Raw genomic sequence first — 57,671 nt, forward strand, 5'->3', positions numbered from 1 at the left:
GGAATGAAAAGCATGACAGACCTCGACACCGGTGAAAAGGATTAATGCATTAATAAGCAAAAAAGGCGGACTGTAAGGGCGGTGCTTATATAGAAGTTTACGCGTAATTATGGGGGAAAAACCTTTCTGAGGAAAGGTTCTTTCCCCCATACCCCCTTTTCCAAAGACTTTTGGCTGGTTTTTATCAGGACAGGGCGCCTTAAATATAATAAAAAGGCATATATTATCAAGCGCCCTGTCCTGATAAAAACGAAACAGAGTCCTCAGAAAAAGAATAAAGGGAAGCACTTCTCTCAAAGAGCTTCCCTCAATATCACCCGTAAACCTTCTGTACGAGCGTCGCCTTTAATAGTCCGCCTTTTCATATTCTTTATCTGTCCGCTCCGACTTCTCCGCACTTACCGCACCTGCTGCACCCATTGCAGCTCAGCCTCATGCCGCAGGTATTGCAGCGCTCTCCGAAATAGGGAACGTACCTGTCCTCGTCCCTGATGGGATAGCCAAGACTGTCATAGAGGTCAAAGCTCATGGGCTTTCCTCTGAAGCTCATGCCCGATTTATAAGCCTGTATGCTTGAAAGTCCGCTGCCCTCTATCCTGTAGAGCCTGCCGTCCTTGATGAACCTTCTGCCCGTTCCGCAGAACACAAAGGTCACGTTATTGTCCAGGCACTCCTGCCGCAGCAGCTTCACCCACTCAAAGTCACAGGGACGGGCACCGTCATAGTTCTCACCGTCGCAGAGCACCTGCTCTATCTGTCCCGTTTCCAGGTACTTTCTGATGCTGACCTGTCCTATGAAGGGCGCGCACATGACCCCCTTATGTCTGAATGGCAGGTCAAGGAGTATCGGTATGCGCTCATCGGCGCGGCGCTGGTTCTCGGCAGTCACGTTGAAGAAGATGTTATCCCAGCCCTCGCCCCAGTCCTTCGGCAGACACCTCTCCACCCTCTCGGGGCGCTTGGTCAGCAGAAAGAACACCACATCGCTGCGTATCTTCATGATGTCCCACGCCTCGCTGCGCCACTCATCGGCTTCCTCAAGGAAGAAGTCAGAGGTCATGCAGACCCTTACAGTCTCGCCGCTCTTTATCTTGTAATTGCCGTTCCTGTCCTTTGAGAGAGGATAGCGGAACCCCGCCTTTGTGCGGTATATTTTCGAGCCGTCCTGGTCGCGGAGCCTGTCCAGAAAATACATATAGCAGTTCTGGCAGCCCTCGCTGACCTTTGTGCAGCCGTGCCAGGGATTCCATATATCGTGCATTTTATCCCTCCTCAAAAAAGAACTTACGTTCCTTTTATTATAATACAAATCTCAGGGATTGTCAAGTCTCCTGCAATATTGATTTTTCTCAGCATTTGTGTTATACTATACTTACAAACAATAAAAGTAGGAACTGCCATGTTCTGGGACAGAATTTCAGGTCTTTACGACCTATTCGAGAATATCTACAACGGTAAGAACTACAAAGCCCTCGGCGTCAAAGTTGCCGGATATATAGACAAAACCGACCTTGTACTGGAGTGCGCCTGCGGTACCGGAGCTATCACCCGTCATCTGGCACCTGCCTGCAAGGGGCTCATCGCTACGGACTTCTCCGTGGGTATGCTGAGGCAGACCGGGAAAAAGTGCAGGGACTTCTCTAACGTGAAGCTTCGCCGCGTTGACATGACCGCCCTGAAATGGAAAGACGAGAGCTTCGACAAGGTAGTTGCAGGCAATGTCATACACCTCCTTGACGATCCCGAAGCCGCCGTTAAGGAGCTTTACAGAGTGTGCAGAAAGGGCGGCATAGTCATTATCCCCACCTACATCAACCGCTCCAGCAAAAGCGCAGGTCTCATGGCAGGGATAATTGGCAGACTGGGCGCGGATTTCAAGCGGCAGTTCGACCTTGAGTCCTACAAGAGATTTTTTGCGGAAGCAGGCTATGCTGATACTGAGTTCTTCGTAATAGAGGGACGTATGCCCTGCGCAGTCGCCGTTATCACTAAACCGCAATAAACCACGCTCTGCAACGGCATCCATAATATAGTAATTTACAGAAGATATTGAGGGAAGCCCATTCTGAAGGGTACTTCCCTCTATTCTTTTTCTGAAGGCTCTGTTTTAGTTTTTCTATGGAGAGGAAGCCTGAAAAAGTTTGCCGTTCTCTCATATATAAAGCGTCCTCTCCATACGGAGAACTGGACTTTTGATGAATTCAAGTCAGCTTATGAGTCACGTCCTGACGGTATGGAGTTGTTTGAAACAGCCAATAACAGGAACGCAGTTTTCGACAGGCTTTCAAACTCCGGATCTGACTTCATCGACCTGACTACACATACCTGTTCATTTGATTCGCAGGAGTTTATTGATATGCTTGAATTTGCAGGACAGTTCCCGGGTGTGGACGAATATGCGTGGGAACAGTGCTCATGCAGAAATGATACGGCTCTGCTGAGCGATATGTACTTTTCCTCGTTCAGAGATATAAATGTGCAGAAGCAGTCTGTATTTGGCGAGGATATGACGTTTGTAGGAGCTCCGTCCGCTGACGGAAAAGGCTCTGTCATGCTGCCGTCAAATCAGTTTGCAATTATGGAGACTTCAGATAATAAGGAAGGCACGTGGGAGTTTATCAAGCTGTTTCTTGCCGATGAATGCTGCAATGGGAATCCGGATGGTATCCCTGTTACCGAAAACGGATTAAAAAAGGTTATGGAAGCTGCTCTTGAACCGCCATTCTATTACGATGAGCTGAACGGCAATAAAAAGGTATATATGGACGAAACAGGCAGGGATCCATATTCAAATGAACAGATAAAGATAACTCCTATGACTTATGATGAGCAGAAGAGATACGGGCAGTTTGTCCGCAGCGTCCGTAGGATATCCTCGGGAAATACAGAACTCGCTATTAGCTCTATGATCGCCGAGGAAACGGAATACTATTTTGCAGGGGAACATTCTGCCAGGCAATGCGCTGAGATGATACAGAACCGTGTATCTATACTGCTTAGTGAACGATCATAAACGATAAAACAGCGGTACTCGTCTGAGCACCGCTGTTTTTAGTCCTATTCGATTTGGTTTGTCAATTATTCTGCTTAGATCAGCACACATTCCTGTTGCTTTTTTTCTTTCATTTCACAGTTCTAAAATACATACTTTCTTCTATCGTAAGGGCTGGCTTGGGTTGGCGCTTACATTACTGATATCATAAAATTTCTTGAGTTCCATCGTATTTGACATTTATTGTTCAATAATGATTTTTATAAAACAGAAGAAGCTCCACAGAAATCTGTGGAGCTTCTCTATTATATTACTTTTGAAAAAGTCAATTAAAGGTAGTAATTTCTCATTTTAATCCGAGAAGTCGTTCCTGTATCTCGAGGGCATCTCCGGAAGTAACACCGTCGCCGTTGAGGTCACCGTTGAACCTGCCCTGATCCGTGAGTCGGTACTTATCGGGATTTGCAAGGGACTGCATGATGTATATAGCATCTGCAAGATCCATTTTTCCGTCGCAGTTTGAGTCGCCCTGCATCGCTGGTCTTCTGTAGAACTGCCTTATCTCGGTGCGGAGCTCATCTGTCACGTCCTCCTTGGTGTAGATGTTATGGGTGCAGTTTATTGTGTCAACATTTAAGAATGCAAGCTCTGTTGTCGCACACAATGCCGAATATCCGATACCATTTTCGCTCATATCCTTCAATGCCTCATAAAGCTGACCGTGTGTCCATGATTCGCTGCCGATGGCTAAGTAATAATCATAGTCATCAAAAACTTCATACCATCTCTGTTCCAGTCTCAGCTCGGGATAGTCACTTATGATCTTCTCGGGAGACCTGTCTGAACGGATATAAAAACCGTCCACACTCAGATAATTCCTGTCCTCATATACTTCAAAGTTCTCGTCTATGGACAGAACACTGTCATAGTCTTTGAGGACATCGCATACAGCTTCATAATAGTCGCTGCGAAGCCAGTTCAGGGTGTAGGTAACACCGTTGTCATTCTTTTTAATAGTTGGCTTCTGCTTTGCAGGGGACTCCTTTATCTGCGCCCTTGCAGCGCTGATTATTTCATCAACAGGAAGTTCGCTGCCCTTGGCAACAGTTATCTCTGTGCCCTGCGACTTCTTTTCTATGATATGGTACTTTCCGCTGCTGTCAAGGGTTATGGTCTGTCCTCCGCCGTAGCGATAGTTGTCTGAGAGGAATACATAGTCCTCTCCCGATAACTCAGTATATACCTCATCTACTGTCTTGTCTGCATAGTAATCTCTGCCCGTTTCGGCATTTGCGGCTATTCCCGCAGTCTGTGCTGCGGCGAGAGCTGCGGATAATATAATAGCTGTCAGTTTTTTCATAGTAATACCTCCTTTTTAAGGCAGTATGTTTTTGCCTTTCACTATTTAGTAACACTTTCGATGGATTTGTCTCACTGGTTTCAAAAAAATCCTGTTGACATGGAAAAATAGATATTTTATAATCAAGGTGAGACAAAATGCGAAAAAATGTTACTAATCAGTAGAGGACCTATACCATATCGCATGAAAGGAGTTGTCTATGGACAGCGGTGCAAACAGCTACCGCCGTTTCCTTGAGGGTGACAGAAATTCTTTTACCGAGCTAGTCGCTGAATACTGGGACGGTCTCACGTTGTACCTCACGGGCTTTGCGGAGAGCTTTTCCGAAGCCGAGGAGCTTGCCGAGGAGACCTTTCTTAAACTATACACCGATAAGCCGAGGTTTTCGGGGAAAAGCACCTTCAAGACCTGGCTTTACTCCGTGGGACGCTATACCGCTTATAACTTCATACGAAAACGGCGGAAGATACAGCAGGCTCCCATAGATCAGTTTTACGATATTTCCGACAGGGAAGATATAGAAAAGAACCACATACAAAGCGATGAGCGCAGGCTGCTCCACAGGACGATGGAGAAGCTGACGCCTGATTACAGACAGGTGCTGTATCTGGTATATTTTGAGAATTTCAGCAACACCGAAACGGCTGTTATTATGAAGAAAAGTGAAAGGCAGGTCAGGAACCTGCTTTACCGCGCAAAAGGCGCATTGAAAAAACTGCTTGAAAAGGAGGGCTTTGAGTATGAGGAGCTATGAAGATATTGCCAACAGGATAATGAAGCGCGGCGACGAGATAATCGAGCAGAGAAGGCTCAGAGCCGTAAAAATAAAGCACACCTCCTATGCGGTGTCGGGGATGTGTGCCGCTGTCATCGCAGGTGTGGGAATGTGGAAACTGTCCTCTGCCAAGGATATCGGAAACGACAAATTCTCAGGCAGCAGCATGGTCGGAAATACGACAGAGCCGACTGCATCGGAGACCGTCACCGAAACTAAAACAACGTCTGTCTCAACAGCTGCTGTGACTTCTGCGGTGAAAACCACATCTTCTCCTGTGACAACTCAGACCACTTCGATAAGTACTGCTGCGGCAGAAACTACCGGGATCTCAGGCACCACTGCTGCAAATACTACCAAAGCCGTACCTCAGGCAACTACGGGGACAACTGCCATAACAGAGGCTCCGACAGTCGCCGGGACTACTGCTGTTACCACTACAACTCCCGAAAGCATCACGGAGCCGCCTGCAATTACAACTGCTCCACCGTCCCCCACATCTACAGTTCCCACTGTTTTCAGCGAAATTTTCATCGAAAGTCATGAGGAGCTTGCATCTCCCGAACCTGCGGGGACAAATTACAAATTCGTCAGCTATAACAGCTCCGACCGCATGACAGGCAGCTATATCCGATCTGCTCATATTGAGAGGGAATATATGGAAAACGGCACGGCGAAGGCTGCTGCCGCGGATATAGAAATATACAGCGTCAAGGGACTTTCCAATACAAATGCTATGATAGCAGTGAAGTTTGCCGACAGGACGGGCACGTATATCTATGTCAAAAGAGACTACTCTCCCTTGTACCTTGGCGGTCTCATAAATGATATGGGACTCAGTGCTGAGGGACTTACAGGCACTGCTTATTCAGCCTCCGGCTTACGCAAAAACATAGACAAAGACAGTATCTGGTCATTGCTCACCGCGGACACATCTCTCCCCGACATATACAGTGCTGAAGCAAAAAACGGATCTGTTGTCCAGATATACTACTGGACGGGTTATGTCAGCGGCAGTTTCGGAGTCTCCGAAAGCGGTCAGCTCTGGTGCGAGCTCTGCGGTGTACGTTCCTGCTACGACATAAGCGCGGACAGGGCAAAAGCTGTTATATCGGTAATTACGGGAAATACGTATTGAACCTTGAAATAAAACAAAATCGAGCGGGAAGAAACTTATTTGGCGAGTATCAGGATCCTTTAAGTATTTTGTGAGCACCGGAAAATGGTTTGTCCTGATATAAGTCTGATAAATACATATTTTTATATTGAAAACGTGTGGTTTTCATGTTATAATAAGTGAAAGAAAGATGTCTGCATTAAGCGTCGATGCTGCCTAAGGAGAGATGGTTATGAAGAAAATCTTAGCGCTTACTATTTCAACGCTTATAATTAACTCGATTTGCCCTCAAAGAGCGTATTCTATTGAACCGGATTATCAGTTATGGAATAAATTCCTGAAATATGATCTGTGCATTACAGACTATAATGCCCTCACTGAGGAGGAACAGGAACTGTGTCACTTTATATTCGATACAGAACAGTCTGCAAAGGGGACTGTTATATGTGAGAGAGCAAGGCGAACTCTTGCTCATGATCCTCTTATCGGAGAAAGACTGAAGCTTGAAGATCTTGTTGACAGCTATGGTGTATGGGATCAGTATTCTGATACTATATTCAGTTATCCGGATTATACCCACTGTGTTCCCGATATTAAATTCCTTGACGACTGGGATGATTATAACGAATACTGGCTGGATGATGAAGGAACAGCCAGAGTGCGTTCGAGCGGTGAGAACACAGGAGATGACGGTGGCTCTGATTATAGAAATTTATTCAGCGTTACCGTTAAAAGTGCAGATGATATTACCGAATACATAGATTTTGCCCGTGAACATGAGGCATCGAATTTTGATTATGGAACCACCGATAACGGAATGCTTTACTGCGTCTTCACTCTCCCACGGAAGAAATATGATTTCCATGAACCAAAATTCTACAAAAAAGACGATAATGATTATCTGGACTTTTCAGACTATGATGGTCATGACGGTTATTTTATACACGACGGAGACCTGTACAAAAAATTAGATGATAACAGAGTGCAGTTTTCTTATAGTAAATATGCGATATATAACATTCGTAATTACGAAGCCCCTGCCATAACCGAACAGGTAGTTATTCCCTCTGATGTCAACGGCTATACTGTAACTTCCATTGGGGCAAGTGCATTCAAGAATTCGTTAATAACAGATATTCGGATTCCTGACACAATTGAACGGATAGAGGCACAGGCTTTTTATGGCTGCCCGAATCTTACTGAGATTTCTTTTCCTGATTCACTTAGATTTATCGGAGCAAGAGCATTCCAGAACTGCGGTCTGACACAATTATACATAGATATTCCCGAACTGATAATCTATCCGAGTGCTTTTGAGGGGAACAGAAAACTGGAAGAGATCTATATTAATTCAGATATAATTGGCGAAAAAGACTTTACGTTCTGTACATCGCTTAAAAAAGCAACTTTCGGAAATGATGTCAGAGCAATACGTCCTGACGCCTTCATGGGCTGCACTTCACTTGAAAATGTCAGCCTTGGCAGCTCCGTAAAGTCTGTTGGTACGAGAGCCTTTGGCGAATATAAGATAGGCAACATAAGTAATTATCCATGCGGACTGAAAAAAATTACTATACAACCAACAGTAGAGATAATAGGCGCACTTCCGAGAGCAAAAGGCGTAGGCGCTACAACGGGAATTGAAGTAAAGGCAATTCATCCCCTTACCGATGAACAGGAATGTGTATTTGACAGCGAATGCGTCATCAAAGGCTACAAGGGTACAGAAGCTGAGCGTTATGCAAACGAATGGGGACTGGAGTTTGAAGCTCTTGAAGCAGAAGCAGGAGATGTAAATCTTGACGGAGAGATAACTGTTGCAGATGCGGTCGCACTTCAGCGGTTCCTGCTTGGGAAATATGTTGGTACGGGGGCTTATTATGGCGATATTGACGAAGACGGAGTGGTGGATTCCATTGATATGGTATTGATGAGAAAGAAACTCACATCCTGAGATCTATCAGAATCAAGCTTAACTTAAACACATATAAGGGGCTTTCCTTTGCGGAGAGTCCTTTTTTATATGTTCTTGTTTTCTGCATTGTGTATGATCATGGCTGTACCTGACATTAATGATCTCGCTTTATAAAAATGAGCTTTTTTTCGTTCCACAAAACTTGACATGTAATTACAGTATGATAGAATGTAAATGAGTATATAGGGCTAAGCTTTAGTTAAATATAAAAAATATGAGTTTGTGGTGAAACCTTTAGCATACTAAAAAGACTAAGTTATAGAAGACAAAATACTGCAAAAGGAGAAGTGAAAATGGATAACGGTGCAAGTAGCTACCGCCGTTTCCTTGATGGAGATAATGAAGGTTTAGCAGAGATCGTTCGTGAATACAGTGACGGACTGATCTTCTACATAAACAGCTATGTGCAGAATATAAGTCTTGCAGAAGAGATAATGGAAGACGTATTTGTTGAGATCGCTCTGAGAAAGCCTGCGTTCAAGGGGAAAAGCTCTTTTAAAACATGGCTGTACGCAATAGCACGCTACACCTCCATTGATTGTCTGAAGAAGAATTCAAGATACTATGACACTCCTGTTGATGAAATGCATAATATCAGTGATGAGCAGGATCTCGAAAAGAGCTATATCCGCGAAGAACGAAAAATACAGCTTCACAAGGTGCTTTCACGACTTGTTCCGGATTATCAGCAGGTGTTATATCTGATCTATTTTGAAAACTTCAGCAATTCAGAAGCGGCGAAAATAATGAAGAAAAGCGATAGTCAGATGAAAAACTTAGTTTTCAGGGCAAAACAGGCTTTGAAAAAGGAACTGGAAAAGGAAGGCTTTGAATATGAAGAATTATGACGAAAGGATAGAAAGCATTTTTCGTAAGTATGACGAAAAGCTTGAAGCTAAACGGCGAAAAATGGCAGTTATTCGTCGTGTTGCCTTTAGCATATCAGGCCTTTGTGCAGCAGTGATCGTTGCAGTTTTTGCAATAAAAATGCCTGATAATGATCATTTTGAACATTCTGATATTATAGTAGCTACATCATCTTTTGTTGAAGAATCATCTTCAGCATTAAGCGAAAGTTCATCTTATATGAATGCCACGACCACTATGTCAAATGGCAAACGTACAGAGAAAGCAACATCTGTCTCTACGATCACTTCTGAGACTATTTCTCAGACAGTGAGAACATCTTCCGATAAAAATTCAGAGAAGATCACTTCTGTTAAGACAAATACCACAGCAGGAACTCATGAGCAGCATACAACAGAAACGAGACGACCTGTTGTCCGGACTACAACTACCAAAGTGACATATAATATCAGTGCAGAATGGAACGAGGTTGAGATCGACAGCAGAATAGGTCGTGTATCGAATATGTATAAACCATTTGATCTTGATAGTGTTATTGAAGAAACTGATCTTGTTTTCAGCGGTACTGTCATTGACAGAAAGGAATATGAGGTCAAGTGGACAGATGAAAATGGTGAGAACTGGGGACCGTATCGTAATGCTGTTATAGAAGTTAAAATTAATGATATATATTACGGACAAACCGACAAGGAGACCGTCAGGATTTATTATGCAGACTCGCTTTCAAAGCTTCACACGGGATCATTTCTGATAAATGACGATCGGGAATACATATTCATAACAAATGCCTTTGATGATGACTATTATGCAATGAAAGCAAATAATCCTTATGACAGATTTGAACAGGAGAAACATTCCGATCTGTATATAACCAATTCCCGCGATGCAGTAATGCCTGTTATAAATGACATAGTCTCGGCTTATAACGGTTATTTCGGGAATGATGAAAATGTATTGTCGATGGCACTTGAAAAGGAAGACATAACAGACTGTATTCCCGATGAAGCTAATAGCTCAAATTGGTTCATGTTCTTCCGAAAAGATGATTTAACAAGATTTCTCAGCGAGCTTTTTAACCGGTAAAAAGAGCTTTTGAATGCTCTTAAATAAACAATATCTGCCATATAATGGCTGATCATGACCTGAAAAGGAGGTATCATTATGAAAAAAACTAAAGTTTTATCGATTGCTATTTCTATGATGCTTGGTATTGGATCAGCAGCAAGTATGACATCATTTGCAGAAACAAAAAGCGGAGATTTAAAGGAAGTGTCTGTCGGAACATCATATCTCAGATCTGACTCTGATAGTGATACTATGCTGAAGGGTGAAGATATTTATTCTAACGGCAGGTATGATCTGACATGGGACGTAAAAGGAAATTATAATTTCATTAATGCCGTTGATATTGATCTTTGCATTGAGGGGAACGACCCTATAGGTATGGGAGAATATGGTGAGGTAAAGCTTGATATCGAAGAGATATGGGTTGATGGTGAAAAATATGATGGTGGACTTGCACGTCAGCCGCTTTACGCTTGGAAAACTGACGGGGTATTAAATCATGGAGTTATCAAAATGGAAGCACGACTTAAAAACAGAGAAACAGCCGGATTTAAAGCAACTGACTCTGTCCGTGTAGTTTTTTCCGTGACGGGACTTCGAAGATCCGTTACTGAGATGGGAAACCTATATGGAGATGTAAATTCTGATGATCATATCAATGCAGTTGATGCGTCACTTGTATTGTCCCATTATGCCAACATCTCTACAAATAGAGAAGGAATATTCAATAAGGAGCAAAGCGTGGCAGCGGATTTTAACAGTGATGGTTCAATAAATGCTGTTGATGCCTCTGCAATACTTTATTATTACGCCAGGAACTCTGTTACAAACGATTAAAGTTCAACAATATGGCAAGAATCTGAAATTTCTAAGTTGACCAAACAAGTCTCCGCTTCATATAAACCTTTTGAGTTAAATAGAGTGGTAGATGAAACCGATTTGATTTTCATCGGAAAGGTTATAGTTTGAGTGAATATGATGTGCCATTTCCTGTAATACGGATTCCCATATATAAGTTTTGCCCCGAAGCACTTTGAAAGCTTCGGGGCATTTGTATTTTATACGGCTGCTATGATAAGCCCGAATTTATAGTTCGTAATCACTTTACCGTAATTCAACATCTAAATCAACGGATTTATATAAAAATAAGCTGATACCTACGTTATTGTAAGTATCAGCTTTTGTCCTATCCAGTTTGATTTTCACTTTTCTGCGTTAAAGACATCTTACATCAGAAAGGTTTTTCCCTGATAATTACCTGTAAGCTACCCTATCAGCAATGCCGTTACGGAGCATGGTTCAGTTGATATGCCACTGGCTGTTGAGGAATTCCACTCTCTTTTCAAGCCAGTCATGCAGGAAGGCAGCAGCCTCCGCCTGGTTGGTACACTCATTTGCAGGAGCAGAGAGCTCAGCGGCAAATATCTCGTTATTGATGATATTGTTCCACTTATCGTAGTTCTTAGTGAAATCGCCCTTATACTTGCTGCTTTCGTCGGTGATGAGCTGACAGGTGCGCTGGAAAACGCCGCTGTCATAAGCCTTTGTCCACTTCTCCTTTACGATGTCCTGGTACCAGTCCTCATTGGCTATGACAGCCAGCCAGGGATTGATGGTGTAGTAGGCGCCGTTCTCCTCAGGACCTCCGTCCACGTCGGGAACTATATTTGCGGCATAGAAGCCTGTTCCGTCGATACATCTGTTCTTGTTGCCCATAGCGGAATCGAAGTCCCAGGGAGCTTCAAAGCGGAGCTTTTTGCTGCCCTCTGCGCCGAAATCAGCGTCCATGTAGAAGCTGGACCAGTAAATATCCGCGTCGCAGGTCAGCTCGCTGATGATGTACATATCCGCCAGCGAGTCAACGTCCACTACGTTCTCAACTGCCTGCTGAGGAGTGATATTGCTCGCAAGAGAGATATTTTTATATTTGCTGTCAAAGACATAAGCCTTGTCATTGTAGGCAGCCTCGTACATTATCTTATAGACGTTATTGACGTAATTCTCGATGAAGTCATGCTGCTCTGCGGAGTTCACCGTGCTCTTGATAGTCATGCCCATTTGGGGCTTGGGGTCATATTCGTCCTTGGGGAGCGGATCAATAGTCCTTCCGCCGCCGCCCTCGCCGTCAAAGGGAGTGAGGGGAGCATTGTCCGCAAAGTCCAGAGGGAAGCCGTGAAGCTCGTCCTCGTTGTAGAAATAGCCGTCATACTCCATGAAATAGCCTATATCCGTGCCTGTGTAATCGGTCTCGGGCTCGGTGATATTGACTCTGTGGGAGCTTACCTGCTGCATATCAGAGAGCAGGTACACGCCGTAGTACTCGCCGTTTATCTCCACGGAAACAAGCTGTGAGTCCGCAACGAAAAGACCGTCCTCCTTCATTATCTCCCGTGCGGCATAGAGGGCAGCCCTGTTCCTGAGCATGGAGCCGTCCTTGTACTCAGCCAGCAGCAGCCAGTTGCGCTGCTCTGCCCCGTCATTGAGACCGAGGAGGTTCTGTTTTTCCGTGAATTTTATCCTGAGAGGCTTTTTGTCGTAGGTAGTCGTCCAGTTTCCGCGCACCTTCACCCTGCCCTCTGAGGAGTCAAGAAGGGGACTTCCGTCGGTGTCCCTGAGGGTGATAAGGCAGTCCTCATAATAGGGCTCGGGAGGTATCTGATAGCCTGGAGTCCACGAGGCGATGAGCTGGGAGACGTGTCCCGCAACGGGCTTATTGACGAAGTCCAGGACGTTCTTTTCCTTGCTGACTGTCTCTATGGACAGTACGGGAAGAGCGCCTGCTGATGGATTGTTTTCCTTGTTGTTTCCCTTGGATGCCGAGCAGCTGCATAACATAAGAGCTGCAAGGGCAGCGGAGAATATTTGCGTAGCTTTTTTCATTGTTTAGCACCTCGAAGTTAAAAGATACACCCATTATACCATAGTACCCGCAGAATTGCAACCCTTTATGTTCAGGCAGCCCTAACACTGCATTTTTAGCTGCAAAGCATAATAAAACGGTAACTTTGATGCCGCGCCTCTTGTATTTTCAGGCAGTTTATGTTATAATATTGTGTGTTTACGCAAAATAAAGATATTCCCTCCTCCCACACAGCGGAGGATAAGATAAGCGGCACTTCCTGCCGCAGCTGTCAGACTGGAGGCAATAGGATTGATAATCACAAAAACCCCCTTCCGTATGTCCTTTTTCGGCGGCGGAACAGATATGGAAAGCTTCTTCAGAGAGCACGGCGGTGCAGTTCTTTCCACTACCTTCGATAAGTACTGCTACGTCAACGTAAGGCATCTCCCACGCTTTTTCGATTACAGCACGGAGCTCTCCTACTCCGTGACCGAGCGTGTCACCGACGTTGATTCCATCGCTCACCCTGCTATCAGGAACGCCATGAAGATGCTGGATATGCACGAGATAAGGCTTACCTACGAGGCAGACCTGCCTGCAAGGTCGGGTCTGGGAACAAGCTCATCATTCGCAGTTGGTATGCTCAACGCATTCTACGCTCTCAAAGGCAGATATGCCGACAAGAGAAAGCTTGCTGACGAGGCTATCCACCTTGAAAGAGTGCTCTGCGACGAGGCAGGGGGCTGGCAGGATCAGATAGCGGCTTCCTTCGGAGGCTTCAACAGGATAAACTTCAATGCCGACGGCTATGAGGTGCTTCCCGTTATCATCAGTCCCGAGAGAAAGCAGCAGCTCAATGACAGCCTTATGATGTTCTTCACGGGATTTACCCGCTTTTCTGCGGCAGTCCAGCAGGCTAACAACCTGGGAGCTGCTGACAAGACCGCTCAGCTCATGGAGATGTACAGCCTTGTGGACGACGCCGAGAAGGTGCTCACCGACCGCAGCGCAGACCTGGACGACTTCGGAAGGCTCCTCGACCATACCTGGAAGCTGAAGCGCCAGACAGGCTCAGCAGTCAGCACCGACAGCATCGACGCACTCTACGAAAGAGGCAGAGCCGCAGGTGCTCTCGGCGGAAAGCTCCTGGGTGCAGGCGGCGGCGGATTTCTGGTGTTCTACGTCCGTCCCGAGGACCACAGAAGGGTCAGGGAGGCTATGAAGGATCTGATGTATATCCCATTCAAGTTTGAAAACAGCGGTACTCAGGTGATACACTACACTCCCGAGACCTATGAGCCGAGGGTGGACGAGTGATATGAAAACAGTTATTATGGCTGGCGGCAGGGGCACAAGGATAAGCTCTGTCGCCTCGGATATACCAAAGCCCATGATACCCATTCAGGGCAAGCCGGTGCTGGAGCACGAGATAGAGTGCCTCCGCAGCCAGGGCTTCACAGACATCATCATTACGGTGTCACATCTTGCCGGGCACATCATGAACTACTTCGGCGACGGAAGCAGCTTCGGCGTGAATATCAGCTACTATGTGGAGGAGCAGCCCCTTGGCAATGCAGGTGCGCTGCTGAAGCTCCGCAGTGAGCTTACGGAGGACTTCCTCCTGCTCAATGCTGACGCGGTCTTCGATATAGACTTCAACCGCTTTGCGGCTTACCACAGGGAAAAGGGCGGGCTTGTCACCCTCTTTACCCACCCAAACAGCCACCCCTATGACAGCGGTGTACTCATCGCCGACAAAAACGGCGCAGTAGAGCGCTGGCTCACCAAGGAGGACGTCCGTCCTCAGTGGTACAGTAACAGAGTCAATGCGGGACTTCATGTGCTGTCGCCAAAGGTGCTGGATATGTGCGGTATAAGCGCCGACGAAGTGGGCTGCGAAAGGGACGGCAAAATAATAAAGGCTGACCTTGACAGGCAGATACTCAAGCCCCTCTGCGGAAGCGGTAAGATGTTCTGCTATGACAGTCCCGAATACGTCAAGGATATGGGAACTCCCGACCGCTATGAGGCGGTATGCGCGGATTTCGCCGCAGGCAGGGTAACTGCCCGAAACCTCAAGCACAGGCAGAGAGCGATATTCCTCGACCGCGACGGCACTATCAACAAATACGTGGGATTTCTCCGCGATATAGACGACTTCGAGCTGGAGGAGGGCGCTGCACAGGCTGTGAAGCTCATAAACGCCTCGGGCTGCCTTGCAATAGTCGCCACCAATCAGCCCGTTATCGCACGGGGCGAGGTGACCTTCGGGGAGCTGTCGGAGATTCACAACAAGATGGAGACTCTCCTCGGACAGGAGGGCGCTTATCTGGACGGCATCTACTTCTGTCCCCACCACCCACACAAGGGCTTTGAGGGAGAGATACCCGAGCTGAAATTCGACTGCGAGTGCCGCAAGCCAAAGCCAGGTATGCTGCTGAAGGCGGCTGAGGAGCTTAATATAGACCTTTCCCGCTCATGGATGGTTGGCGACGGTGAGAACGATATCCTCGCAGGCAAGGCGGCAGGCTGCCGCACAGCCCTCATCGGTGAGGGAGACTTCGGACAGGATATGACCGTGGACAGCCTTCTCGCATTTGCGGAGAGGTTCGCCGCGGAAGAAGGAGAAAAGTAATGGACGAAAAGCTTATGAAGCACATAGAGCTTCTTGTGGAGAGATACCCCTCCCTTGAAAGCGCAAAGGAAAGTATCATCGCGGCTTACTCCCTTATGGAGGAGAGCTACGGCAGGGGCGGAAAGCTGCTTATTTGCGGAAACGGCGGTTCCGCCGCAGACGCGGAGCACATCGCAGGAGAGCTGATGAAGGGCTTCAAGCTGCCCAGAAGGGTGGACAGAGCCTTTGCGGAAAAACTCACCGAAGCCGAGCCCGGGCTGGGCGCCGTACTGGCTGAGAATTTGCAGGGCGCACTGCCTGCAATAGCCCTTGACGGACACCCTGCACTGACCACTGCCTATATGAACGACTGTGAGCCCCTGCTCTGCTTTGCACAGCAGGTAAACGGCTACGGCAATGAGGGTGACGTGCTGCTGGGCATTTCCACCTCGGGAAACAGCAAAAACGTGCTCTACGCAGCCACAGTCGCAAAGGCTAAGGGCATGAAGGTGATAGGTCTCACAGGCGCAAAGGACAGCCGTCTGGCGGCGCTTTCCGATGTGTGCATAAAGGTGCCCCAGACCGAGACATACATGATTCAGGAGCTTCATCTCCCTGTTTACCACTGTCTCTGCCTTATGCTGGAGGATCATTTCTTTGGTTGAGAATAACATGACCCGTAAGCGGTAATCAGCCGTTTACGGGTCTTTTCGTTTATCTTGCGAACCACTCTTTCATGACGGAGAGTATCTTTACCAGCTCCCACTCCTCGATGACGTAGGGAACCATGGCGTACATATATTTCAGGAAGGTCCTGCTGAAAACTCCTCTTTCACGGGCAAATCTGCGGAAGCCCTCAATGTCTGCGCCGTTGTACACCTCAATGCAGACGCAGCCCCCCATTATGCGTACCTCCTTCACCCTCGGGTCGGAGAAGCCTTCCATCTCGCGGCGTGTTATCTCCTCGATACGACGTATTTTTGCCATATAGTCTCCCTTTTCAAAGAGCTCTATGGACTTGAGAGCCGCACAGCAGGCGAGAGCGTTTCCCATGAATGTGGGACCGTGCATGAGAGCGTGAGTGGGGTCGTCGCTGTAAAAGCACTCCCACACCCTTGTATTGGCGACGGTGACAGCATGACCGATATATCCGCCCGTGAGTGCTTTTCCCAGCACCAGTATATCGGGAGTTACAAGGTCTGCTACGAAGCGGTTTCCCGTGCGTCCGAAGCCTGTTGCCACCTCGTCGAAGATGAGCAGCACATCGTACTCGTCACAGAGCTGACGGGCTCTTTTGAGGAATGACACATCGTACATCCTCATGCCGCCTGCACCCTGCAAAAGGGGCTCAACGATGAAGCAGGTCAGCCTTTCGCCATAGTCCGCGAAAGCCTTTTCCAGAGCGGGCAGCTCCGTGGGGATATGGATAACGCCCTTTTTCTTCTCGTTGGAGCTTCCGAAGGCAAAGTGATAGTCCTCATCGTCACCCACCTCCATAGCCTTGAATGTGTCGCCGTGATAGGCGTGTTCAAGGGCGAGGACTGTGTCGCGCTTTGAACCGCGGTTGGTGTTGAACTGGAGAGCCATTTTCAGAGCCACCTCCACCGCCACGCTTCCCGAGTCAGAGAAGAAGCAGTAGTTGAGGTCCGCGGGCAGCCATTCCTCCAGCTTTGCGGAGAGCCGCTGCACAGGCTCGTGAGTGATGCCGCCCAGCATGACATGGGCGAACTTTTCCAGCTGACCGCTGACAGCTGCATTCATCTCGGGGTGGTTATAGCCGTGGATAACGCTCCACCACGAGGAAACGGAGTCGATAAGGTCAAGACCGTCCTCGGTGTAAAGGTGGACTCCCTTGGCGTGAGAGAGTTTTATTGGCGGGTCAAGGGTCTTCATCTGAGCGTAGGGATACCATATCATGTCACACACCTCCGTAAAGCTTTGTAAGCTCGTCTGCACTTATATCAAGGTCGGCAGCTCCCCGCTCCACGCAGGCTATAACGGGAACACCCGTGAGCTGCTGACACATACTGCGGTTGTCCTCCTCCATGACACCGCCCTGCCAGTTGTTGAAGATGATGCCCTTTACGGCAATGCCGCGGCTTTTCATGTATTCGCAGGTGAGGACAACGCTGTTGATGGTACCCAGACCTGCGTCCGCAACTATTATGCAGTCCAGTCCCAGAGCCTTGATGATGTCCTCGAGGAGTATCTTCTGCCCGTCCCAGCATATGGGACAGATAATGCCGCCGCTGCCCTCCATGGTAACGAAGTCGTATCGGCTGCAAAGGTCGGCAAAACGGCTCTTTATGACGTCAGGCTCCACTGGGGAGCCCTCTATCCTTGCGGCAAGATGAGGTGATACCGCGTTTTCGTAGACGTAGGGACACATCTCCTCCAGTGGCTGGTCAATGCCCGAGACTGTCTTTACATGGAGGGGGTCTCCGGGAATGAGAGCACCGTCCGCTCCCCTTTCGTTTCCGCTGACAGCCGCCTTGAAGTAAGCTGCCGACATCCCTGCTTCACGGAGCTTTTTCAGTATAAGTCCCGTAATATAGGTCTTTCCCATGTCCGTACCCGTACCTGTCACAAAAATCCCTCTGCTCATTTCTGTCTCCTTCCGATGTCAAAGCCCATGCCTCTGAACATGGCGGTATCGTCTGCGATGCCGTTGCCCGAGGTGGTGAGCATATCGCCTGTGATAGTTGAATTTGCTCCCGAGAGAAAGGCTTTCCTGCCGCAGCCCTCCATGAGGTTCCTGCCTGCCGCCAGCCTTATATCAGCTGTGGGGAGAATGTACCTGAATATCGCCACAGTCCTGAGAATGTCCTCCTCGGAGATGGGTGTCAGCTCCTCAAGAGGAGTGCCCTTGATGGGGATAAGGGAGTTTATTGGCACCGAATCCACGCCGAGCTCCGCAAGAGTCAGCGCCATATCCACTCTGTCCTCCCATGTTTCGCCCATGCCGATTATACCTCCCGAACAGACCTGGAGCCCTGCCGCCTGAGCACGTTTTATGCAGGCTGTCTTCTCGTCAAAGCTGTGAGTGGTGCAGATGTTGGGGAAGTTGCGGCGTGAGGTCTCGATATTGCAGTGATAGCGCTTAACGCCAGCCGCCTTCAGTCTGCGGAACTGCTCATCGGTCAGCAGTCCGTGGGAGCCGCAGAGCTCAATGTCAACGCTTTCGTTCATGCGGCTGTAGGCTGAGACCGCCCTGTCGAAGTCCGCTCCGCTGAGAGTTCTGCCTGCGGTGACTATGGAGAAGCGGTGGACGCCCTTTTCGGCGTTGTGTCTGCACTCGTCCACGATAGCCTCCTCATCGAGAAAACCATACTCGTCCACGCCCGTGCAGTTATGGGCGGACTGTGCGCAGAATTTACAGTTTTCCGAACACCTGCCGCTCCTGCCGTTGATGATGCTGCAAAGGTCGATATGATCGCCGCAGAGTGCCTTCCTTATGCGGTCTGCTCCCTCAAGAAGTCCGTCAAGGTCTGCGGTGATGAAGGCGGAGGTATCGTCCTCCCTGCCGAGACGTCTGCCGCCGATTATCTCGTCTGCAAGTTTAAGAAAGTCCATGTTTACACGCTCCTTACGCTTTGTTTATTGATGACGGGGAGAAGCTTCTTACCCAGTACGGAAGCCAGTATGCACAGGCATATATCCCCGGGGACTGCCAGAACGAAGCAGTAAAGGAAAAGTGGGGCAATGCCAATGGGTTCTCCCAGCCAGAAGCGGCTTATGAGCCAGTAATACAGCATTCCAAGGGCGTAGACCACCGCAAGTCCCAGAAAGCAGCCTGTCAGCAGTCGCTTCATGGTGGGAGCACCCTTGTGTGCAATGGCACCTGTTATGAAGGCGCCCACTATAAAGCCGATGAGATAGCCGAAGGTAGGCTGAAAAACGTAGCTGATACCGCCGCCCCCTGTGAACACGGGAAGTCCCGCAAGTCCCAGAAGGACGTAGATGAGCACGGAAACCGCACCCTTTCTCGCGCCGAGGAGCAGTCCTGCCATGGTGGTGAAAAGAAGCTGGAGCGTAAAGGGACAGACGGGTACGGGTATGCGGATGAACGCGCCCACGGCGGTAAGCGCCGTGAACATGGAAATGAGTATAAGGTCTCTGGTTTTCATAATGCACCTCTGTATTTTTTATGTCAAGGCTATTATATCACTCCCCATCGTTTTTGTCAACCTGTTTTGTGTTGTCGGTTGACAAATAAGACGATATAAGTTTTATCTATAACAAACGGGCTTGCAAAAAATGTTTTTATATGTTATACTTAGTATATCAATAGGATTTATATGAGATAAGAGGAGATGATATGTATGAAAATATCCACCAAGGTCGAATGCGGCATAATCGCTCTCGTTGATATTGCCGTGAACTCCGCAAAGGGAGACATCGTCAAGGTCGCAGCCATTTCCGAGAGAAACAATATCTCGGCGAAGTACCTGGAGCAGATACTCCCACACCTAAGACAGAGCCATATTATCAACAGCGTCAAGGGCGCAAGCGGCGGATATGTTCTCGCTCGTCCCTCAGCCGAAATAACTCTGAAGGAGATAGTGGACGCTCTCGACAACACCATTCTCTCACACAGCATATTCAGTGAAAAACTGGACTCCGCCGCAAATACGGCAATATCACAGTGCCTGTGGGAGCCTGTCACCCACTATATGCAGGACTTCTCCGCAAAGCTCACCCTGAGGGAGATAACGGACAGGTTCAGCGAGATACAGAATTCGGAGTCAGAAGCTCCCATGTACTATATCTGAGCCAAGGATCTCCGCAGAAACAAGACAGATACCCATGCAAAAGATCTGCCCCCGAGCATTACGAAGTGCTCAGGGGCATTTTTGTTGCTGTGATAAATCATAATTTTGCAGAGCAAAATTATGATTTGAGTAAGTAGTAAGTAGAAAGTAGTGAGTAGAAGCCGATACACTGAATAATACTACTCTCTACTTACTACTCTCTACTCACTCAAAATTTAACACCTGCGGTGTTAAATTTTGATTTAATGCGGTCATATTATCTCAAAGCTGTAGCCGCCCTGAACGGGGATATTCCGGGAGTCTATACTCTCCACGCTGCCCCAGCTGTGGTCCTCAAGAGCCTGCACAAGAGCCTCTATGTCCTGCTCCTGTCCCTCAGCCTCCATCTCAACGGAGCCGTCGTCCAGATTTCTTACCCAGCCCGTAACGCCGAAGCGCCGCGCCGTATGGGCTGCCTTCCAGCGGAAGCCCACTCCCTGTACATAGCCGTGAAAGATCATATGCCTGCGTATTTCTGCCATTGCTCTGCCCCTCTCTCTGCGGAATTATCGTCAGTAACTATCATACTCCTTTCCGCAGCCATTGTCAAGAAAGAGCATTTCCGCTTCCGCAGGCTCATACAACTGCCGAGTATATCTTATTTGTCAGGAGGTATCTGTCTTCATTGCTGCCGCAGCCTGTGACCGCGGAGATATAGGTGGTGCCATTGCGTCTGAACACTGCGATAAGGCAGTTACCTGCGGCGGCGGTGGTGCCTGTTTTCATGCCCGCGGCATCTGCGTTGTAATATGGGCTGCTCTTGTCGAGTAGGGCGTTGGAATTGTTCCAGGTGATGTTCTCCCCCGAGGCGAAAACCACATATCTGCGGCTTGTGCCTGTTATCTCCCGTATCTCCTTCACCGACCACGCCCGCTGTGCAAGTATGAGCAGGTCCGAGACCGTGGTGTACTGCTGTTCATCGTCCCAGCCCTCGGGATTAACGAAGTGGCTCTGAGTCATGCCAATATCCGCAGCATAGCTGTTCATCAGCTCCGCGAAATACTGCACAGCCTGTATATCCGTCATGCTGACATCGGGACGGGCTGCCCTTGCGGCGGCGACTGCCACGGTGTAGGCGGCGTCATTGCCCGAAGCCATCAGCATACCCTTCAAAAGGTCATAGAGCCTGAGCCTGTGTCCCCTCTGTATAAGGCAGAGACTGGAGCCGCTTTTCACAAGGCTCTGTTCGCTGCCCACGGTGATGACCGTTTCGGGGCTGAGATATTTCAGCGCCACCTGTGCGGTGAGCAGCTTCGTAAGGCTGGCAGGAGCCGTCCTCTCGTTTATATTGTCCCCGTAGAGCAGCTCTCCGCTGTCTGCGCATACAAGAGCCGCAGCCCTGCATACCGGGGCTGATATGATAGAAGGCTCAGCCGCGGAGATGAGCTCCCTCCTCATAGCCACAAGGTCAAAAACATCAGTGACATTGTCCCTGCACAGGTCAGCTGCCTTTGGTGAAACAAGTCCGCTTTCGGGGTCACCCGTGAGCCATTTTTTCAGAGCCGCAAGGTCGGCGGTATCAAAGGCTCCGTCACCGTTTGCGTCTCCGCGTATAAAGAAGCCCTCCGCCCTTGCGGACAGAGGGCTCATAGCTGACAGGCACATCGTAAAAGCGATGATCGCTGCTATGTATCTTCTCATCATTCTGCTATTCCTATAAAGTACTGTCTGATCTCATCGGGCATGGTAGCTTCTTCAATTCCGTTTCTCCAGATCCATCCATCGGAGAAATTCAGCTGATAGGTATTGCCGTCGCTGCCGTTTAAGATGCCCTCGGGGATACCGTCGCAGGTATAAGGGCGGTAGCTCAGACCACTCAGCGTATTGAATAGCCATGCTCCGTCCTCGGGATACCATGTCAGCATGGGAATATCATCGTCAGGGTCACGCAGTTCGGGACGATAAGGATTTTCGTTGAGCTTTGTGGTCTTCTCGCCCGGATAATGTATTGCTGCGGTGGTGACCGTTGTAGGCTTGGGAAGGGTCTGTGCGTTGGCAGGCGAGGTCTTCTGCTGCTGAACTGCCTTGGCGGTAGTTACGGCAGGCACCTCATCTTCTCTGCTGTCGCTATCCTCCTCACGGGGAGACTCTGTTTTTTCCTCAGCCCTGACTGTAAGGCGGCGTTCTTCTTTCTCTGCCTCCGTGGGGACTTTATTTTCACTTTCTTTTGTTTCAGCTTCGGTGACAGCAGCCGCTGTGGGCGGCTCTGTAGTCTCTTTGCTGCCCTTTGCCTGCACGGCTGTGGCGTCCACGGCTTCGGTGGTGGTAGTTGTTGTCACCTCCTCAAGGAGAGGGGGACGGTTCTTCAGCATAAGTGCTCCTCCTGTTCCCACGCCTGCAATGAGCAGGACTGCGGAAGCTATGGCGGCTATCTTATGCCATGTTATCCTGCGGTAGGTCTCAACTCCCGAAACGGTCACATTGCTCTCAGTGACTACATGAGCCTTCTCAGATACGATGTTTTCCTCAGCCGCTTCCCTGACAAGGTCGTCATCGACATTGTTCATGGCTTCAAATATATTCATTTTATCCATAATCGTAACCTTCCTTCTGTAAAAACGCTTTTAGCTTCTTTCTTGTCCGATAAAGGTCGGTAGCCACGGTCTTTTCGTTCATGCCGAACAGCTCTGCTATCCTGCCGAGGCTGTCCCCGTACCAGTAGCGCCTGACGAAGATCTTCCGCCGCCTTTCGTCCTGAGTTCTCAGGAAGCGGCTTATGAGCTCCGAAAGTCTCTCCGCGGAGATATTCTCCTCAGCGCGGTCGGGCACGCACTCCGCAAGCTCGTCAAGGGACACCGTGAACTTAGGGTCACGCTTCCCTGCGGAGTTATATTTCAGCCTGTCGATAGCCTTGTTTTTAACTATGCGGCAGAGATATGTTCTCAGGTCGTCGGGACTGTCGGGCGGAATGTTCTGCCAGACGTCGAAAAGCGCCGTGTTCACGCACTCCTCCGCGTCCTCGCGCTGAGAGAGTATATTCCCTGCGATATAGAAACAGAGCCGCCCGTACTTCTGACGGAGCTCCGTTATGGCTTTCTCGTCTCTTTTACGGAAAAGTTCAATGATAGACGCGTCGTCCATGGTATGCGCCCCCTTTCATGAGGCATGAGGTCCTCTTACCCATATAGTCGATTTACACATAAGGATATTTCATACCTGCGGAAATTTTTTCGGGTACAGAAAAGCCCCTGAGGGATTTCCGCTCCTCAGGGGTCTGTATCGATAATGTCAGCCTGACTGCTTCAGCAGCTCCCTTTCCAGGGTACACAGGTCAAATACGTCAATTGAGCCGTCGGGATAGATGTCCGCCGCAATGGGCTCCTCAAGGGGCGCGGTCTCCGCCTTTATGAGCCATTTTTTCAGCCGCACAAGGTCTGCCGTGTCGAAGTTTCCGTCGCCGTTTACGTCTCCGCGGACGAAGCTGAGAGGGGTCCAGGTCTTTGTCAGGAAATTCCTGCGTCTTTCCGCAAAAGCTCTCAGTATCTCCACCGAGCCCATGAAGTCCTCTCCGCTGGAGTCGCCGAATATCAGGAAGTCTTTTCCGCCGTAGGTATGCCAGCGGGCATTGCTCATCTCTGCCGAGGAGCTTATCTCCTCCGCCATCTGCCTGATATAGGGCTCATCGCCGTCTATGAGCTCATTGAGGAAGGGCTCGAACCGCTCCTTATAGGCACTTGCCGCACGCCTGCGGAAGTCCTCGCGCTTGTACATCTTTCCCAGCCAGCTTATACCCAGGGTATCACGTCCCGAGTCCTTGTAGCCGCTGATGAAGAAACAGGCAGTGTACAGCGTCTCGGGATTGCCGGAAAAGCCGCTTTCGCCGTCGGAATTGGTCATAGTCCTTTTGAAGTTGCCGTAGGTGAAGTCCATATCCCAGACGGGACCGAAATGTATCCTTCCGTCCCCCTTCTTGTCGGAGTCCTTCCACATATAGAAGCTGGAATAGGTTGAGTCAACGTTTTCGCTTATCTCCTGTATCAGATAGGCGTTTATGAGTGAGTCCACGTCCAGGTACTCGGAATAATGCTTTCCCTTGGAGTTATAGCCGTCCTCGGAGTAGATAGCGTCCTCCATGTCCTGTACAAAACTGCGGATATACTCCACCTGCGCCTTTGAAGCGTACTCGGGTCCCTTGATAGAGACAGCCTGTCCTCGGGAGGTCACGAAGCCGCTTTTTGCCTTGGTGCCATAGCGGTTCCACTGTTGGAACTCCATAAGATAGCCGCCCGTAATGTCCGCAGGATCGTTGGGTATATCATAGTATTTATAGCTGTTTTCCATATACTCCCTTGTGTTTGCGGCTCCCTCAGCCAGATACTGATACTGTTCAAGGTCCTTCTCGTTTATTTCCTCGGTCTTTTCCTCAAGATCGCGGATATTCACGCGGTTCTTCTGTATCTGCACTCTCTCCGAGAGCTGATAGGTTCCGCGGTATGAGCCGTCAGCGTAAAAGTCCACAAAGACAGTATCGGGAACGTATTCCATTCCTGCCGCATTCGCCATCTCCGCAGCTATCCTGTTTCTCAGCATGGAGTGGTCAAGGTAGTTGCCAAGGAGCACCCACTTCTTTGCCTTGCCCATGCCATAGAGATCCTCCTTCTGAGGGAGCTTCAGGTTATAGGGCTTTTTCTTGCTGTAATCCCAGGAGGAATTGCCGTGTGCGGACAGCTTCTCGATGAGCCCGTTGTACTCCGTGCCGCCCTGTGCATTTATGGCTGTCATCAGACCTGTTTCCGTCAGTGCACGGTTACTGTCCAGACGGTCAAGTCCCATATGCTCGGTGGTGATGAATATACAGCCCAGCTCAGACTGCATTATTTTCAGCTTTCCGCAGTCGGTACCGCCCACTGTTATGTCAAACTCGTCCGCCTCCCCCAGCAGGGAGGTCATCTCTCCCGAGACCAGAGGGACTCCGCCGAGACTTATGACATCATCGGCGATATAGTTCACCATTATACTGTTCCTGTCCGCAGTTGAGGGCAGGAACAGATAGCGGCAGTCCTCCCACTCGCTGTACCACCATCTGACATAGTCCAGACAGGTATCCGTACCGGGAGCCAGCTCACTTGCCTCAAGATCGTAAACAGGTATGTCCCTGTATTTCAGCTCCTGCTCCTTCGTATCAGCATCGGCAGCAAGGCTCACCGACGGCACTGCCGCAGCAAGCATCACAAGTGCAGCTGTCATCAATGTCACAGCCCTGATAAACAAGTGTTTCACATATCCCCTCATCAAAATGACCTCTTTTCATTTTGGAATATCTGTCGCTCTAACAATCATGTCTTTCATTTATTAGACGTAAGACACCGGGATTTCTCTCACCTTTTCAGAACTGTCATTACACAGAAACCGAGCGCCCGAAAAAATCAGGCGCTCATTATGATCTCATTCCGACTCCTTCAGCTTCTTTTTGAAAAGCTTTGACATTGTTTCCCTGCCCTTTGAGGTGCTCAGGTCATCAAGGCTCATATCTCCCTTGAAAACCAGCTCCATGACGCCGATGTAAGCCTCTCCCAGGGCTGCGGTAATGACTCCTGCCGTGCCTGCGGAGATAGCTCCGCCAAGAATGGAGCCTGCTCCGGGGATAAGCTTGAGGATATTCGATACCACCGTCTTTCCCAGGACCGTAGCTCCTCCCGAGCCGATAGTGGAGGAGAGAAGGGCTGTGATTATGCTCTTGCTGACGTTAAATCCGAAGATGACTGTGATAGAAGCTATCATTCCGAGCTGTGTGGGTATCATCATCGCACAGTCGGCAAAGGGCAGAGGTGCAGCTCCCTCACCTGCTGCCGCAAGGGCTGCCGTCGCCACAGCCGCCTGTGCTCTCAGTTTTTTTGCCTTCAGTGAAGCTATCTGCACGTTCTGGAGGGTGTCCATGAGCTCCTCGGGGAGGGCTTCCTCCATCACCTGTATCAGCACGTCCAGACCGTAGGCGGGGGCAACTCCCAGCCCCTTTATCTCGTAGCTCTCCGCAAGGACGGGGACTACCTGTATGATGTCCAGATTTTCGTCAAGGAGGGTCTTTCTCATCTCCTGAGCATTAGCCTCCGAGAAGGACTGCGTCAGCACCACTATGATAGGCACCTGAGTTATCTCGTTCTCCTTAGAGATCTCTCTGAGCCACTGTATCTCCTCGGGCTCTATCCTGTTGGAGGCTGTATTTATGCAGTACCATATGCAGTGGATAGCCTCGTTTACGTCGTTGGTGGCAAGTCCCCTGCTGATGGTGTCGGTTATCTCCCTCTTGACCTCGTTCTGGACCTCCTTGCCCAGCTCGAAGCCGCGGGTATCGTATATGGAAAGGGGCACGCCCTTTTTGGTTATCTTCCTCATGTGGTCGGTGACGGGTCTGCCTATGCCTGTTTCCGCCAGCTTGTCGCGGAAAACAGCGTTTATGAGGGTGCTTTTGCCCACTCCCGTCTTGCCTGCCACGATGATATTGAGCCTGTTGAGGTTCTTTATCCTCTCAGAGATAGCGTTTATAGCGTCCTGAGCTATTTTGTTCACATCTGTAGTCATATACACATCTCCTTGCTTTCAGGAATACCCCGTTTTTTCAAAGTCATTATAACAGAATTGCCGTCAATAATCAATAGCAGAGGACAGTTTGTTATCAAATTGTCGCTTTTGGAGCAGTTCTGAAACCAAAATGTCAATAGGTCAGACCAATAGTCTCGCTTTAATACAAAAAGTATATATCAGTGTTGAATATACGGGATTTTGCATAGATTTATTGTAGATTTATTCATATTTATGTGTTATACTTATAAAAGACGCAGGTGTATCATTTGTAAAATATACAGTTGCGTATATTTTTATTGGAGAGGAAGGTACTTATGCAGAAAAATAAGGTCATCACAGGAAGGCTTACCGCAGCAGCTGTCTCGGCAGTCCTTGCGGCAGTATCGGCAGGAGGATATTTACTCCCTGCTGTTCAGACATTCCCCGCTGTCGCAGCAGATGCGTCGGATAGTGAAAGCTCCGGAGCAAAGCTGAGCATGGGTCTCTCCGCAGGAGGTTCAAAGATAGGCATTTCTTTCTATCTCAGCGCAGAGGGAGAGCCCTCGGATTATGATATTACTCTGGACGGCGCGTCAGCCACTCCACAGGTCACTGACAAGGGCTGGCTCATCACCGCCGACGAGTTTGCAATGAATATGAACAAAGCCCATACCATAAAGGTCTCAAAGAACGGAGAGGAGCTGCTCAGCAAGGAGGTCTCGGTCAGCGATTACCTCCACAGTCTCCTTGATGACAGCACTTATGCCTCGTATCACGACCTGGCAAAGGCTATGCTGAGATACGGCGGAGCCGCACAGACCTATTTCGGTGTGGACACGGACGACCTCGCCGACAAGGACATAGAGGGCGCAGACTACAGCGGCACTGCCATAGACTCGGATATATTCGACAAGGAAGCCTTCAACAGCAAGCTCAGCGGCACGGGCGTAAGCTATTACGGCATGAACCTTTCGCTCCGCTCGGAGACAAGGCTCACTCTTTACTTCAAAACAGATGATGACGCAGACGCCGAGGAGGCAAAGGCTTTCCTTGAGGGCTTCACCTTCGGCGGAAATACCGTCACCGCAGCTTCTGCCGGAAGCGGATACCTTACAGTCTCCGCCGATGTTCCCGCAACAGCTCTCGGCAAGGCTTATACCTTCACAAACGGCACTATTACTGAGGACTTCAGGCCTGTGCAGTATCTTGCAGCGGCAACTGCCCAGAGCGATACCGGGCTTGTTAACGTGTGCAAAGCGCTCTACGCCTACGGCAAGGCTGCCGAAGCTCAGAAGGACGAGCCCGTTACTCCCGACGAGCCACAGTGGCTCCTTGAGGAAAAGGGCAAGGTCCACAGCGGCGAGGCTACATACTATGACCTTGCTGATGACAACCTTGGAAATGCCAGCCTCAATGACGTAAGAGGCGACTATTACTACGCCGCCATGAACACCGCCGACTACAATACTGCTATGCTGGCAGGCGCCTATGTAGAGGTAACAGGTCCCAAGGGCAGCGTTGATGTCTACATAGTTGACAGGCTCCCCGAGGGTGCAAAGGGCGACATCGACCTTGACCCTGCTGCATTTGAGAAGATAGCCGACAAGGTTGACGGCAGAGTGCCTATAACCTGGAAGATAATCCCCTTCGATAAGGCTGAGACCGAGCCCATGAGCTACAGATACAAGACAGGCGCTACACAGTACTGGTTCGAGATGCAGGTCTTCAATCAGAAGTACCCCATCTATTCACTGGAGCTCCTACAGAACGGCGAGTATATCGAAGTTCCCCGTGAGGAATACAATTACTTCAATCTCAAGAAAGCAGTCGAGCCGGGTCCGTTCACATTCAGGATCACCGACATCTACGGTCACGTAGTCATCGAAGAGGGCGTTGACCTAAAGGACAACGATGTCACTCCCGTCAAGGGCACAAAGCAGTTCCCGGACTAAAAATACAGAACAGAGGTAAATCGATATGAAAGAAAAATACACAGCTCCCGAGCTTATCATGATAGAATTTGAATGTGAGGACGTCATCACCACATCCGTCCCCGAAGTAGATCCCGAAACAGGACTTCCCATATTATGAGTTCCTGTCAGAGCCTCCGCCTGACAGCAGATAAAAAGCTGCACTCCCGCCCTATCCGCGGAAGTGCAGCTTTTTTTCATTAAGACAGCAGTTTTTCGCTGTTTATCTGTCCTTATTCAAAGCAAACCTTGTCGATGAGAACAGCTGTATCATAGATAGAGTCGCCAACGTCTGTTACGCTGAATCTCATTGAGATATACTTGCCTGTGCACTGGCTTACGTCGATATTGACCTTCTTCCAGCCTGTCTCATAGCAGGTGCTGTCGCCGCCGTCAAAGTTGATACCGCTTACAGCAGTCCAGCTTGAAGTGTTTACGGATTCAAATGCTGCTCTGAGAACATTGTTGTCATTTACGTCATAGATGTCAGCAGTAAACTTGTCATCGAACTTTGAGCCTACGTACTCCATGGGCTCCTCGGATACGAAATTGTAGTAGAAGCTGAGTGTCTCTGCGCCCTCGGGGATCTTGAAGGTCTGTGAGAGGTAGCTTCCCTCTGTACCGCCGCTGATGTAAACATTCTCGCCGGAGCCTACACCTGTTGTGAGTATAGCCATATGGGAATTGCTGATAGTATCAATGGGTCCCAGCTTATTTACGACTCTTGCGTCGCCGCCCTTCTTCCAGCCGGGAATGAACAGGTTAAGATTAGTCAGAGGCCAGAGCAGCTTCTCATAATCGCCGTTGATAAGGTCGCCTGCGCTGATGAGTGCGTCATAGTCACCGTAAAGAACGGGAACACCGTTATGTCCGTCGTCGTCACCGTATGCTGTTTTGCAAGCATCAAAAGCATCTGCGCAGTTGTCGCCGTTGATCATATGATCAATGAAATCAATGGTGAAGGGAATAGCGTATGATGCATAGATACTATTGTGGAAGCCTACAACTGCGCTTGCACCGGAATCAATAAATGCGTCGCCCAGTCCGTAGAAATAATCGCCGTCTGCGCCGAAGCTCTGGCAGGTATTGAGAGCAACGACAGCATCGCTGAGCTTTGAGCCGCTGTAGCAGTCGCTGTACAGCTTGGGAAGGATGACATAGTAGGGATCATAGGAGTCCTCATCGATTATAACGCCTATTCTGTCCTCGTCCCAGTCGTGTGCATATGCCTCGAGATTTGTATCGGTGCAGATCTCGTTGGTGAGCATGATGGTCGTTGTTCCTATGTCATCAAAATCAGCATAGAGTCCGTGCATGATCATATAGATGACGTCGTTGCCGGAAAGCTGGTTCCTGAGCTCTGCAACTGTAACGGTATCATCGTACTTCACATCTGCTCCGAGATCTCTCCAGCTGTCGAAGAAGCTGTCGGTTACGGGAATATCAGGTGATACTGCGTTGAAAACGATAGCTTCAACGCTGCCTGAGGGAATGCCGTCGGCAAGAGGTCCGCTGAGCACCACGTCCGACTCGGACACTACTGTGGAGCCGCTGAGAGTAGCCTCGGTATTTCCGTCATCAAGTCTTACAAGGCTGATGATGCCCGAGGGATACTTGAATGTGAATACCTTGCTTGCCTCGTTATAGCGTATGCTGCCTTCCTTGATAAGGCTGAAGGGCTTGTTCTCTGTGCCGTTCTCTGAAAGGCTTTCAAGGAGAGCCTGTGTCTGGGCAACTCTGTCCTCAAGAGGGAGTGCGTGGAATTCATCGCTGTTTACAAGAGCGGAGATAGTGTTCTGTACCTCCTGTATGCAAGCCTTCTGATCGTCTGAGAAGGTCTCGTAAACTACAACAGTGATGTCATTGGAAACGATCTCTTCGCCGTCTGCAACAGCCTTTGCAACAAAGCTAAAGTCGTTCTTTGCGGAGATGTCAAGATCGAGCTTACAGCTGAATACGCCGTCACCCTGCATATCGTCGCCGCTTGTGCTGTATTTGCCGTCGTCCATCATAGCTGCCGCAACAGTATCGGATGAAGCGTCATAAAGTGAGACAGAGGTGACATCAAGCTCTGTCTGGGCATAGAAGTAAACTGTCTTGGTGCCTGTTCCCTTGCGTATCTCCTTCTCACTTGCCGAGAGGGCGAGATCTTCGTCGGGCTGGGGGGGATCCTTCTTCTCGGGGTCTATCACAACAGAAGTGAGAGCATAATTGCCGACAGCAGCAGTATAGTCCTCGCCCTTGTCTGCAACACGGCCCACAAATCCGAAGGTAACGCTTCCGCCTGCGGGGATAGCGTCGCTCCAGTAGGGGCTTGCCACGGTATATCTGCCGTTTTCGGGTGTACCTACTGTTCGTGCGTCCCAGAGATCGGTGATCTCGAAATTGGTGTCGAAGGAGAGAGTCCATGCCTCGATAGGAGCGTCGGTGGTGTTGGTTATGGTCACCTCGCCGCGCATACCTGTGTTCCACTCATCTGTATATGCAACAGAAACATCATAGCCCTCGGCAACGTCTACGCGCTCGCTGCACAGCTCGAAGGCTGTGGGAACTGCGATGTCCTCCTCGTTTGAGAGGATATAGCCGAAGTATACCGATGAATCGGGAGCTATCTCATAGTTCCAGCTGTTGTTCCTGATGACGTACTCTGAATCCTTATTGCTGTAGACCTGTGCGTTCCACATATTTGAGGGTGTGCCGCCCAGATCGTACTTGAGAGCCCAGTTTACGATGGACTCATCGCCTGTATTCGTGAGTGTTACGCAGATACTCTGTGCTCCTGTCCATGTCTTTTCAACGGAATATGTCACATCGAAGCCTTCATAGCTGTAGGTGGTGACATCTGCCGCAGCGCTGGCATAGATGGCACTTGGTACGAATGTTGTCATTACAGCTGCGGCAAGGATACTGCTCGCAGCTCTTCTGAAAAATTTGTTTGTTCCCATTTTTACTCCTTTGTTTAGTCAGTGTTTTGATAAGATAAATAAAATAAAAAGCGTTTGTACAAATAATGCGGCGCCCTTCGCGGAAAGCTTCAGAGCAGGAAAAACAAACAAATATAAACGGGTATAAATATAAAAAGCCGCAGTATATGACACCCGTTTCAGGGCAGCAATACCACAGCCGTCTCTCAGAATAGCTAACGCCTCATCATGCGTTATATATCACGCTCCTTATAGTAAAATAACGATATAGTTATACTTGGTGTATTTTCTTGCTGAGATGAATTCCGAGACTGGCAGTACATTTTCATAAAGCGCTGATTTCATTATATATGGTCGATTTCTCCTTGTCAACACCTTTCCGCAGCAAAACGTCATATCGCACAACCGCAAATGGTCTGACAGCTGTCAGATTATACAATCATGACAAAGCAATCGCCCTTATATGACAAAAAAAGCCGCGCAAAGCCGCATGAGCTCTGCGCGTAAACTGAAAAAGGAGCAATGGTTCAAGAGTGCGTTCCGCTGTTTTCTGAAAGGTTAATTACTGCGATATTGCCGTTGGGGTACCTGTATGAGATAACTGTTGAATCTGCTGATACGATTATGCTGTCCTTTAGTATGAGACTGCGGGGAGCGTTTTCCGTACCGTTTTCCGCAAGCTGAGTAAGGAGCCCGTACATCCCCGACGCCTTTTCGTCGGTGGTCATGGCTCTGAACTCCTCGGTCTTCATGTAATCGGTGACCGCACGGGTCACCTCCTTCATGTCGGAAACATCTCCCCTGTATTCCGTTTCCTGACTTATCAATGCATCCTCCTTCGCAGCACCGTCCGAGCTGTTGGTGTCATCGGGGGAATGAAAGGCGTTTCCCCCTCCCAACAGCTCATCTGATGTGCCTGTATATATTTTTCCTCCCGAAAGCATAGTGCCCCCAAGACTGTACTGCTTTTCCGGCGGCTCTGACATCACGGTCCCGCCGCGTATCACGCTTTTTTCGCCGCCTCTGTACATATAGTGCCCCAGTGTTCCCACTGCCAGTGCAGCTGCTGTCATGCAGGCTGCGGCAACACAGGTACGCCATATGGGCTTTTTTGTATGTTTCAGCTTCCTTTCCGGAGCTGCCTCTTCTATGAGGTCGTCGCTTATTTCACCGAGTGCCTCTAAAAACTGCATCTCATTCATATCCCCGCCCCCTCCTTTTCAAGGTATCTCTTCAGCAATTTCCTTGTTTTCTTCAATATGGAGGCAACCTTGTATTCTTTTATACCGCAGGTCTCCGCGATCTCGGATATGGGGCACATATACCAGTATCTCCGCAGAAAGATCACCCGCTCCGTTTCGGTGAGCTCCCGCAGGAACCTCTCCGCAAGATCCCTCAGCTCAAGCTTTTCCGTAATACCCGAAGTGCTGTCGGGCACACAGTCCCTGAGCTCGTCAAGAGCGACCTTTACGAAGTCACCGCCCCGCCTGGCGGCATTTCTTTTCTTATACATATTCAGCGCGGAATTCCTTACCAGCCTTGCGATGTAAGCCTTGAGATTTTCGGGCTTTTCCGGCGGTATGGTATCCCACAGCCTTAGATAGGTGTCATTAAGACATTCTTCCGAGTCCTCACTGTCATGGAGTATCCCATAGACGATAGTATTGCAGTAAGCGCCGTATTTGCTGCGGGTCTCGGCGATAGCGTCTTCCGAGCGACGGAAATAGAGTTCGATTATTTCCTGGTCTTCCATTGCTCTGCCTCCTTCACTTATATAGACAATTTTTTGGTGTGATAAAAAGTAGAATAAATGTGAATTTTTTGTAAATCTTGTACCGGGTCTTGTGAAAACGGAGCTGATGTAATAATTATACCACAACTCCGTACAATTGCAAGCCCCACTCACGCCTTGCAATAAAACCGAAGCAGTGATATAATAATATAAAACCAAGAGAAGGAGCGGGCAGAATGGACAAGCTTTCCGTACTAAAAGAATATTTCGGTCACAGGGCGTTCCGCAGCGGTCAGGAGGAGCTCATCGACCATATCCTGGGCGGCTGCGACGTGCTGGGTATCATGCCTACGGGAGCGGGAAAGTCCCTGTGCTATCAGGTGCCTGCCCTTATGCTGAGGGGTGTCACCATAGTCATATCTCCCCTTATCTCCCTTATGAAGGACCAGGTAAGCGCTCTCACCGCAGCAGGAGTCAGCGCCGCCTGTATCAACAGCTCCCTCACTCAGGAGGAGTATGCAGAGACCATGTACCGCGCCTGCCGCGGCGAATACAAGCTCATCTACATAGCTCCCGAACGCCTGGGCACCCGTGAGATAAGCAGCCTTGTGTCATCGGTGGAAATATCCATGGTCACCATCGACGAGGCGCACTGCGTCTCACAGTGGGGACAGGACTTCCGTCCAAGCTATATACATATTGCAGGATTTGTAGAGAGCCTACCCTGCCGCCCCATAGTCAGCGCCTTTACTGCAACTGCCACGGATACGGTAAGGGAGGATATAGTCCGTCTTCTGGGGCTGCGCGAGCCATTTACGCTGGTGACGGGCTTCGACCGCCCCAACCTATATTTTGCTGTGAAAAAGCCGCAGAACAAGTACAATGAGCTCCGCAGACTCATCGGCGATATGGAGGATAAATGCGGTATCGTTTACTGCCTCTCACGGAAAAGTGTGGAGGAGGTCTGCGAAAAGCTGTGCAGCGACGGCTTCTCCGCCACAAGGTACCACGCCGGGCTCTCCGACAGTGAAAGACGCGCCAATCAGGAGGACTTCATCTACGACCGCAAGCGGATAATGGTGGCGACCAATGCCTTCGGAATGGGTATAGACAAGTCCGACGTTTCCTTCGTTATCCACTACAATATGCCCAAGAACATCGAGAGCTACTATCAGGAGGCAGGCCGCGCGGGACGTGACGGCAGCCCCGCAAAGTGCATACTGCTGTACGGTCCATCGGACGTGCGCACCAATGACTTCATGATAGAGCGGAGCCGCGACGAGAACACCGAGCTATCCGACGAGGAAAAGGAGATAATGCTTGAAAGGGACAAGGAGCGGCTGAAGGAAATGACCTTCTATTCCACCGCCACAAGCTGTCTCAGAGAGTTCATGCTGCGGTATTTCGGTGAGAAAGCTCCCTCATACTGCGGAAACTGCTCCTGCTGTATCGACGGCTTCGAGGAGGCGGACATAACCGTGGACGCCCAAAAGATAGTCTCCTGCGTGTTCAGGGTAAAGCAGAAGGGCAGATACTTCGGCAAGGGCATGATAGTTGACATACTCAGGGGAAGCGAGAACGAAAGGCTGCTCTCACTGGGCTTTGACAGGCTCTCCACCTACGGCATCATGAGCGATACTCCCGCAAGGCGTATCCGCGCAGAGCTTGACCACCTTGCCGCTGAGGGCTATCTGGGCTTCAGCGACGGCGAATACCCTGTGGTGGAGCTCACCGCGCTCTCCGCAAAGCTGTTGAAGGAACGTATCCCCGTAACCATGAAGCTCCCCATAGAAAAAACGGAGAAAAAGAAGAAAAAAGACAGCGGTCTCACTCAGAACGAGACCCTGTTTGCAAAGCTCAGGCAGCTCCGAAGCAGACTGGCTCAGGAGGCAAGGGTGCCTGCATATATTGTTTTCACCGACGCCGCCCTGGAGGATATGTGCAGAGTGCTCCCCACCACCGCCGAGGAATTCCTGACGGTATCGGGTGTGGGAAGGCGCAAGGCTGAAAAGTACGGCGAGGACTTCTGTGCTCTCATAAGCGAGCACCTCAGAAGCGAAAATGACCACCGTGGAGGTACACTATGAAGAAAATACTTACCGCCGAGGACGACAGGGAGATAAACCGCCTTATCTGCGAATATCTCTCCTCTCAGGGCTATGAGACCATACCGGCGATGAACGGACTTGACGCAGTGCGCATGGTCCGCGAGCAGGAGGACATCTCACTGCTGATACTGGACATCATGCTCCCCTACCAGAGCGGCGACATGGTGCTGACAAAGATACGGGAGTTCTCGGATATTCCCGTCATAATCGTTTCCGCCAAGAGCGATACGCGCTCAAAGATAGACCTTATCCGCATGGGCGCCGACGACTATCTGACAAAGCCATTCGACCTTGACGAGCTACTTGTCCGCGTGGAGGCTGTGCTGAGAAGATATGACAGCGACGGCAGCCGAAAAAAGGAAGCAGAGGTGCTCACCTGCAAGAACCTGACCCTTGACATCACGGCAGGCACGGCAGCGGTCTGCGGCAGCATCATGTCCCTGACGAGCAAGGAATTCGCCATACTGGAGCTTATGCTGAAAAGTCCCCAGAAGCTTTGGTCCAAGGCGAACCTCTTTGAGAGCGTGTGGGGAGAGTCCTACATAAGCGACGACAAGACAGTTAAGGTGCACATGAGCAATATCCGCCAGAAGCTGAAAAAGCTTGACCCCGACACCGAGTACATCGAGACCGTCTGGGGCATGGGATACCGCCTCGTAACTTGACACTTTCTTTACCTTTGGCTTTACCTTTTCTGAACCTTTCCATGTTAGAATAAGGTCAGCAAAACGAAAGGAGGCGGCGCTATGGGCAATAGCGTTATAACAATGACCAATATCACCAAGCGCTTCAAAAAAGCCGAGGTGGTGAAAAATTTCAGCCTTGATGTAAAAAAAGGCAGTATTACGGGACTAATCGGTCCCAACGGTGCAGGAAAGACCACCATCATGAAGATACTTGCGGGACTTATGTTCCAGACCTCGGGAGAGCTGAGCTTCTACGGCAGCCGCGATGACCTGGACCTGAACCGCAGACGCATGAGCTTCATGATAGAGGCTCCCATTGTGGACTACAAAATGACCGCATATGAGAACCTGAACTATGTGCGCTATGTAAGGGGCTATCCCGACAAAAAGCGTATAGATGAGGTGCTGGACATCGTTGGTCTGAAGGACACAGGCAGGAAGAAGGCTCTCAAGTTCTCCCTTGGTATGAGGCAGAGACTGGGCATCGCAATGGCTCTCCTCACAAAGCCCGAGGTCCTGGTGCTGGACGAGCCCGTCAACGGTCTTGACCCAGAGGGCATAGTAGAGGTAAGGCATATACTGCAAAAGCTTTCGGAGGATCAGGGCGTCACCATACTCATATCAAGCCACCTGCTGTCCGAGCTTTCTGAGCTATGCACGGACTTCTCCATAATCAACAAGGGACAGCTTGTGGAAAATCTCAGCCTTGAGGAGCTTCACGACAGGTGCCGCAGCCACATAGTGCTGAGGACAAACAACACCGAAAAGACCGCAGCCGTGCTTGAGGATAAGCTTTCCATCGGCAGCTACAAGGTGCTCCAGAGCGGAGACATCGAGATATATGAGCAGCTTGACGCTGTGGAGCGTATTTCAAAGACCGTTACCGACAGCGGCTGCATAATCACCAAGCTTTACGAATCGGGACAGTCCCTTGAGGACTATTATCTTGAAAAGGTAGGTGGCAGCCATGAGTAATTACATAAAAGCAGAGCTTTACCGCATAACAAGAGGAAGAAGCGTATTGGCATACATACTGTTTGGTTTTATGTTGCTGGCATTAGTATTTGGCACCTTCATGTCGGATCCTCTTCACCCCAGCTATAAGGTGGCAGCAGGCAGCTTTCCGATTATGGCTTGTATGATGACAATGTGTGCAGGATCACTATTAGGAAAGCATTACACAAACCGCACTGCACACTACGAAATAATGGACGGCGCAAATGTCCACAAGCTCATATGGTACAGGATCATAGTATATACATCGCTTCTTACGGTGCTGTACTTTATCCCCCTGAGCCTGATAATGCTGATATATTCTCATAATTTGAAGACGATCATGGCTATCGCGCTGCTTTATATCGTTTTTCTGAGGATGACAATGTTTGTCATCGGCATATCCATGACGATAAAGACAGGGGAAGGCATTGTTTTAGCGTATGTCAGGATAATTCTTGAGAGTATCGTCTCAATTCTGGGACTTGCTTCAAATGAAGACGCAGTTATCTCAATGTCAGATACTGCTGTTGCCCTATTCGGGTGGTTTCCGGCAACGGAATGTACACTTGTTGCAAACGGCTGCCTCAGCGGAGGGCTTGTGGCAAAGGCGCTCATCGGCTTTATCATCGAGTTTGCGATAATGTACGCTCTCGCCTATACTTCTCACAAGAGAAAGTGGTATGTAAGGACTACTATCGGCGGTCACGTTTAAAATCACAGATCAGGAAAAGGAGGTTCACGCTATGGAAATTTTACTTGGAGCAGTCTGCGTGTGCCTCATTGTGCTTTCGGCAGTGCTGCTGCGGAAATATCTGTCCGTAAAGCGTAATATCCGCAGCTTCTCACAGGAGCTTGAAAAGCTGAAGGACAGCGGCTACAGCCAGCCTCTGAAGGTGTCGGACTTCGATAAGGATATAGTGGAGCTGGCGGTAAAGGTCAACGAGCACACCGACATACAGCGGAAACTTGCCATGGAATACGATGAGAGCAGGCGTCAGCTGAACACAGTAATATCCGGTATCTCCCATGACTTCCGTACGCCGCTGACTGCTTCCCTGGGCTATTTGCAGATGATAGAGAAAAGCGGCGGACTTACGGGAAAAAGCTCAGAATATCTCAGTATCGCCATGGAGAAGAACCGCTATCTAAAGGAGCTCTCCGACGAGTTTTTCGAGCTCACAAAAACAGAGAGCGGAGGCGAGGAGCTTGCCTTCGAGGAGGTAAATCTCAGCAATCTCCTGACGGAAGCAGTTCTGGAGCAGCACTCCTGGATCTCAGCGCGTAACATCGCTGCGGACTTTTCCATATCCGAGGGTATAATGACAGAGACCGACAGGCACTGCCTTACAAGGATACTCAGCAACCTTATGTCCAACTCCGAGAAATACACAGTTGACCGCTTCGGCGTTACGCTGAGCCGCAGTGATGACCATATAAGGCTCCGTGTGGAGAACACCGTTGCGGACAGCGAGTCCGTGGATACAGACAGAGTCTTCGAGCCCTTTTACCGCATGGCTTCACGGACAACAGGCGGCTCGGGACTGGGGCTGTATGTGGTGAAGCTGCTCTGCAACAGGCTCGGCTGGGACGCAAAAGCAGAGATGAATGGGAATATCTTTTCCGTCGAGATAATAATATGAAAAGCCGTATGGTCGGGAATGTTATCTATGATTTGAGTGAATAGTGATTAGTGAATAGTGAATAGTTGTGGTGTCGCCTTCGGCGACGTTATTTAAATAATGTGAGCGCAGCGAACACATTAACTAATCACTAACCACTATGCACTAATCACTATTAGCGCTTGCGCTAATAGTGATTTTCTCAATAAATAATGCCGAACTATTGCAATCTATGGAGGGCTGTGCTATAATGAAGGCAGACAGCAATGCACCAAAAATCAAGAAAGCAGGTGAACGCAATGAAAATCAAAAAGATCACAGCTGCATTTACAGCAGCGGCACTTCTCCCCTTCTCCACAGGTATTATACCCATGTCCGCAAATGCCTTCAGTTCAGACCCCGACAGTGATGAATACGCCCCCGAATGGGTACCCGATGACCTTGAGTCTGCTATCGGATTCTGCAACACCTACGGTGCTACACATTATGAGAACGGCTATCTCTGCATTGTTTTCCCCGAGGATATAATGACAGGTCCCGCCGACTCCATCGGTAAGGAACGTTACAGCTTCGAGACAGAAGGAAATGCAATGCTTGAGGTGGGACGCAAGAAAATACTCGGCAAAATGTTCAAAGACTTCAATGTGCAGGTATACCGTGCATGGACCGCAGGTGACTTTGAAGCTTCCGTTATCGACACATGGGCACAGCCCTCGGATCCCAATAAGGGTATCACCAATGAAGCTGCACACTATTCCTTCTCCGTTGACGAAAACTACAATATCACCGAGACCGATATACTCGGCTGGGCTCCCGACTGTCCTGCTGAGTTCAGCAGGTACGTTGAAAAGAACGGTCAGCTCTCCGTAAAGGATAACTGTGCTGTGTTCTGCCTTACATATAACAGCGGAACTCCCGATGAATGGACGAGGACAGAATACGACGGTGACTGCTTTGTGCTTAAAGATGTGCTGTCGGCAAATGTGACCGAGGATAATATCAGAGACGGCGGCGAAATCAGCAACGTCTATGTTTACGAGGCGGTAAAGGACGGCTATAGCAAGATCTCCTACGGCTGCGCTCCCGTTTACAGCTCATCGGCGCCTAAGGAGACCATAACCGCAGACTGCGTCGTGCTGGATAACGCACAGACCGTTCTGCTCTCAGGTGACAGAAGGATAACCGTTAAGGACTACGAGAGCGGCAAGCTCATTGACATTGAAAAGAACAAGGGCTTTTCTGTAAATCAGATAGTCAATACTCCCGGCAGCGCTCCAAAATTAGCGGATATTACTTCAAATCCCTGTATAGTCCGCAATGTGGAGTATTTCCTTGACGATACGACTTTTTTGATGACTCCCGACGGCTTCTCTGTTCCAACTTTTCCTGATACAGCCCTCACTGCCGAGGATCACAAGGAAGTCACAAAGTACGACAACGGCGCTGAGGACATCGTATACAAGGTAATTGCTGAGCCCACGGGTGATGTGAACGGCGACGGCTACCTCACCATCGCAGATATGCTCCTTATGCAGAAATGGCTCCTGTCAGGCTCTGATACGGAGCTGGCTGACTGGAGGGCAGGCGACCTGAACAAGGACGAAGTCATCGACGCTTTCGACCTCGTTCTCATGAGAAAGGCTATTATCAGCAAGCCTGTGGCTCCCGTTTCGGTGAGCATTACACAGACAGGCGGAATAATGGGCGTTCATAACGAATGGAAGATATATCAGGAAGACGGAGAATATAAGCTGTCCGCTCCCGCGCACAACGGAGACTACAATAATGATGTAAACCTGATCTATAATATAACCAAACAGGATTACAGCAGTATCATGTCTGAGAACTACGCAAAAATAATTGAAGAAGGCGCAAATGACACGGGGCTCCTTGTTAACGACGGCTTCGCATATCACTATGTGATAACCTATGCAAACGGTGATACTGCCGAAACAACACGCTCATTCAGCGAGGTGGCACTCAAGCTGCGCGATCTGACCTATAAGTATCAGGAGCAGTAATACCACCAGAGGAGTTTTTAATGAAGCAGAAAACAAGCAACGATATAATTGAATTCAGTCTCCTTGCCCCACGCAGGGAGGCTCCCTCTTTCAGGCTGGGAGAGTGTGCCGTAAATGACCTGTCGGTGGACTTTCTGGCGGAGAAGATAACGGGCAACAACACTGAAAAGACCACGGTGATGAAGATACTGGCAGATATGCCCATAAGCGCCGAAACTGTCAGCTACAGAAGCAGTATCTACGCGGAGCTCCGCGATGACAGCGAGCTCTGCGAGAAGCTCTATGAAGTCTTCGACGCCATGCGTTTCTACATAAACGACCGCCCCATGCAGATAGGCGGCGCTTCCACTATATGGGAGTTTCTCACCCGTCTCCGCTCACTGGAGAGCTACATAAACTCGGTGCTGAAAATAAAGGAGCTCATCAGCGGACGCACCTTCCGCTCAGAGGGACTCAGACGCTTTGCAGAGTATGTCAGCAGCATCTACACCGACAGCGGATTTGATGAGCTTTCCCAGGACATTTCAGGTATCGCCGAGGAGTTCGAGACCGTAAGGAGCATGACTATAGGCGTCAACTTCAACCAGGATTTCTACCCCGAGGAAGTTGGGATAGTTTCACTCAACAGATTCTATTTCGGCGAGCAGAGCGTGCTGAAGCGCTTCATACAGTTCCAGCGGAAAAACCAGGTCACGGATAAGGACCTGTTACCGTTCACTATGGAGATACCACACGACAGCCTCAACAGAGCCGCCCGGAAGGTGGGCAGACCTACTCCCAATGGAGCGGCAAAGGACAGTCCTCTCATGCACAACCTGACCACCATAATCGAGCGTATGCTGCCCGCTTCGGTTTCGAAGCTGAAGCGCATACTCAACAGGTATGTGGACGTCAGCGGAATAGCTCTTGCGGAGCTTGCTGATGAGTTCCTGTTCTATCTGCGGTTCATAGAGCTGGAGAAGAAGCTGAACGCCGCAGGTCTCCCCACCTGCATTGGAGAACCCTCGGAAAAGGATACGGACTTCCATGACCTTTACAACGTGAAGCTGGCTATATGCCGTACTCTCGGCACAGTCAGCGAGGATATAGTCTGCAACGATATTTCCTTCACCTATGACAAGACCGTTCAGATACTGACGGGTCCCAACCGCGGCGGCAAGACCATTCTCACCCAGGGCATAGGGCTTGCCTTCCTCATGTATCAGTGCGGCGTGTTCGTGCCTGCCGCCTCAGCGTCGGTGGAGCTGTGCACGGGTATCTACACCCACTTCCCCGTCGAGGAGGAGCGCACGGTATCACTGGGCAGACTGGGTGAGGAGGCAGCCCGCTTCTGCGAGATAAGCCGAAGTGCGGACAGAGGCAGCCTTGTGCTGCTGAACGAGTCCTTCGCCACCACCAGTCACACCGAGTCGCTATATATCGCGGAGGACGCCATCAGGTACCTCTGCTGTCTGGGCGCAAGGACTGTCTTCAACACCCATATGCACGAGCTTGCGGCGGAGGCTGACATCTTCGGCGAGACAGAAAAGGCAGTCTGCAAGGCGGTCAGCATGGTAATGGAAAATGACAACGGCAGGCGTTCCTACAAGGTCAGCTACAAAAAGCCCGACGGCAAGAGCTACGCCCGTGAGATAGCCTACAGCTTCGGCATAACCTTCGACCAGCTCATGGATAATCTCAGTGCAAAGGATGACAGCCATGTCACTTCAGACAATGATATTCAGAATGATGTGCAAGCGCAGCGATGACGCAAGAGACAGGGGGCTCACCGTCCCCGATGGGGTGGAGTGCTTCTGCAATATCAGATACGGGAAAGACAAAAAGTACGGACTTCTGGACGTTTACCGTCCGAAGAATACTGCGGGAGCTGTCCCCGTCATCGTGAACTTTCACGGCGGCGGCTGGATATACGGCACCAAGGAGACCTACCGCTTCTACTGTATGTCACTGGCTGAGCAGGGCTTTGCCGTTGTGGATCCAAGCTACCGCCTTGCACCGAAGCACCGCTTTCCTGCCGCCTTTGAGGATATAAACGATGTGTTCCGATTTGTACTTGACAACGCCGGAAAATATGGCTTTGACACCGCTGCGGTCTTCGGTCTGGGAGACTCCTCGGGCGCTGCGGGCATGGCTGCCTATGCAGCTGTACTCACCTGCCCCGGACTTGCGGAGGAGTTTCCCGTAACTCCTCCCGAGGGACTGAAGCTGAGAGGACTTGGTCTCAACTGCGGCACCTATACTGCAAAGGGAAGGGCGGATTTCTACATAAACACGCTTCCGAAGAACGACCCTGAGAAGGTTCTTGAGCTGCTCCATACCGTTGACCACATCACCGCGGACTATCCTCCCTGCTTCCTTATGACTGCCGCAGATGATTTCATGAAGGACCAGCAGGCGCCTATGGAAGAGGCTCTCAGGGCAAAGGGAGTACGGTTCGTGTCGAAGCTCTACGGCGATGAGAGCAACAGGCTGGGACACGTTTTCCACTGCAATATCAGGGACAAAAATGCGGCAGAAGCCAACAAAGAGCAGCTTGAGTTTTTCAGAAGCTGCATAGAATAAAGGTAAACGGCACCATACGTTTTGCAGGTGCCGCTTTTTTTATAAAAAGAAAAGCCGACATTACGTCGGCTAAAAAAGAGAGGGGTCAAGATATTTCTTCTACTCTTACATTTGAGATGTACACAGTTGCTGTGGAACCTCTGTGTCCAAGGTTGAACTCCAGTCTGCCGTTGGGGTCGTCCTTGTCCTTCATCTCAAATTCATAGGTAAAGGTCTGTTTTTCGGGTGTTACTGTAAGCTTTGTATCCTGTAAATAACGTATCCAGCCTGCTGTGGGAGCCGAAACGCATACAACTATATCGCGCTCCTCATCGGCATAGGCGTCAAATGTGGCTCTGTACTTCTTGCCCTTTATCATGGGAAGCTCGGGCTGCACCAGCTGTACGGAGTAGTCCTCCGTGCCCTCAGCCTCAGAGCTGATGACAATCATGTTGTCCCTTATCTCGGCACTTCCCTCGCCGCCGTTAAAGAGCAGGAATTTCCAGTTCACATCGTCGGTGAGATCCTCGTCCTCTGAGAAGTCGCCGTTATAGATGAAGTTTCCGTCCTCAAGCGCCTCGCGGTAGGTCTTTTCGGGCTTGGTGACATTGGTATCGTACTCGGGCTTCTGGTAAACTCTTACATAGTCCACCTCGAACTCTGCCTTATCGAAGTCTGTGGTCTCGTCGGGATCTCCGGGCCATACACCGCCTACTGCCAGATTCATCTGAACGAAGAAGGGCTGATCGAAGGGAGCGGGATAAGGCTTGTCGTCCTCGCCCTGTACGGCTGTGAACCAGTCGTTGGCGGTATTGTAGAGGTTTCCGTCGATATACCAGCGTATCTCGCCGGGCTCCCACTCTACGGAATACTCATGGAAGCTGTCTGCGTAGGTCTGACCTGTCAGTCCCCAGGTGCCCTGCTGCTCGCCGTGTGGCTCACCGTAGTGAAGTGTACCGTAAGCGGTGCTGACATCGTTTCCAAGAACCTCCATAATGTCTATCTCGCCGCACTTCGGCCACTGACCATAATAGCTCTCGTCCTTGGGCATCATCCATATAGCAGGCCAGAGTCCCTGTCCTTCGGGCACCTTGGCACTGACAACTACCTTACCGTAGGTGAAATCGGTCTTGTTCTGACCTGTGACCTTGCCGGAGGTATAGTGTGCTCTGCCGTTGTTCTCGGTCTTTATAGCCTTGATGACCAGCTTGCCGTCACGAATGAAAACATTGTCCGTGGAGGTGGTATACTCCTGGAGCTCCTCGTTGGTCCAGCCGGGCTCATGGGGCTCGTAGTTCCACTTTGCCATGTCCAGGTCGCTGCCGCTGAATTCGTCGTTCCAGAGAAGGTCATAGCCCTCTATTTCGGGAACGTCCTCCTCAACAGCTGCGGCAGTAGTCTCAGCCGCTGTGGTCTCGGGAGCGCTCTCGCTGACCGAGCTTTTGTTATTGTTTCCGCAGCCGCTTGCAGAAGCTAAAATCGAAACAGCCGCAATAAAAGATAATACCTTGAATTTTTTCATATTTACTCCTCCCTGAATACGGGCTTTATTCTATCTTGGCATTATTATAACTTTTCACGCTGAAAAATGATAGCAAAATGCGGAGAAATATAGTAATCTGATGATATAACAAGTTTTTTTAAAAGCACTCAGGGAAATGTAGTTTTATTCTGATTTAATCCGTTAACATAATGTAGGGGACGGCGCCCTCGCCGTCCCCTACAAATATAAATTATGATTTAATCAAGCTTTTTCATCAGAGCTGGTCTGCAAGGTCAAGGACAAGACGCTCGGTCTTCTCCCAGCCCAGACAGGGATCGGTAATGGACTTGCCATAGACGTTCTCACCTATCTTCTGGGAGCCGTCAACGATATAGCTCTCTATCATGAGTCCCTTCACGAGCTTCTTTATATCTTCGCTGTGGCGCATACTATGGAGTATCTCCTTGGAGATCCTTATCTGCTCCTCAAACTGCTTGCCCGAGTTGGAGTGGTTGGTATCCACGATAAGGGCGGGATTTTTCAGGTCTTTCTCTGCATAGATCTTTGCCAGACCGTAGAGATCCTCGAAGTGGTAATTGGGGAAGGACTGTCCCCTGTCATTTACATATCCGCGGAGGATAGCGTGAGCATAAGGGTTGCCGTCACTTCTCACCTCACAGCCTCTGTAGATGAAGGCATGATGATGCTGGGCAGCGGTGATGGAGTTCATCATTACTGAAATATCGCCGCCTGTGGGGTTCTTCATACCCACGGGTATATCTACACCGCTGGAGACCAGACGGTGCTGCTGGTTCTCAACGGAACGGGCTCCGATAGCGATATAGGACAGCAGATCGTCCAGGTAGCTGTAATTCTCGGGATAGAGCATCTCGTCAGCACAGCTGAAGCCGGTCTCCGCAAGGGCTCTCATGTGAAGGTGTCTCACTGCGATGATACCGCTCTTGAGGTCGGGCATAGCTGTGGGGTCGGGCTGGTGGAGCATTCCCTTATAGCCGTCGCCTGTAGTTCTGGGCTTGCCTGTATAGATACGTGGGATCATCATTATCTTGTCGCTGACCTTTTCCTGCAAGCCGCGAAGACGTGTGATATAGTCGAGGACGCTGTCCTCATTGTCCGCAGAGCAGGGACCGATAACAAGCAGGAATTTATCGGACTCTCCGCTGAATATCTTCTTTATTTCCCTGTCACGTTCAGCCTTGATGTCGATAAGCTCCTGAGAGAGCGGATGAGCAGCCTTCAGCTCCGAAGGGTGGGGCAGCTCGCGGATGATATTAAGTGCCATAAGAATTTTCCTTTCCGGATCATTTGAGCCAGTCTGTGCCGAACCTCATTGCCAGCTGGTCACAGACCACAAGTGCAGTAATGCTGTCAACTACAACTCTTGCACGATGCACGATAGCAGGGTCGTGGCGACCCTTTATCTGAAGAGTGGTATTTTCCATGGTGTTTATATCGATTGTCTGCTGTTCCTTGTAAATCGAAGGTGTGGGCTTTACGGCAACTCTGAAGAGTACGGGAAGTCCTGTGGTTATACCGCCCAGTATACCGCCGTTGTTGTTGGTCTCGGATACGGGAGCGCCGTTCACCGAGCTGAAGCAGTCGTTGCACTGACTTCCAAGCATATCAGCTGCGGCAAAGCCTGCGCCGAACTCCACTCCCTTGACGGCAGGTATGCCGAAAAGCGCATGGGCGAGAAGGCTCTCCACCGTGTCGAACCAGGGCTCGCCTACGCCTGCGGGAAGCCCCATGACTGCGGTCTCAAGTCTGCCGCCTACGCTGTCGCCGTCATTCTTGGCAGCGGTTATGGCTGCCTGCATTTCCTCTGCCTTCTGACTGTCGAGGACTGCGAACTCCATATCACCCAGCTGAGCGATGTCCCTTGCCATATCCCCGAAGGGACGGTCATAGACTCCGCCGCAGGACAGGATATGTGTGCCGATGGTAATGCCCTTATTGCGGAGAGCGCTGATGGCGACTGCTCCTGCGGCAACAACTCCTGCGGTTATCCTGCCCGAGAAGTGTCCGCCGCCGCGGAAGTCCTGAAAGCCGTGATATTTCATCTGGGCTGAGAAGTCCGCATGACCGGGACGGGCTTTATAGGCAAGCTCGCCGTAATCCTTGCTTCTTGTGTCCTGATTTTCTATGATGAAAGTTATGGGTGTACCTGTTGTCTTACCGTTGAAAACTCCGCTGACTATCCTTACCTTGTCTGCCTCGCGGCGGGCGGTGGACAGTGCGCTGACTGACTGGCGGAGCTTCATCTGATGCGCGATGAATTCCTCATCTACAGCAATTCCCGGAGCTATGCCGTCCAGTACGGCGCCGATAGCCTCACCGTGGCTCTCGCCGAAAACGGTGACGGAAACGCTGGAACCGAAGGTGTTTTTCATATATACATCTCCTCTGGTCTGTGTAAAAGTTCCGAATAACGTGAAAAAGCCCACTTCGGACTGCCTTTAAATTATACCACTTTGATAAGAATATGTCAACACGGCAATTCAACGATTTGCAGGTTCAAAGCGATAAAGTATATAGTTATTTTGTATAGTCCCGGGCAGCTCTTTTTGTACAGTTCCACATCATTGACTTTAACGGTATATCGTGGTATAATCAAGAAAAACGACGAGGTGAGCTTATGGACATAATGAGATTTTACAAGGGCGAGGAGTTTTCCGCATACGAGTATTTCGGTGCTCATCTCACGGAAAATGGCACCATTTTCAGAGTGTACGCCCCCAATGCCTCAAAGGTCTCTGTTATCGGTGATTTCAGCAAGTGGGAGGAGCTCCCCATGAAGGCTGTGAATGACGGAAGGTCCTATGAGCTCACGTTCCCCGCGGCTGTGGAGGGACAGCGCTACAAATACCGTATCTTCGATACAAAGGGAAACTTCATCGACCACTGTGATCCCTACGGCTTCGGCATGGAGCTCCGCCCCGGCACCTGCTCCGTTATAAGGAGCGTTGAGGGCTACCGGTTCGGCGACGAGGACTGGCTCAGTCAGCGCTCGGACTGCCGCGACAAGCCCCTCAACATCTATGAGGTGCACCTGGGCTCCTGGAAAAGGCGCTCCGATGAGGACGAGGAGGGCTGGTTCAGCTACTCGGAAATTGCCGATGAGCTCATCGACTATGTCTGCGAGTTCGGCTATAACTACATAGAGCTCATGCCCCTCAGCGAACACCCCTGCGACGAGTCCTGGGGCTATCAGAGCACGGGCTTCTTCGCTCCCACCTCACGCTACGGAACTCCCCTTCAGCTCATGGAGCTGGTGGACAAGTGCCACCGCCGCGGCATCGGCGTCATCATCGATTTCGTCCCCGTGCACTTCGCCGTTGACCATTATGCACTGACGGAGTTCGACGGCACCAGGCTATATGAGTATCCTGCGGACGACATAGGCTATAACGAATGGGGCAGCCGCAACTTCAACCATTCCAAGGGCGAGGTCCGCTCCTTTATAAAGTCTGCGGCGGACTACTGGCTCAGCGTCTACCACTTCGACGGTCTGCGCATGGACGCGGTCCGCAATATGATATACTGGAACGGCGACGAGCACCGCGGCGAGAACAAAACTGCCATACAGTTCCTGAAAGACATGAACAGCGGGCTCAAAGCCCGTCACCCTTCCGCAATTATTTCCGCAGAGGACTCCTCTGCCTATCCGAAGGTAACAGCTCCCGTATTTGACGGTGGACTGGGCTTTGACTACAAATGGGACCTGGGCTGGATGCACGATACTCTGGAGTATTTCCAGAGTGCTCCCATGTATCGCTCCCGCGACTATCACAAGCTCACCTTCTCTATGCTGTATTTCTACAACGAGAAGTATATACTCCCCCTCTCTCACGATGAAGTGGTCCACGGCAAGGCAACTGTGGCTCAGAAGATGAACGGTCAGTACAATGAGAAGTTCCCCCAGGCAAGGGCTCTGTATATGTACATGATGGTCCACCCGGGAAAGAAGCTGAATTTCATGGGAAGCGAGTTTGCCCAGCTCCGCGAATGGGACGAAAAGCGCCAGCAGGACTGGGATATGCTGAAATACCCCCTCCACGACTCCTTCAGAGAGTACATAAAAGCCCTCAACAAGATATATCTTGAGCACAAGGCGCTCCACTATGACTATGACCCTACCAATTTCGCGTGGGAGGACTGCAACTCCGCGGAGAGGTGCGTGTATGCCATTCGCAGAAAGGCTGCGGAGGGCGATATACTTGCAGTTCTCAACTTCTCCGACTGGTATCAGTTCGGCTATTCCGTCAATATCGGCAGCAACTGGGGTGCGGAGCTCCTTCTGGACTCCGACAATCAGCGCTACAGCGGAACTACTCCCGAGGGCAAGGCAGAGTTCACCCTTGCAAATGGCAGGCTGAACATGGACATTCCCCCATTCAGCGGCAGGATATTCCTGCTTTCAAGGACAAAAAAGGCGGAGCTGTAAGGCTCCGCTTTTTGTTATAATATTAATTTTTTACCAGCCTATTGATTTTGAACTGCCATTATGATATAATATTATAGTGATTTTATGCAGTGGTATCGAAGTGGTCATAACGGACATGACTCGAAATCATGATGCCCCTTGAGGGACGTGGGTTCGAATCCCACCCACTGCGCCATATCGTCATGACTAAATTGATGACATGCCCAAAAAAGCCCGAGATATCGGGCTTTTTTGCTACCCAAATCTCGAAAATTTTACTTCGATTTTCATAGATGACATTGGGCTGTTTTAGCCATGTGTAAGGATTTGAACTCTCAAAAGAGCAGATTCAGTCCCCTCCAAAGGTCGAAATACAGGCAAATTTCGATTTTGTCGCCCAAAAATAGTATACAAAGTTTCGGACTCGGTTTTAGTGGTTTTCACGAAATATGAAAACACTGGAATCGAGTCCTTTTTGTTTTCCCGAAAACCAACTGATAGTAAACCTATCAGCGATTTGTGAGCCGTTTTTGACGGCATCGGTGACAGTTCGGGAAGCTGCACCACCGAGAGCGATTGAAGCCGCTGTGAACGATTTGTGAGCCCAGTGGCAAAGTTCATCCGCTTCTTCAAGCTCGTATCTGGTCAATTCGTAATCTGTCCATTTTAGATAGACTTCAGCTTATACCATTGGCGAGAATGATGATACAAAGATACTCAAAGGCGTGATATATCTTCGTTTCAATTGTGCGACGTTTGATCACTCGCGTCAAAGCAAGGAGCCGTTCGCATCACTTGTTATTTATATTAATTGAATAATAGTTGTCGCAGGGTAACATTTTTCAGAGTGTTGCCCTGCGTTTGCTTTTTTATAGAGGATAAAATATTCTCCAACAAAAACACACGAAAAATATTAGTTATCAACAATTTGTGAACAAAAAATGTACGAACGGATTACAAATTTGTAATTCATCAAGCACTAAATTAGTGGATAAAAATATCTTGACTTAATAAAATTGCCAAAAGTGTTGAACAAAGACCATGATGAAATAATCTTGTTTTACAAAACTAACATATTTTAGGATTACAAATTTGTAATTCGTCGAAGCCTTGACAAACGTCAGGAAGGGATATATAATTTATGCAGTTAGCAGATACTTACATCACTAACACTAACAACCACCTATGGACCGTGGCAGCAGCCTCGGTTTAGCAGCTCGGTGTGCACAGAGCGGTCATACATGAGACAAGCCGAATTGATCAGCGGCGAGTTTCGGTACAAACAAGATGTCAGTGCGGAAAGGCTCCGTAATGACGAACGACAATTTTTTAAGGAGGATTTAACAATGTTAAAGAAGAGAATCACATCAGCAATCGCAGCCCTCGCTATGGCTGCAACGATGAGCGTATCTGCACTCAGTGCTTCTGCGGCAGATTACAATGTACCTAACGATGATACTTCAATCGTTACGTTACAGCGTGATTACACCAATTATACAAATGCCGCTTTTTATTCAACAAGCGGAAATGAAGCACCTTACGGTATGTCTACTGCTTGCATTGATAGTGTATCAACCGCCTCTGACGGCACTGTAACAATTGTTCTCAAAAGAGGTAGTGTTACTGTAATGAATTGGTTTGAAACTCATGTAACAATTACAGGTTGTGAGAACACAACATCTTCGGCTAATTACTTTGTAAATCCTGACAGCACTTATACATATGGCAGAATAGTTATTCCTGCTGCTGATATCTCGCCAGCTTCTGGTTATGGATCTGTTGAAGTAACTGTTACTTTCGGAGATACTCTTGGTAACATTATGTCGGCTGTATCTTCAGTCTCAAATATGTCAAACCCGATGGATTTGGAACTCAGACTTTCTTAATAACAGAAATTCGAGAATCAAACACTATCAACAAATAACTATTATAGAAGCCTCCTGCAATGCAGTGCAGGAGGCTTCCTTTTTTAGGAGAAATTAAATTGAGTAAAAAAATATTATCTGGACTTCTTGCTTTCACAACTATGCTTTCTGTATGTTGTGTAAGCAATTTTAATGATAACATAGTTTGTGCGACAGAATCAATCGAATCTGTCGAAAATGCAAAATCGTTGTATTTAAGAGCTTTAGATGAAGCAAAAAGTATATCGAGTGACGAATACTCAGCAGATTCATTTGCAACTTATAATGCAAAACTCTCTGATTATGATGTTACTAATATTCTCGATATGTATTCAAATCCATACACTTCATATGATTATGAAAAACTAATACAAGGGATAGAGTGTGCAAAACAATTTTTGATATCTGATAAGTCTCATACATATTATAATGACTTGAAGAATTTGATTAGTTATGGAGAGAATATAAATCCTTCTGATTATACTGAAGAAAGCTACTCGGCATTTAAAACACAGTTTGATACGCTATTATCTGGCAATTTTTCTTTAGAAAATGCATATTCTTTGGAAGAAGCTGGAAATGGTGCTGATATATACCACTATTATATATCTCAGAGATATGCAACTTGTTTTAATTTGCTTGTAAGCAAAAATCGTCAAGATATAAATATAACTGATGAATTAACGGGTGTATCTCTTGTTTCTAACACTGATGTTATATCGTCTGATGTGATTTTCGCGGTTGACAAATTTAATCATGATAACTGGAATTGGACAGAAGTAGATTTACCTGGTTTAATTGATATACCTAATATGTGCAGTAACTATGAGTATTATAGTTTTAATATTACAGACGCAGATAATAATCGAAAAAATATTACTGCTCCTTATACTGTTGAAATACCAGTTAACAATGAGTTTGACATTGATAATTTATCAATTACTATATACAAAAACAATGCCTCAAAAGGTAGTATTGTAACAAGAAAAATAGATAAGGAAAATAGAAAAATAATCCTTACTTTTAAACAAAATTTTCTTAACTATGCTAATGGTGCTGCAATTATGATTGCTAATCCTATAAAAGCTATAGACCCTACAACATTAGAGGACGGCATTTATAGCATTGATGCTGAATTAACTATGTATAGTGATGCTTCAAAAGCTTCAATGGCAAATTCAGCATTAAATCATGATGCATTTATTGTAAAGTCTGGTGATAGTATAGATACATATATGAATTTTAACCCTATATATGTATTCGATGTTAATACGCCAGCATTTTGCGGCGGCCTTTGGAGTGAAAAAGGTGTACATGATGATGGAGAATATTATTCTGATAGTGAAACTATCTTGAGCTGCTATACTAATGAAGATGGTTCAATTAGAAATAATGATATATATAACGGAGTAACCGAGATTCCTTGCATAAAAGCGATAAAATTACATTTGGAAAGAGAATGTTATAATCAATACGGCGGTTATACATTAGCAGTTAGTTCTCCAACAATGGCAGCTATGTCTAATACACCTTTTGAAGAAATGAAAATGGATACTTTGACTTGTAATCTAATGATTTCGAAGCCACTATATCTCGGTACAATTGAAGAAGCATCTTCATATCTTCCATTATATGACAAATCTGCCCTCCTCCGCAAAATTAAGCAGGTCGAGCTTAAATTCGCCGCAAACAAGGGCGAGGCTAAATTGGAAGCTGCTCTTGCAGAAGCCAACAAGGTCTACACAGCTAAGTATGAAGATGCCGCTGCCGCTTCTAAGGCTTACGAAGCAGCTATCGCAAAGCTCGATGAGTTTGAAGCAGGCTACGACATGACAAAGAACCTCCCTGACGGAAAGTATATCGTTCATGCTGATATGGTTCAGCTCAACCGTGTCGATCCTTCTATGTCTGATGCTGCTATCAACCACGATATCGTTGTAAATGTCAAGGACGGCAAGGCTACTGTTCAGGTAGAGTTCAAGGGACTTGCTTTCTCAGGAAAGTTCGGTTACCTTTCAAGACTCTGGAACTATGACAAGGGCTATACATACTCACTTTCAGGCGCTCCCATTGGTACTAAGACCGAGGCAAAGGTGCTTTCAAAGTACGATGTTATCGATCAGTACAGCAATGACAATCCTCCGCACTACCTCGAATTCGAGCTTGTAGATGGCGTTGGCGCTGAGTGGGTTCCGCTCCATGTTTATGTTCCTGTTATGACAGGCAGCGAGGATCAGGACGTTAATATGCATATCGACTGGTCTACAGCTCGAAAGGCTGGAGAGATCGCTGAGTACACAGGTAATACCCTTTCACTCAAGGATGATTTCGGACTTAACTTCTTCTTTAACTTTGGCGAACAGACTCTTAATGATGCAGGTGCTAAGGTTAAGTTCACTCTCCCTGACGGCTCTGTTAAGGAGTACGTTATCAGCGAAATTGCAGACGCTGACAAGACTGCAAACGGTTATAAGTTCTCTGCAAATGTTGCCGCTAAGGAAATGACAGCACCGGTTAAGGTACAGGTTATCCTTTCAAACGGCGAAACAAGCGAAGTATTCAGTTGCTCTGTTAAGGAGTACGCTGACAAGCTCCTTGCTTCTTCAACTAATGAGTCGGAGATCGCTCTTGTTAAGTCTATTCTTAACTACGGCGGATATGCTCAGGAGTTCTTCGGATATAACAAGACAGCCCTTGCAAATGCAGACCTCACAGACGCTGAAAAAACTCTTGGCGATGTAACAATCGCAAATACAAAGCGTGAAAAAGTTGATGACGAGGACGACGGTATCAACTTCTACGGTTCATCTCTCTCACTTAATACAAAGATCGACCTGAAGGCATACTTCACTCTTGAAGATGGAGCAAAGATCAGCGATTATACATTCAAGATCGGCAGCACTGAACTTACTCCTGTTGAATCAGGCAATAAGTATTATGTTACTATCCCTGATATCACTTCCAGAGATATAGATGAGCGTTCAGCCATCGAAATTGCTAATAAGTCAGGCGAAGGTGAGCTGTCCGTTAAGACAGGTCCTTACGCATACATCTACAAAGCACTTTCAAAGTCATCCGACGAGAAGCTCCAGTCTCTCATGAAGGCATTGTACTTCTACAGTCAGGCTGCTGAAAACTATAATGCATAAGGAGGCATAAAAATGAAGGAAAAATATATCACTCCGGAGACTGAGATCATCGAGTTTGAGAATGAGGATGTTATCACTACAAGTGATCCTAACGAAACACCTATTCTCTGATTAAACTGAACTATTTGCAATCAGGAACAGATGGTGTTAAAAATACTGTCTGTTCCTTTCATATTGGCATAACAAAATTGATGGTACGCCCAAAAAAGCCCGAAATATCGGGCTTTTTTGCTACCCAAATCTCGTAAAATTTACTTCGATTTTCATAGATGACATTGGGGCATTTTAGGTCTCTGGCTGGATTTGAACTCTCAAAAGTGCGAATTCAGTCCCCTCCAAAGGTCGAAATACAGGCGAATCTCTATTTTGTTGGTAAAAAATAGTATACAAAGTTTCGGACTCGGTTTTAGTGTTTTTCACGAAATGTGAAAACACTGGAATCAAGTCCTTTTTTGTTTCTCCGAAAGCCATCTGATAGTAAACCTATCAGCGATTTGTGAGCCGTTTCTGACGGCATCGGTGGCAGGTCGAGAAACTACACCACCGAAAGCAACTACAGCCGCTGTGAACGATTTTTGAGCCTCCTGTGGCAGATACATAGAAAGCAGATCACGCCTGCTGTCTATGGAATAATTATGTAACAGGAGGAAAACAGATGAACAAATTTTACATGAATGGTAAGCTGATACACAAGGCTTCCGATCACAACACCAAACGCTGTGAGGTCGAGAAATGGGTATTCCTTCCTCATTCCGACTTTGAAAGGCTGAAATCCAACCCGTATCAGGAGCATGAAGCGATAACTGCTGCCAGGGACCTTATGTACGAGGACAAGAATGCCTATCACTGCATAATGCTGCTTGACGAATACAGTGATGATGGATTGCTCATCGAAGCGGAAGGCTTTGATTATCCTCGCCTTTCCATGTTCGTACCTGACGCTAAGTCAATCTACGAAAGGTACCAGACTTCCGAACCCGAACTGAAACTGCACGATATGATCAAGGATACGGTCGAAAAGATCGCTGAACTTGCTCATACCGGAAAAACAGACTTCACATCAGCTGATATGATCGATATGGACGAGGTCGATAGCCTTGTCAAAAATGCTATCATACAGCAGCTCACTCAGAGGGATGACATCTCTATGGCTAAGAATACGGATATTGGCGTAGACTTTCAGCCGGATATCCATGTTGAGGCTGAGAAGCTCACAGAGCTGAAGTTCTACTGTCCCCTTAAAGTTCAGCGAGAGATCAAGCCTTCATTTGATGAGGATGAAGATGAATTCTTCGAGGACACAGAGGAACTCTCAGATTTCGAGGTGCTTGAGTACGAAAGCGAGATCAGCAGTGCTATTGAGGCATATCAGTGTGATGAGGAAGAAAAACGTGGAATTATGGCATATCTCGGAGACAGAAAACGTTTCGCAGATAAGGTCTACTCCATATTCCCCTCCGTTGAGAAGGTCGGCGACAGGCTCATGGGAGTATTTACCTGCCAGATATGCGGAGAACTTGATAGCTATGAGTATGACGAGCTGTTACACGAACTCTCCGGACAGGCAAGTGACGGTTGGGGCGAAGGCTTCGAGCAGCGTGATATCCATACTTCTGAGGGAGATATCTACGTCAGCTTCTATGACACCTGCGGTGCATGGGAGCTTATGACTGAGGAAGAAGTAAAGGCGGCTCCAGAGTTGCCGTCAGAGGATGTAGGCATGAGAATGTGAGGCGATCGGTATGATAGATTTCACTATACACCATAAGAAAGAGCCTTTAAATAAGGTCATTGCTGTTGAACTGCCTATGAATGCCGATAATCTGTCGGATCTGTTACAGGAGCTCGGATATGAACCGCCCGAGAAGCTGAAAGTAAACAGTAAAGGCAAACCGTATGTCATTGAGCTGAACTCAGATACTAATATGGGCTTTGCTATCCTTGAAAGACTTTGTGACAACGATACGATAGCAGAACTCAATAATTTGTGTACTGTAATATGCAAGTGCTCAGATCAGGACTACATCTACCAAACTATATTCAATAGTGATGTCAGATGTATAAATGACATCAAAAAGCTGTTTGCAGACCGATTTATGGAGTTTTCAGATAAACTGGTGCTGAATACGAGCCTTGAAAGAAAGCCGAACGAACTTGCGGTCAAGGGCTGTATCATCGAAAAGGCTATCCCCGTCAGCCACAGGAAGTTTGAGGCTATAACAAAAGCTCCTCTCAGGGACGAACCGTTGATAGCTGAAAACAAGGATATCATGTACTTTGACAGTAAATATAATATGTATCACTGCCTTCTCATTTACGACAGGGACTTCGGCGATGGAATTGTTGTAGAGTCCGAGGGCAGTGACTATGCCCGATACGCTCAGTATGTTCCGCAGGCAAAGATAATATATGAGCAGCATCGCTCCACTCATATCAATGAGCTAAGGCTCTGCTGTCCTATAGAAATATATCAGCATATTTATGATTATCCGAGGGATAACTGCATTCTTGATAATGCGGATATGGCTGGGTATGCTGATGATATTAACGCATTTATTTATGAAAATGACCTTCCTGCTGAACATGAGAGAGGTCTTATGCATTGGTATCATCCCGAAGGTCCCGATGATGAGATAGCCGAAAAAGTCCAGTCAGCACACTGTACAGTAGAGGTAATAAACGGCGAACTCACAGGTGTCATAACTGCAAAGATCATTGGTGAGTTGTCTGATGAGTCGATGGCAAAGTTCACAGACTACTGCGTCGGTCAGTTGAGTGACGGCTGGGGCGAATCGCTGGAGCAGAAGTACATGAGAACAGAGTGCGGAGAGATCAATATCAGCTTCTGGTCGGACGATGAATCATGGGCTCTTGTACCCGAGGACGAATATTTAAGCGATAATACACAGGATATGGAGATGAGTATGTGAGTAAAGTAGAGATCAATATACCTCCGCAGTTTTCAGAAGCTATCGAGAAAGCTGCGGAAAAAGAAGTAATAACCGCAGACGAACTTACAGAAAGAGCTATGAAGAAGCTCTTAGAAAGGAGTAGCGAAGATGTCGGAAACTGAGAAAAAAGGCATAACAGTAAAGATCGATGCCGACCTGCACGCTCAGGTCAGGCAGTACATCGAAGCAAACGGTATGACAATGGCGGAGTTCGTATCAAAAGC

48 protein-coding genes and 1 tRNA gene (1 of these 49 running past the window's edge) are annotated in these 57,671 nt (G+C 48.6%); 29 read left to right on the forward strand and 20 right to left on the reverse strand.

The annotated features are described in order from the left end of the window. Both T488_RS19960 and T488_RS0100010 read right to left on the reverse strand, forming a co-directional pair. Positions 1–297: hypothetical protein (locus T488_RS19960; protein ID WP_037296601.1), on the reverse strand; the 297-nt coding region annotated here is incomplete at its 3' end. Positions 298–370: 73 nt separating this feature from the next. Further along, positions 371–1,261 (reverse strand): DUF5131 family protein, encoded by an 891-nt coding sequence (locus tag T488_RS0100010; RefSeq protein WP_028519024.1) that lies wholly within the window; start codon positions 1,259–1,261, stop codon positions 371–373. A gap of 138 nt (positions 1,262–1,399) precedes the next feature. On the opposite strand from T488_RS0100010, the gene T488_RS0100015 reads away from it, so the two are divergent. After that, the gene (locus tag T488_RS0100015) at positions 1,400–2,002 is read left to right on the forward strand and encodes a class I SAM-dependent methyltransferase (protein WP_028519025.1); all 603 of its coding nucleotides are present in this window, start codon (positions 1,400–1,402) and stop codon (positions 2,000–2,002) included. A 231-nt stretch (positions 2,003–2,233) separates the two neighbouring features. Further along, entirely contained in the window at positions 2,234–3,013 is a 780-nt protein-coding gene (locus T488_RS0100020) for a hypothetical protein (RefSeq protein ID WP_028519026.1), read from the forward strand. Between the two features lie 325 nt (positions 3,014–3,338). Here the strand turns inward: T488_RS0100020 and T488_RS0100025 are convergent, their stop codons facing one another. After that, on the reverse strand, positions 3,339–4,352 hold the full coding sequence (locus tag T488_RS0100025; RefSeq protein WP_028519027.1) for a dockerin type I repeat-containing protein: 1,014 nt from the start codon (positions 4,350–4,352) through the stop codon (positions 3,339–3,341). Between the two features lie 199 nt (positions 4,353–4,551). Between T488_RS0100025 and T488_RS0100030 the strand changes: the two genes are divergently transcribed. From T488_RS0100030 to T488_RS0100055, 6 genes are all read left to right on the forward strand, one after another. Next, the gene (locus tag T488_RS0100030; protein ID WP_028519028.1) at positions 4,552–5,106 is read left to right on the forward strand and encodes an RNA polymerase sigma factor; all 555 of its coding nucleotides are present in this window, start codon (positions 4,552–4,554) and stop codon (positions 5,104–5,106) included. After that, positions 5,093–6,265, forward strand: a complete 1,173-nt coding sequence (locus T488_RS0100035) for a hypothetical protein (RefSeq protein ID WP_028519029.1) — start codon at positions 5,093–5,095, stop codon at positions 6,263–6,265. The genes T488_RS0100030 and T488_RS0100035 overlap by 14 nt, the downstream gene beginning before the upstream one ends. A gap of 211 nt (positions 6,266–6,476) precedes the next feature. Further along, complete coding sequence (locus T488_RS0100040) at positions 6,477–8,198, forward strand: leucine-rich repeat protein (RefSeq protein ID WP_028519030.1); 1,722 nt, start codon at positions 6,477–6,479, stop codon at positions 8,196–8,198. Positions 8,199–8,512: 314 nt separating this feature from the next. Beyond that, entirely contained in the window at positions 8,513–9,067 is a 555-nt protein-coding gene (locus tag T488_RS0100045; protein WP_028519031.1) for an RNA polymerase sigma factor, read from the forward strand. Beyond that, positions 9,054–10,169: a hypothetical protein gene (locus T488_RS0100050; RefSeq protein ID WP_028519032.1), complete on the forward strand. Its 1,116-nt coding sequence runs from the start codon at positions 9,054–9,056 to the stop codon at positions 10,167–10,169. Before T488_RS0100045 ends, T488_RS0100050 begins: the two co-directional genes overlap by 14 nt. A gap of 78 nt (positions 10,170–10,247) precedes the next feature. Next, a complete protein-coding gene (locus tag T488_RS0100055; RefSeq protein ID WP_028519033.1) occupies positions 10,248–10,988 on the forward strand; it encodes a dockerin type I domain-containing protein in 741 nt (246 codons plus the stop codon). Positions 10,989–11,450: 462 nt separating this feature from the next. On the opposite strand, the gene T488_RS0100060 is transcribed toward T488_RS0100055, so the two are convergent. Beyond that, complete coding sequence (locus T488_RS0100060) at positions 11,451–13,031, reverse strand: CotH kinase family protein (protein WP_028519034.1); 1,581 nt, start codon at positions 13,029–13,031, stop codon at positions 11,451–11,453. A gap of 271 nt (positions 13,032–13,302) precedes the next feature. On the opposite strand from T488_RS0100060, the gene T488_RS0100065 reads away from it, so the two are divergent. From T488_RS0100065 to T488_RS0100075, 3 genes are read left to right on the forward strand one after another with little or no spacing between them, the layout of a single operon-like run. Continuing rightward, positions 13,303–14,310, forward strand: a complete 1,008-nt coding sequence (locus T488_RS0100065; RefSeq protein ID WP_028519035.1) for a kinase — start codon at positions 13,303–13,305, stop codon at positions 14,308–14,310. 1 nt (position 14,311) lies between these two features. Then, positions 14,312–15,628 carry an HAD-IIIA family hydrolase gene (locus tag T488_RS0100070; RefSeq protein WP_028519036.1) on the forward strand — a complete coding sequence of 439 codons (1,317 nt, stop codon included), beginning with the start codon at positions 14,312–14,314 and terminating at the stop codon, positions 15,626–15,628. After that, positions 15,628–16,272, forward strand: a complete 645-nt coding sequence (locus T488_RS0100075) for a D-sedoheptulose-7-phosphate isomerase (protein ID WP_037296606.1) — start codon at positions 15,628–15,630, stop codon at positions 16,270–16,272. The genes T488_RS0100070 and T488_RS0100075 overlap by 1 nt, the downstream gene beginning before the upstream one ends. 49 nt (positions 16,273–16,321) lie before the next feature. On the opposite strand, the gene bioA is transcribed toward T488_RS0100075, so the two are convergent. Genes bioA through T488_RS16480 form a run of 4 tightly spaced genes read right to left on the reverse strand, consistent with a single transcriptional unit; the run spans position 16,322 to position 19,734 of the window. Beyond that, positions 16,322–17,524 carry an adenosylmethionine--8-amino-7-oxononanoate transaminase gene (gene bioA, locus T488_RS0100080; protein ID WP_028519038.1) on the reverse strand — a complete coding sequence of 401 codons (1,203 nt, stop codon included), beginning with the start codon at positions 17,522–17,524 and terminating at the stop codon, positions 16,322–16,324. 1 nt (position 17,525) lies between these two features. After that, positions 17,526–18,212: a dethiobiotin synthase gene (bioD, locus tag T488_RS0100085; protein ID WP_028519039.1), complete on the reverse strand. Its 687-nt coding sequence runs from the start codon at positions 18,210–18,212 to the stop codon at positions 17,526–17,528. Then, positions 18,209–19,180, reverse strand: coding sequence for a biotin synthase BioB (bioB, locus tag T488_RS0100090; RefSeq protein WP_028519040.1), 972 nt, complete (start codon positions 19,178–19,180; stop codon positions 18,209–18,211). Before bioB ends, bioD begins: the two co-directional genes overlap by 4 nt. A 2-nt stretch (positions 19,181–19,182) precedes the next feature. Continuing rightward, positions 19,183–19,734, reverse strand: a complete 552-nt coding sequence (locus tag T488_RS16480) for a biotin transporter BioY (RefSeq protein ID WP_037296611.1) — start codon at positions 19,732–19,734, stop codon at positions 19,183–19,185. Between the two features lie 195 nt (positions 19,735–19,929). On the opposite strand from T488_RS16480, the gene T488_RS0100100 reads away from it, so the two are divergent. Then, the gene (locus tag T488_RS0100100) at positions 19,930–20,379 is read left to right on the forward strand and encodes an Rrf2 family transcriptional regulator (protein WP_028519041.1); all 450 of its coding nucleotides are present in this window, start codon (positions 19,930–19,932) and stop codon (positions 20,377–20,379) included. A gap of 251 nt (positions 20,380–20,630) precedes the next feature. On the opposite strand, the gene T488_RS0100105 is transcribed toward T488_RS0100100, so the two are convergent. The 6 genes from T488_RS0100105 to T488_RS0100130 all read right to left on the reverse strand — a co-directional run bounded on the left by T488_RS0100105 (position 20,631) and on the right by T488_RS0100130 (position 26,937). Next, the gene (locus T488_RS0100105) at positions 20,631–20,900 is read right to left on the reverse strand and encodes an acylphosphatase (protein WP_028519042.1); all 270 of its coding nucleotides are present in this window, start codon (positions 20,898–20,900) and stop codon (positions 20,631–20,633) included. Positions 20,901–20,994: 94 nt separating this feature from the next. Next, positions 20,995–22,062 (reverse strand): dockerin type I domain-containing protein, encoded by a 1,068-nt coding sequence (locus T488_RS16485; RefSeq protein ID WP_051536034.1) that lies wholly within the window; start codon positions 22,060–22,062, stop codon positions 20,995–20,997. Next, positions 22,059–22,952: a hypothetical protein gene (locus T488_RS0100115; RefSeq protein ID WP_028519043.1), complete on the reverse strand. Its 894-nt coding sequence runs from the start codon at positions 22,950–22,952 to the stop codon at positions 22,059–22,061. The genes T488_RS16485 and T488_RS0100115 overlap by 4 nt, the downstream gene beginning before the upstream one ends. Then, positions 22,945–23,499, reverse strand: a complete 555-nt coding sequence (locus tag T488_RS0100120) for an RNA polymerase sigma factor (RefSeq protein ID WP_028519044.1) — start codon at positions 23,497–23,499, stop codon at positions 22,945–22,947. Before T488_RS0100120 ends, T488_RS0100115 begins: the two co-directional genes overlap by 8 nt. 147 nt (positions 23,500–23,646) lie before the next feature. Then, on the reverse strand, positions 23,647–25,638 hold the full coding sequence (locus T488_RS0100125; protein ID WP_196243243.1) for a CotH kinase family protein: 1,992 nt from the start codon (positions 25,636–25,638) through the stop codon (positions 23,647–23,649). Between the two features lie 165 nt (positions 25,639–25,803). Beyond that, entirely contained in the window at positions 25,804–26,937 is a 1,134-nt protein-coding gene (locus T488_RS0100130) for a YcjF family protein (protein ID WP_028519046.1), read from the reverse strand. A 317-nt stretch (positions 26,938–27,254) separates the two neighbouring features. On the opposite strand from T488_RS0100130, the gene T488_RS18430 reads away from it, so the two are divergent. Further along, positions 27,255–28,871 (forward strand): expansin EXLX1 family cellulose-binding protein, encoded by a 1,617-nt coding sequence (locus T488_RS18430; RefSeq protein WP_051536039.1) that lies wholly within the window; start codon positions 27,255–27,257, stop codon positions 28,869–28,871. 251 nt (positions 28,872–29,122) lie between these two features. Here T488_RS18430 and T488_RS0100145 read toward each other — a convergent pair whose 3' ends face one another. The 3 genes from T488_RS0100145 to T488_RS0100155 all read right to left on the reverse strand — a co-directional run bounded on the left by T488_RS0100145 (position 29,123) and on the right by T488_RS0100155 (position 33,566). After that, on the reverse strand, positions 29,123–31,834 hold the full coding sequence (locus T488_RS0100145) for a cellulose binding domain-containing protein (protein WP_028519047.1): 2,712 nt from the start codon (positions 31,832–31,834) through the stop codon (positions 29,123–29,125). 506 nt (positions 31,835–32,340) lie between these two features. Beyond that, positions 32,341–33,015 carry a hypothetical protein gene (locus tag T488_RS0100150; protein WP_028519048.1) on the reverse strand — a complete coding sequence of 225 codons (675 nt, stop codon included), beginning with the start codon at positions 33,013–33,015 and terminating at the stop codon, positions 32,341–32,343. Next, positions 33,012–33,566, reverse strand: coding sequence for an RNA polymerase sigma factor (locus tag T488_RS0100155; RefSeq protein WP_028519049.1), 555 nt, complete (start codon positions 33,564–33,566; stop codon positions 33,012–33,014). The genes T488_RS0100150 and T488_RS0100155 overlap by 4 nt, the downstream gene beginning before the upstream one ends. A 215-nt stretch (positions 33,567–33,781) precedes the next feature. Between T488_RS0100155 and recQ the strand changes: the two genes are divergently transcribed. From recQ to T488_RS0100195, 8 genes are all read left to right on the forward strand, one after another. Next, positions 33,782–35,632 carry a DNA helicase RecQ gene (gene recQ, locus T488_RS16495; protein ID WP_037296613.1) on the forward strand — a complete coding sequence of 617 codons (1,851 nt, stop codon included), beginning with the start codon at positions 33,782–33,784 and terminating at the stop codon, positions 35,630–35,632. Then, entirely contained in the window at positions 35,629–36,318 is a 690-nt protein-coding gene (locus tag T488_RS0100165; protein ID WP_028519050.1) for a response regulator transcription factor, read from the forward strand. Before recQ ends, T488_RS0100165 begins: the two co-directional genes overlap by 4 nt. 81 nt (positions 36,319–36,399) lie before the next feature. After that, positions 36,400–37,314: an ABC transporter ATP-binding protein gene (locus tag T488_RS0100170; protein WP_028519051.1), complete on the forward strand. Its 915-nt coding sequence runs from the start codon at positions 36,400–36,402 to the stop codon at positions 37,312–37,314. Further along, the gene (locus T488_RS0100175; protein ID WP_028519052.1) at positions 37,307–38,047 is read left to right on the forward strand and encodes a hypothetical protein; all 741 of its coding nucleotides are present in this window, start codon (positions 37,307–37,309) and stop codon (positions 38,045–38,047) included. The genes T488_RS0100170 and T488_RS0100175 overlap by 8 nt, the downstream gene beginning before the upstream one ends. Positions 38,048–38,078: 31 nt before the next feature. Next, complete coding sequence (locus tag T488_RS0100180; protein ID WP_028519053.1) at positions 38,079–38,975, forward strand: sensor histidine kinase; 897 nt, start codon at positions 38,079–38,081, stop codon at positions 38,973–38,975. Positions 38,976–39,253: 278 nt separating this feature from the next. Continuing rightward, entirely contained in the window at positions 39,254–40,975 is a 1,722-nt protein-coding gene (locus tag T488_RS0100185; RefSeq protein WP_028519054.1) for a dockerin type I repeat-containing protein, read from the forward strand. Positions 40,976–40,995: 20 nt separating this feature from the next. Further along, positions 40,996–42,723, forward strand: a complete 1,728-nt coding sequence (locus T488_RS18435; protein WP_051536041.1) for a MutS-related protein — start codon at positions 40,996–40,998, stop codon at positions 42,721–42,723. Continuing rightward, positions 42,674–43,537: an alpha/beta hydrolase gene (locus T488_RS0100195; protein ID WP_051536044.1), complete on the forward strand. Its 864-nt coding sequence runs from the start codon at positions 42,674–42,676 to the stop codon at positions 43,535–43,537. The genes T488_RS18435 and T488_RS0100195 overlap by 50 nt, the downstream gene beginning before the upstream one ends. Before the next feature lie 85 nt (positions 43,538–43,622). On the opposite strand, the gene T488_RS0100200 is transcribed toward T488_RS0100195, so the two are convergent. From T488_RS0100200 to aroC, 3 genes are all read right to left on the reverse strand, one after another. Beyond that, positions 43,623–45,038: a family 16 glycosylhydrolase gene (locus T488_RS0100200; RefSeq protein WP_028519056.1), complete on the reverse strand. Its 1,416-nt coding sequence runs from the start codon at positions 45,036–45,038 to the stop codon at positions 43,623–43,625. Positions 45,039–45,273: 235 nt separating this feature from the next. Then, the gene (locus T488_RS0100205) at positions 45,274–46,302 is read right to left on the reverse strand and encodes a 3-deoxy-7-phosphoheptulonate synthase (protein WP_028519057.1); all 1,029 of its coding nucleotides are present in this window, start codon (positions 46,300–46,302) and stop codon (positions 45,274–45,276) included. A gap of 19 nt (positions 46,303–46,321) precedes the next feature. Continuing rightward, positions 46,322–47,410, reverse strand: coding sequence for a chorismate synthase (gene aroC, locus T488_RS0100210; RefSeq protein WP_028519058.1), 1,089 nt, complete (start codon positions 47,408–47,410; stop codon positions 46,322–46,324). 245 nt (positions 47,411–47,655) lie between these two features. Here aroC and glgB point away from each other — a divergent pair, with 245 nt between their 5' ends. From glgB to T488_RS19475, 8 genes are all read left to right on the forward strand, one after another. Further along, entirely contained in the window at positions 47,656–49,464 is a 1,809-nt protein-coding gene (glgB, locus tag T488_RS0100215) for a 1,4-alpha-glucan branching protein GlgB (protein ID WP_028519059.1), read from the forward strand. A gap of 86 nt (positions 49,465–49,550) precedes the next feature. Next, positions 49,551–49,639 (forward strand) — tRNA-Ser (locus T488_RS0100220). 1,150 nt (positions 49,640–50,789) lie between these two features. Then, positions 50,790–51,329, forward strand: coding sequence for a hypothetical protein (locus tag T488_RS0100225; protein ID WP_155267124.1), 540 nt, complete (start codon positions 50,790–50,792; stop codon positions 51,327–51,329). Positions 51,330–52,918: 1,589 nt separating this feature from the next. Beyond that, positions 52,919–54,496, forward strand: a complete 1,578-nt coding sequence (locus T488_RS19750) for an NEAT domain-containing protein (protein ID WP_196243244.1) — start codon at positions 52,919–52,921, stop codon at positions 54,494–54,496. A 655-nt stretch (positions 54,497–55,151) separates the two neighbouring features. Continuing rightward, a complete protein-coding gene (locus T488_RS18440) occupies positions 55,152–56,228 on the forward strand; it encodes a DUF6329 domain-containing protein (RefSeq protein WP_051536047.1) in 1,077 nt (358 codons plus the stop codon). A 10-nt stretch (positions 56,229–56,238) separates the two neighbouring features. Further along, positions 56,239–57,426 (forward strand): DUF6329 domain-containing protein, encoded by a 1,188-nt coding sequence (locus tag T488_RS18445; RefSeq protein WP_051536049.1) that lies wholly within the window; start codon positions 56,239–56,241, stop codon positions 57,424–57,426. Continuing rightward, positions 57,423–57,569 (forward strand): hypothetical protein, encoded by a 147-nt coding sequence (locus tag T488_RS0100255; protein ID WP_028519062.1) that lies wholly within the window; start codon positions 57,423–57,425, stop codon positions 57,567–57,569. Before T488_RS18445 ends, T488_RS0100255 begins: the two co-directional genes overlap by 4 nt. Beyond that, positions 57,556–57,671, forward strand: the 5' end (the start) of a protein-coding gene (locus tag T488_RS19475; protein ID WP_028519063.1) for a hypothetical protein. 388 nt of this gene lie beyond the right edge of the window; the window shows 116 of its 504 coding nt (coding positions 1–116); its start codon is at positions 57,556–57,558; the stop codon falls past the right edge of the window. Before T488_RS0100255 ends, T488_RS19475 begins: the two co-directional genes overlap by 14 nt.

The sequence above is a fragment of the Ruminococcus flavefaciens ND2009 genome, assembly GCF_000621785.1.
GTDB lineage: Bacteria > Bacillota > Clostridia > Oscillospirales > Ruminococcaceae > Ruminococcus > Ruminococcus flavefaciens_C.

Coding starts and splice junctions, on each gene's coding strand:
- T488_RS0100010 (WP_028519024.1), bottom strand. CDS start 1,261: ATGCACGATATATGGAATCCCTGGCACGGCTGCACAAAGGTCAGCGAG.
- T488_RS0100015 (WP_028519025.1), top strand. CDS start 1,400: ATGTTCTGGGACAGAATTTCAGGTCTTTACGACCTATTCGAGAATATC.
- T488_RS0100020 (WP_028519026.1), top strand. CDS start 2,234: ATGGAGTTGTTTGAAACAGCCAATAACAGGAACGCAGTTTTCGACAGG.
- T488_RS0100025 (WP_028519027.1), bottom strand. CDS start 4,352: ATGAAAAAACTGACAGCTATTATATTATCCGCAGCTCTCGCCGCAGCA.
- T488_RS0100030 (WP_028519028.1), top strand. CDS start 4,552: ATGGACAGCGGTGCAAACAGCTACCGCCGTTTCCTTGAGGGTGACAGA.
- T488_RS0100035 (WP_028519029.1), top strand. CDS start 5,093: ATGAGGAGCTATGAAGATATTGCCAACAGGATAATGAAGCGCGGCGAC.
- T488_RS0100040 (WP_028519030.1), top strand. CDS start 6,477: ATGAAGAAAATCTTAGCGCTTACTATTTCAACGCTTATAATTAACTCG.
- T488_RS0100045 (WP_028519031.1), top strand. CDS start 8,513: ATGGATAACGGTGCAAGTAGCTACCGCCGTTTCCTTGATGGAGATAAT.
- T488_RS0100050 (WP_028519032.1), top strand. CDS start 9,054: ATGAAGAATTATGACGAAAGGATAGAAAGCATTTTTCGTAAGTATGAC.
- T488_RS0100055 (WP_028519033.1), top strand. CDS start 10,248: ATGAAAAAAACTAAAGTTTTATCGATTGCTATTTCTATGATGCTTGGT.
- T488_RS0100060 (WP_028519034.1), bottom strand. CDS start 13,031: ATGAAAAAAGCTACGCAAATATTCTCCGCTGCCCTTGCAGCTCTTATG.
- T488_RS0100070 (WP_028519036.1), top strand. CDS start 14,312: ATGAAAACAGTTATTATGGCTGGCGGCAGGGGCACAAGGATAAGCTCT.
- T488_RS0100075 (WP_037296606.1), top strand. CDS start 15,628: ATGGACGAAAAGCTTATGAAGCACATAGAGCTTCTTGTGGAGAGATAC.
- bioA (WP_028519038.1), bottom strand. CDS start 17,524: ATGATATGGTATCCCTACGCTCAGATGAAGACCCTTGACCCGCCAATA.
- bioD (WP_028519039.1), bottom strand. CDS start 18,212: ATGAGCAGAGGGATTTTTGTGACAGGTACGGGTACGGACATGGGAAAG.
- bioB (WP_028519040.1), bottom strand. CDS start 19,180: ATGGACTTTCTTAAACTTGCAGACGAGATAATCGGCGGCAGACGTCTC.
- T488_RS16480 (WP_037296611.1), bottom strand. CDS start 19,734: ATGAAAACCAGAGACCTTATACTCATTTCCATGTTCACGGCGCTTACC.
- T488_RS0100100 (WP_028519041.1), top strand. CDS start 19,930: ATGAAAATATCCACCAAGGTCGAATGCGGCATAATCGCTCTCGTTGAT.
- T488_RS0100105 (WP_028519042.1), bottom strand. CDS start 20,900: ATGGCAGAAATACGCAGGCATATGATCTTTCACGGCTATGTACAGGGA.
- T488_RS16485 (WP_051536034.1), bottom strand. CDS start 22,062: ATGATGAGAAGATACATAGCAGCGATCATCGCTTTTACGATGTGCCTG.
- T488_RS0100115 (WP_028519043.1), bottom strand. CDS start 22,952: ATGGATAAAATGAATATATTTGAAGCCATGAACAATGTCGATGACGAC.
- T488_RS0100120 (WP_028519044.1), bottom strand. CDS start 23,499: ATGGACGACGCGTCTATCATTGAACTTTTCCGTAAAAGAGACGAGAAA.
- T488_RS0100130 (WP_028519046.1), bottom strand. CDS start 26,937: ATGACTACAGATGTGAACAAAATAGCTCAGGACGCTATAAACGCTATC.
- T488_RS18430 (WP_051536039.1), top strand. CDS start 27,255: ATGCAGAAAAATAAGGTCATCACAGGAAGGCTTACCGCAGCAGCTGTC.
- T488_RS0100145 (WP_028519047.1), bottom strand. CDS start 31,834: ATGGGAACAAACAAATTTTTCAGAAGAGCTGCGAGCAGTATCCTTGCC.
- T488_RS0100150 (WP_028519048.1), bottom strand. CDS start 33,015: ATGAATGAGATGCAGTTTTTAGAGGCACTCGGTGAAATAAGCGACGAC.
- T488_RS0100155 (WP_028519049.1), bottom strand. CDS start 33,566: ATGGAAGACCAGGAAATAATCGAACTCTATTTCCGTCGCTCGGAAGAC.
- recQ (WP_037296613.1), top strand. CDS start 33,782: ATGGACAAGCTTTCCGTACTAAAAGAATATTTCGGTCACAGGGCGTTC.
- T488_RS0100165 (WP_028519050.1), top strand. CDS start 35,629: ATGAAGAAAATACTTACCGCCGAGGACGACAGGGAGATAAACCGCCTT.
- T488_RS0100170 (WP_028519051.1), top strand. CDS start 36,400: ATGGGCAATAGCGTTATAACAATGACCAATATCACCAAGCGCTTCAAA.
- T488_RS0100175 (WP_028519052.1), top strand. CDS start 37,307: ATGAGTAATTACATAAAAGCAGAGCTTTACCGCATAACAAGAGGAAGA.
- T488_RS0100180 (WP_028519053.1), top strand. CDS start 38,079: ATGGAAATTTTACTTGGAGCAGTCTGCGTGTGCCTCATTGTGCTTTCG.
- T488_RS0100185 (WP_028519054.1), top strand. CDS start 39,254: ATGAAAATCAAAAAGATCACAGCTGCATTTACAGCAGCGGCACTTCTC.
- T488_RS18435 (WP_051536041.1), top strand. CDS start 40,996: ATGAAGCAGAAAACAAGCAACGATATAATTGAATTCAGTCTCCTTGCC.
- T488_RS0100195 (WP_051536044.1), top strand. CDS start 42,674: ATGTCACTTCAGACAATGATATTCAGAATGATGTGCAAGCGCAGCGAT.
- T488_RS0100200 (WP_028519056.1), bottom strand. CDS start 45,038: ATGAAAAAATTCAAGGTATTATCTTTTATTGCGGCTGTTTCGATTTTA.
- T488_RS0100205 (WP_028519057.1), bottom strand. CDS start 46,302: ATGGCACTTAATATCATCCGCGAGCTGCCCCACCCTTCGGAGCTGAAG.
- aroC (WP_028519058.1), bottom strand. CDS start 47,410: ATGAAAAACACCTTCGGTTCCAGCGTTTCCGTCACCGTTTTCGGCGAG.
- glgB (WP_028519059.1), top strand. CDS start 47,656: ATGGACATAATGAGATTTTACAAGGGCGAGGAGTTTTCCGCATACGAG.
- T488_RS0100225 (WP_155267124.1), top strand. CDS start 50,790: ATGTTAAAGAAGAGAATCACATCAGCAATCGCAGCCCTCGCTATGGCT.
- T488_RS19750 (WP_196243244.1), top strand. CDS start 52,919: ATGATTTCGAAGCCACTATATCTCGGTACAATTGAAGAAGCATCTTCA.
- T488_RS18440 (WP_051536047.1), top strand. CDS start 55,152: ATGAACAAATTTTACATGAATGGTAAGCTGATACACAAGGCTTCCGAT.
- T488_RS18445 (WP_051536049.1), top strand. CDS start 56,239: ATGATAGATTTCACTATACACCATAAGAAAGAGCCTTTAAATAAGGTC.